Raw genomic sequence first — 42,240 nt, 5'->3', positions numbered from 1 at the left:
GGCGACGCATTCCAGATGACCGAGCAGATGTTGGGGCCGCTCTTTACGATCCTCACACCCGTAGGTACTGCCGGCGCACTGGAAATCGCAACCAGGCCAGCAGCAGAACTGGGGCTGCAGCCTGCGGGATTGCAGGCACGACCACGGTAGTAGAAGTTGCCTCCGCCGCCCTTATTCAGGGAAACGGTTCGATCCCCCGCAATCAGCGACCAGTTGGCGCCGTCAGTACTTTCGTCGATTTCATAGCGCGTCGCGTCCGCCACTTCCAGCAGGGAGATCGAGTAAGCCGCGCCGATTCCCACCCCATCCGGCACGCGCAGGACCGGGGTCGCCGGAGGACCAATCACGCGCACGCCCGCTACCGCTGACCACGGTCCGCAACCGGCGACATTGCAGCCACGCACCTGGTAGTCCCACTGCCCCGGCCAGCGACCGCCTCGGGCCACGGCGGTCGCGCCGTCTTCCTGGGCGAGTCCGAAGCCCCCGCCATTGAGCTGTTCCATCAGCTGGTAGCTCGTCGCTGCGGGGATTGCGCCCCACCACATGCTCACGGTTGAACTGTAGCTCACACCGCCGAGATTGATTCCCGTGGCTTGGACCGGTGGCAATGTCACGACGATCGCGCCTACGGCGCTTGACGCGCTGCACCCGGCGTCATTGCATGCAAAGGCACGATAGGCGTAACTGCCGGCGATTCGTCCACTAATGACCAGTTGATTCCCACTGATCCGGTTGATCTCAGTCCATGCCCCCCCGTTGAACTGTTCTTCAATGCGATAGCTGCTGGCCTGGGCCACGCTCGAAACAGAGACGGCGTAGCTGCCGTTGTAGCTCGCAGCGGGTACCGACAGTGCGGGTACGGATGGGGCATACAGCGCGGTAATCGCCGCTTCGGCCGAGTAGGCGCCGCAGCCCTGTGGATTGCATGCTTTGACCCGATAGCGATAGGTGCCTGCAGGCTTGCTGGTCACTTGACAGGTTCGGCCAGAGCCATCAAAGGCCACATTCCAACCACCACCCACGGCCTCCTCAAGCACAAAGCGGGCGGCCCCCTGCACCGCTGACCAGCTCAGGGAATAGGTTCCGTTGATACCTTGCGCCGGTGCAGTGATCACCGGCGCAGCGGTGGGAGCAAGCTCCACCTGTATGGAGGCTTCCACACCCCAAGCGCCGCAGACAGTGCCATTGCAGGCACGGCCACGATAGCGATAGACGCCGGAGCTTCGCCCGGCCAGCGAAACGTTCAGCGCAGGCCCTTGATAGACAGCCTGCCAGTCACCGCCACTCGACTCCTGCACCTCGTAACGCTGCGCACCGGCAACGGCTGTCCACTGCACCGCAAACGCACCGTCCGCGCTGTAACCCGGAACCGTTACGACCAATGCTGCAGGCGCGATATCCACGGCACGCTTGGCAACGAGGCTGCCGTTGAGCTGGATGTAGTCAAAGCCCTTGGCCTGGCGCTGGTCGTGCTGATAGCGCAGCACGCCATCCTGCCCATAGAGGGAACGAATGTTGCCATTGGTTGCGCTGGCCAAGGTACGACGGCCATGTGCATCGTACTGATAAGCCTCCTTGCCATCGACCTCGCGCAGGCGATTGCCGTAGTCGAACCGGAACGCGACGCCATTGCGGATCTTCAGGTTACCCTGGCTGTCATAGCCAAGCCCGGTCACGGTCGCACCACTGCCGACATCCCGCACGTTCGTCAACCGATTGTTGAAGTCGTACTCAAAGGACTGCCGCCGTGCGCCGACGTTGGCGGTGACGATATTGTCCAGAACGTTGTACGCATAGCTTGCGTTTCCGAAGCCGGCCGCCGTCACCGCGGTCAGACGATCCAGGCCGTCGTAGCGCATGTCGCGGTTTCCAGGGGCTGCCGGCAGGCCGTCACTGATGGCCGCCACATTGCCATTGGCATCGTAGTCGTAGCCGTCATCGATGACCTTGCCACCTGAACCACTGTCGGTGCTGCGATCAGGCAGGCCGCGCGCGTTCTGCGTCATCTGATGCACGACGCCGTTGCCATAGGTGAAGCCGCTCATGCCGCCGTTCGCGTAATAGCGCACGTTGGTGGCGAAGGCTCCGGCTCGCGTCGGCTGCCCCAGCGCATTCGGGCCGTAGTCGATCGTCAGGCCGGACGGCTGCACATGGGTTGCCAAGGCGCCGTTTGCATCGTAGCCATAGCCCAGCGCCCAGGCCTCGCCACCGTCGTAGGCCACGCTCTCGGACGTGGGCAGTCCGCGCAGGTTGTAGGTGTAGTCGTTGGTGGTGATGGCGCCGTTGTTGCGGGTCTGCACACGCTTCACTTTCCCGCCAGGCCAGTAGTTCCAGTCCTGATCACCCTGGCCATCCGAGAAGCGCAGCGTCAGCAAGCGATTCATGCTGTCGTAGGTCCGGTCAGCCCGCGAAGGCGACGCATAGGCAGCCTCGCTCTCACATTGAGGGCCCAGCAACGTCAGGCCCGAGGCAGACCAGAGCAGATTGCCTGCGGCGTCGTAGCCCATGCCGGTTGCACCGGTCTCAGGCTCCATGCTCTTGCACAGGCGCTGGGCGCCGTCATAGACATACTGCCGCCGCACACTGACGCTGCCATCGTAGTTGCGCCGCAGGATCGACAGCGGCTTGCCCAGCGTGTCGCGCTGAATCTCCGTCACCACTCCCTCAGCGTGGAGAATCCGGATGGGCGTGTCCTGGCTGGGCTTGCCATACATCAGGTAGTCGGTGGTGGTGGCAATGCCGCGCGGATTGGTCACCTTTACGCTGCCTCCGCCAAGTTGCTCGGTGGTCGTGACAAGCCGCCCCAGTTCGCTGTCCTGCTCGCTGCGATTGGGGCGTCCGAGCGCGTCATAGCCGGTATAGGTGCCGGGCAGCGCGGAGCGGAAGTCGGACGCCGTGCGCGTCGGATAGGAGGTGAAAACCGGGCGCCCATTGCTGTCATAGCGGGTCACCGTCTGGCGCAATGTACCGCCACGGTCCGCAGCGTCGAACGACTCTTCCAATACTGGGCGCCACAACCCGTCGTAGTACGTCACCGCGCGTGCGTTGCCGGTACTGGACTCGCGCTTCCAATGGCCTGCTTCCAGCCCGATCTCCGCGCCCGCCACCTGGAAGAACCGCGTTGTGGAAGGATTCCAGGCCACGCTGTCATTGGCGGCCTGGGTCGCCAGTACGATCCGGCCCATCCCGTCGTAGTCGAAACTCCGGCTGGCACCATTGGGCTCCACTGCCGTGCGCACCCAGCCATTGTCATCGACCTGCAGCGAGGCACTGCTGCCGTCCGGGTACGCAACACTCTGCGGCAGGCCACGCTTCCAGCTGCCCAGCGCAATGGTATTGCCCTTGCCATCGGCCACGGAGGCGAGCGTGCCATCGGCGTGATAGCCCAGCGTCTGCTGCAGCACGCCGAAGGCGTAGGTACGTTGCGGGCGCGCCATCGAGTCGAACTCGGTGCGCTCGGTCTCGATCTCAACGCCGCCAACGCTCTGTGTGCTGCGCCCGACCTGGCCGAGTATCCAGCGGCCGGTGTCGTCGAAGTAGGTGGTTCTCAGCGTCCGCGAGCGTCCCAACGAGTTACTCTCGGTCTGCACCACCGGCCGCACATGCGCGTCGAACTGATCGGTCGTGTTGACGAAGTTGACGCCATCCTGGCTGAGCACAGATTGCTTCAGGGGACGAATCTTGACGGCGAATGGATCATCGGCTGCGGTCATCGAACCGTAGCTGTCCGGGAACGGCCCGGCCTGGACCTCGTCCGAACTCATATAAGTATTGGTGGTGACCTGGACGATCTGACCGTCCGGAGCACGCACTGCCTCCTGCAACAACTGCCCTTCGTTCTCATCGAGTTTTCGTCCGAACACACTGTGACGGCGCGTACCATCCGGTTCCACGATCGTCGACACTGCGGAGTTGGCCAGGCCCGAGTCATATCCACCCGACTCGTACGTCCAGGTCAGATTGCCCAACCCTGGCCCCGTCAGCGTCTTGCTGGTGATCGCGAAGAGGTCGAACGCATTGGAGGCGCGTTGCGCGTAGCGCCCACCGCCCATGTCTGCGCAAGCGGTACTTTTTACACCCAGGCGGGTGCGGCGCAGGTACTTGAACTCAAACTGTCCACGCGTTCCAGATGGGTGGGTCGCGATCAGGCTGAATCCAGACTGCTCGAACGTGGGCTTGGTGCAGAGCTTCGGTTCGCCATCCCAGCTCTGATATTCCGGATTCAGGCCACCGAACCCGCCGTCCTGCCAGCTGTATTCGTAGCCCAAGCGCGCGCCATCAGGCTGCTGGACGGCGCGCAGCGAGGGCCAGCGTGCAAATCCCATCCCACCGGAACCTTCGTTGTACTCGTAGCTCCAGGTACGGCCATTGGCTGCCGCACTGGCAATGCGGTCCCCGGCATAGGCAATGGAGATGGCGCGACCATCACTGCCGCGAATGCCAACCAGCTTGTCGCCCGAATAGTCATAGGCAACCCAGTTGCCATGACGGTCTTCGACCCGGCTGGCCATCAGCAGAACACGCACCAGCTTGGACCCCATGCCTTGGCCCAGCTCCATGAAGCCAGCCGTTCGTTCAATCCCCACATTGAAGAAGTAGCGATTCCCCGATGCATCCACGCCCAGGAATCCTTCGCCGGGATAGCCATTGGCCGTCGAGCCCAGGCAACTGAGGCGCATGTTGCCCCGAGTACCCCAGCGATAGGTTTCACCGTTGGTGGGTTTCGGGTTGGAGGCGTTGGCGATCAGCAGCATCTCCTGCTCGCCCTGGTCGGGGACACGCACCTGCACGCCGGTCCAAATCTCGAAGGTGCCCACGCCGGTACGCGTCTTGGGGTAGAAGGTCTGCGAGCAACGCTGGGTGGCGCCATTACCCGACTCGTTCCACTTCCAGATGGAGTCGAAGGTGGCGTGCATGTAGGGGACTTCGATGTCCCAGCTGCCGAATCCCCCTAATGGTTGCCGGTCCTTGAAGGACTGCACAGCGAGACGACGTTGCAATCGCACCGGCAGTGCATTGTTGCCTGGCAGGTCAATGTCAGTGACGACAAATTCGGTCGACCCCGAGCTGGGGCTGATGCTATCCCCGAACAGGCTCGAGGTCAGCGGTGCCAGCCCCTCACCGCTCTTGATCTTTTTGTAGTACTCGGTATGCGGGGTGACCGGGCTGCTCGCCCAGCTCCCCCCGGATGACATTACCAATGCTGCGCCGAACAACGCCTGCCACTGCCAGATACGCATGGAACATCCCTTTGTCCAAATGCGTCGGCAATCACCAGACGTTCGGTAATCCACCGACGTGTGCTGGCGTCATGTTCCGGCCGAAAAGCAGCTGCGCCGTCCCTTGCGCCCCCCTGTACCTTCAGGGGCACAAGCCCCTTCACGACAGCTTCATATGATATTCATCCAAAGTAAATACCCCAGGCGAGGAATGGGCGAGGCCCATTTCCGCATCGTGTCTGCTAAGCCCTCACCCGGTTCGCACACACCCGCCCCTCCGCAAAATCCCGCAGGTTCCCCAGCGTGATCGCCGAGATCTCCTGCAGCGCCTCAACGGTAAAGAAGCCCTGGTGGCCGGTCACCAGCACGTTGGGGAAGGTCATCAGGCGTTGGAAGGCCTCGTCGTCGATGATCTCGCCGGAAAGGTCCTGGAAGAACAGCGCGCTTTCCTGCTCGTAGACGTCGATGGCCAGATGACCCAGCCGCCGCGATTTCAGCGCGCGGATCACCGCATGGGTATCGACCAGCGCTCCGCGTGACGTGTTGACCAGCATCGCGCCGGCCTTCATCCGCGCCAACGAGGCGTCGTTGATCAGGTGCTGGGTATCGGGCGTCAACGGGCAATGCAGCGAGACGATGTCGGCCCGCGCCAGCAGTTCATCCAGACCAACCCTGCCTCCCACGCCGGCGAAGGCCGGCGATGGATACGGGTCGTACCCCAGCACGGTGCAGCCCATGCCCTTGAAGATGCGCGCGGTGGCCAGGCCGATCTTGCCGGTGCCGACGATGCCGACCGTGCGCCCATGCAGGGTGCGCCCGAGCAGGCCATCGAGCATGAAGTTGCCCTCGCGCACGCGGTTGTAGGCGCGATGGGTCTGCCGGTTGAGCGTCATCACCAGCGCCAGCGCGTGCTCGGCCACGGCTTCGGGGGAATAGGCCGGCACCCGTGCGACGAACAGGTCCAGCGCTTTCGCGGCGGCCAGGTCCACATTGTTGAAGCCGGCGCAGCGCAGCAGTACGGCGCGTACGCCCAGTGCATGCAGCGCGTGCAGTACCGGCGCGTCGAGGCGGTCATTGACGAACACGCAGACGGCGGCGCAGTCCTGTGCCAACGCAGCGGTATGCACGTCCAGCGCGGCATCGAAGTACACGAACGCAAAGCCCTGCCCGGTCGCATCGCGCTGGTTGGCCTCGTCCAGGAAGCGACGATCGTAGGGGCGGGCACTGAAAACGGCGATCTGCATGACGGGGCCTGGCTGGAGTTCCCTGCCGACCATACCGCAGCACCTGCCCTGATGGGATGGCCCCGGCGATACGCATATCGCCGGGGCCGGGTACCGCTTAGAACCGGTAGCCCAGACCCAGCATCACGCCGTTCTGGATCTGCCCGTCGCGGCGCTCACCCACGTAGTCGGCCATGATCGACAGGCGCTCGCTGGCGCGACTGGTCACGCCCACGTTCCAGGCCAGTACCTGCTCGCCCACGGCCTGGCTGCTGGCACCAAACACCAGGTCCGGGGCCGCAGCAAAACCGGTGCTATAGCGCGCCTGCGAGTCGCCCAGCTCCTTCTGCCAGACCACGCGGGCACGCGGGGTGATGCGCTCGCCGTTGTTGCCCTCGAAGGTCTTGAACAGCTGCAGGCCGGCACCCACGCGGATGCTCTCCAGGCTGCCGCTGCGTCCTGCCAGCGCACCAGCGCCCTGCCCTTCGTTGAAGCGGGTGGCCGAGGTCCGCGCGTAATCCACCACCGGCAGCAGCGGCTGGATCACCAGTCCCTTGCCGGTGGTGAAGGAGAACGCATGCTCCACCCGCGCCGAGATCGCGTCGTTGCTGTATCGGGCACGCAGCGGCTGTTGCAGGCCATCGATGGCCGAAAGGCTGCGGCGGGTATCGTGGCGCAGGTCGGTGTAGCGCACGGCCGCCGACAGGTAGCCACGCGAATAGGTCGCATCCAGGTAGCCGCCCACATCCAGCGCGCGCACGTCGCCACTGAAACCGGAGCCATCGCTGGCCTTGGTCGACATGTCCGCGGCGGCCACGCTGACGCCGAGGGTGACGCGGTCATCGGCCACGTGCGTGTCGGCACCGACCACGATGCCGCCGATGTTATGGCTCAGGCCGGCCACGCCACCGTCGGCGTCGATGCGGCCATGGCTGGCGAAACCGCGCGCCCACAGGCCACGGCTGCCACCCGCCGCGCGGCTGTCGCCAGCAGCCTCGCCGGCCGGCTCGACCAGATGCATGGCCAGCTGGTTGAACAGGCTGCCATGGCGCATGCCCGGCTGCGCCGACACCGACTGCGCCGCCTGCGAGGCCAGGCCATCGGCATCGCCGCCACTGCGCATCGCTGCCTGGTGCTGCTGCACCACGTTGCCGATGCTGCCCAGCAGTGCATTGTCGGCCAGGCGCAGGCTGGCATGTGCATCACCGCGCAGGGCGCCGGCCTGCTGTGCGATCACATCGCGGTCGGTGAACTGCAGCGCGCCGAGCAGCGACTTCAGGCCGCTGTCCTGGCGATCCGATGCGGCTGCCAGCGCGCGCCCCAGTCCATCGCCGGAGGTGCCGTTGGCAAACAGGCCCAGCTGATCGAAGCCCGGGTTGGCGGTCAGCCACAGCCCGTCGGTCGTCTGGTTGACGTTGAAGCTGAGCAGCGAATTGTGGCGCGGGCGGAATACTTCGCCCGCGGTGATGCTGGCGCTGTAGCCGGTGTCGCCCAGTCGCACGGCATCCTGGAAACCGCCTTGGTAGATCGGCCCTTCCACCAGATCGCGGCGGTAGGTGCCGGCATAGAAGCCCTGGGCGACGTTCAACGCCAGGTGTGCGCCCTGCGCGATCACCAGCGCCCCCTCTTCGGCACCGCCATCGTAGAAGCTGCCGACACGCAGGCGGCCACTGCCGGTGCCACCGGCCTCGGTAACATCGAACAGCACCTGCCCGCCGGGCATGATGTTGACGTAGCCGTGGGTCACCAGATCACCGCCACGCGGCATCAGCGTGCCGAACACGCGCAGGCGGTTGAAGCCGTCTTCGCGGTAGGACGGGCCGGTGCCATCCAGCAAGGCATCGCTGTCGGTGCCGACCGATGCGATATCACCGTGGCCAACCACGATGCTGCCCGGCATCACCCGCAGCTCGGGGGTGCGCAGCGCGCCGCCCTCCAGCGCGATGGTGCCGTTGTCGACCAGCATGAAATCGGCGCCGGTGGTTTCGGCGGTGCGCCAGGTGGCGCCATTGCTGACACGGATCACGCCCGCCGAACTTGCCAGGGTGGACGCATCCAGATCGGCCAGCCGCAACTGGCCGCGCAGCTCATCCTGGAGGTCGGGGTAGGCAAGCAGCTGCTGCAGCGACTGCGTGCCGATGCCGTTCGGCCCCCGCGTGGAGACGTTGTACAGGCTCACCGCGTAGTTGATGTAGGTGCTGGCCCAGTCGGTGTTCCAGCGCGCGAAATCGTCGTCGACGAAGGCCTGCAACTGGCGCGCGGTGCGCAGGTAGTCCGGATTGATGTCGCCGCTGACGTTGCTGGTCACATGCAGGGTGTCGCCCGGATCGCGATAGCCTGCCGTGTTGATGATGTTGTTGCCGCGGATGTCCTGGCCCGGGAACGACTCCAGCTTGCTGCCGCTGCCATCCGGATCGAAGGTGACCGATGTACCCGTGGTGCGCGCCGGGTCGCGGAACACCAGCAGGCCATTGGGCCGCACCACCTCATACATGGCCTTGTGCAGCAGGCCGGCATCCATGCCGCCGCCATAGTTGCCGGTGTAGATCTGGGTCATGCGCGGCGACGGTGCGTAGGTGATCCTGCCACCACTGCTGGCGGCATGGATCTGCACCGAATCGACCAGCGGCAGGTCGCCGCCGAGATAACGGTTGACGCCGCCGGACTGCATGATCGAGCAGGACGAAATGCAGTGGCCGGACACAATCGTGTCCAGGCCCTGGGTGCGGATCACCGCCTGCAGCCACTCGCCGGCGATCAGCGCGCCACCGTTGGACGTGCGCAGCACGACTTCGCGGATCGGGCGTCCTTCGGCCTGCGCCTTGGCCAGCAGCGCGGGCAGCGCCACCACATCGGCAACGGTTACGCCGCCGCTGAGGAAGACGCGACCGTCCTGCACGTGATAATTCATTGCCATGACGTCATCAACCGCCGCCATGGCGGTGATGCCCAGCAACCCTGCCAGGGCCAGGCTCAACTTCGAATGCTTCATGTGTTCTCTCTCTCCACCCGCAACGCACGGGTCGAAAGTTCAACGTCCGGACGGTGGGCCCTCCCCCAGTGCAGCGCCCCTCGAAACATGAACGCATTCACAATGGAGTCGTGGGCCACGCACACTCTTCCCCATCCGGTCATCGTCGCGTAAAACTCGAAGACGTACCCGCCACCGACGTCCGAGGCCAGCCCTGTCCGCCCCCTCTCCTCTGATCCATCGCGCGCCGGACCTGTCCGCGCCGGCGGACGCGTTCATTGCGTTCGTGCGGGAGGAACGCGCGCCGTTGTGTGCGTTCCTGCGCACGCGCGGTGTCGGGCCGGAGGATGCCGAGGACATCGCGCAGGACTGCATGGAGCGGCTGATCCGCTATCGCGCGCACAGTGCCGACGAGCTGCGGCTGCTGCTGTATCGTATCGCCCGCAACCGCCTGGCAGACCGCGGCCGTTCGTCGCAGTCGCGGCCGCATCTGTCCCTCGCCGAACATGATGGCGGCAACGAGCCTTCCAGCACGTCGCCCGATCCATTGCGCCAGGCCGAGTCCGGGCAGATGCTGTCCCTGCTGCGGCAGGCCCTGTTCAAGCTGCCCGAGCGCGCGCGCGAGGTGTACCTGCTCAACCGGATCACCGGCATGAGCTACACGCAGATCGCGCGGCACTGTGGAATTACTGCCAAGACCGTGGAAAAACACATCGCCCGCGCCCTGCAGGGCCTGCGCCAGGAACTCGGAACGGATCCGCTGCACAACGACAGGGACAACGGATGAGTCACGCCAGGCCCAGGGAAGATACGCAGCTGTTCGAACGCGCCAGCGCCTGGGTGGCGCGGCTGGAGGCTCCGGACTGTACGCCGGGCGAGCGCGAGACGTTCGAGGACTGGTTGGCCGAGGACCCGGCCCATGTTACTGCCTGGGTCCAGGCCGAGACCCTGTTCCAGCAGGGCGAGGAACTGGCCGCCGACCCGTGGCTGCGCACCGCCGCGGCACGTGCGGCACGGCCGGCGCCGCGTCGCTGGCTGCCGGCAGTGGCCGCTGCCGCAGGCGTCTGCCTGGCCATCGGGATCGGCTGGATGATTGCCGTCGACGGCAACCCCACGCCGCTGCGCTACGCCAACGATTCCCACCAGCCCCGGCTGCAGACGCTTGCCGATGGCAGCGTGGCCACGCTGGATGCGGGCACCACCCTGCACGCCCGTTTCGGTTGGCGCCATCGCAACCTGGTGCTGGAACGTGGCCGCCTGCAGCTGCAGGTCGCACCGTCGGGCAAGGCCCTGCAGCTGCGCGCCGGCGACAGCACCATCCGCGACATCGGCACCACCTTCCAGGTGGAACGCCTGCATGATGGCCTGGTCGAAGTCGCACTGCTGGAAGGTGCGGTGGAAGTCAGCAGCGGGGGCACCCAGCACACCCTGGCGCCCGGCCAGCAACTGCAGGTACTGCCGAGTGGCCGCATCCAGCCCGGTCCGGCACTGTCGTCCAATGCCGCCGCTGAAGGCTGGCTGCAGGGACAGCTGGTGTTCGATGCCACACCGCTGTCGATCGTGGTCGAACGCATGAACCGCTACGGCCACACGCCGCTGGTGATCGCCGATCCGGAAATCGCCAGCCTGGCGGTAAGCGGCACCTTCCGTGCCGGCGACGCGCAGGAACTGCTGTCGGCACTGGAACTGGGCTGGTCGGTGGCTGGCCAGACGCGACCGGATGGCGCGCTGGAACTGCGCCGCACGTACTGAGGAGGCCTGCGGTGATGGCAGTACCGGGCGCGCTGCAGGGGGGGCTGCTGCTCCGCACCCTGTTCTGCCTCGCGTTGGGCATCCCCGCGCTGCCGTCTGCCGCTGCGGCCGAGCAAGCGGGCACCCTGGAGGTCGATGTTGGCTCAGGCCCGCTGGCGCCGGCCCTGCAGCAATGGGCGCGACAGAGCGGCATTGCCCTGCTGTTCGATGCGCGTGAGCTGGATGGCCTGCGCACGGCCGGCACTCATGGCCACCGCGATGCGGCCGCGGCCCTGAAGGAACTGGTCGCGGGCATGCCGGTGAACATCCTGCGTACGCCCGCTGGCGGATTCGTCGTACGCCGTACCCACCCCGCGCTCCCATCGCGACCTTCGGTCGCGGCACGCGCCACGCCCGCAGCACCTTCGCCACACAAATCCGCCGACGCGCCGCCGCAGGTGGAACTGGCGCCGATCCATGTCACCGGCAGCCGGCTGCCGCGCACCTCCGTGCAGACCACGCTGCCGGTCACCATCATCGACCGCGATGACATCCTGCGCAGCGGCTACGGCAGCCTGTTCGACCTGCTGCGGCACTTGCCGGGCATGAACGGCCACCCGGCGATGAGCACCTCGCGCAGTGGCGATTCGCAGTACCTGCCGGTGGGTGCGGCCACCACCACCAGCCTGGACGGCATGGGCCCGCGTGCGACCCTGTTCCTGGTCAATGGCCGTCGCCTGCCACGCTATCCCATGGTGTCGCTGGAACAGGGTGGGCTCACCGATCTTGGGGGAATTCCGCTCAGCTTCGTCGAACGCATCGAGCTGGTACGTGGCGGCGCCTCGGCCATCTATGGCGCCGACGCGATGTCCGGCGTGGTCAACATCATCCTGCGCGACCAGGCTGACGGCCCGGAAGCCATGCTGCAGACCGGCCTGAGCGGGCGCGGCGACGCTGGCCAGTATCGCGTGCAGGCGGCCACCGGCGGCGTGCGCGACGGAGGGGACCGCTGGTTCGCCGGCATCGACCTGCACCGCATCGACCACGTGGCCGGTGATCGCCGCCAATGGCATGCGGAAACCTCGCAGTACCTGATCGGCGCGTTCCGCGATGGACGCTACTGGCCGGCAGAACGCTGCGAAGGCCCATTGACGCGGCGCGATGGTGCCTGCTGGTTCGACAGCGCCCGACCACGCTCGCTGCAACCGGCCTCGGATACCGCCTCGGCCTACCTGCGCTACCGGCATGAGCGCGGCGAAGGTCGCTATGCCTACGCCGAGGCGCGGGCCAGCCACAACCGGCAACGCTTCGACCTTGGTCCAACCGCCGTTGCCATCGGCCTGTACGGGTTCACCTTCAACAGCGTGCTGCGCGAAGCTGGCAACGTGCGTCCGCATGTACGTGCCACCGACGCCGACGTCACCTTCGGCATTGGCCGCGACCAGGGCCGGCGCAGCTGGGATGCCGGCATCAGCGCACAGCGCAGCGATGTCAGCCTGTCCACGTCGGGCACCGTGCGCGCCGAGCCCCTGCTGCGGGTCGCCGAGACACTGGATTTCCTGCCCGGCTTCACCTCGTTGCCGGCGGGCGCGGCCGAGCAGTTGTTCCCGTCGATCCGCAATCGCGGGCGCACCGAGCAGTGGCAGGGCTGGTGGGGCATGCAGCGGGAGCTGATGCCATTGGCCGGCGGTGCTGCACAGCTGGCCACCGGCATCGACCTGCGCCAGGAGCGCTGGACCTCGCATCCCGACGCCCTGCTGAGCCAGGGTGACCTGGCGCTGGGCCTGCCGCAGGAGCAGCGCCACCTGGCGCGCCGCAGTGGCGGCGCCTACGCCGAACTCGGCCTGCCCCTGGCGCACACGCTGCGCATGGACCTGGCCGCACGCTGGGACCGCGATGGCGACTACCAGGCCTTTTCACCCCGTGTTGGCCTGCGCTGGAGCCCCACGCCCCGGTGGTCCTTCCTGCTTGCCAGCGGGCGCGGCTACCGTGCGCCCAGCCTGTTCGAGCAGCGGCGCCCCCCGGGCTATTTCGGTGCGATCGAGCTGCCGGCCTCCAGCGCCCTGCCCGACTGCGCGCAGAGCAGCGGCAACGGGCGCTGCAGCGTCACCGTGGACGTGGTGGAGAACGATGCGTTGAAGGCCGAGCGGTCGCGCAGCCATTCCCTGGCCGCGACCTGGACGCCGACCGATACGTTCTCGCTGTCACTCACCCACAACATCGTCGAACTGCGCAACGAGATCCTGGCCCTGCAACCGGCCGACGCGGTGTGGAACCCCGGCACCTGGGAGCTGGACGAGGACGGCCACCTGAGCAACCTGCGCCTGTCCTTCGACAACATCGGCCGCACCACCTCGCGCAACTTTGTACTGCGCGGGGAGTACCACATCGATACCGGCAGCACCGGCCAGTGGCTGTTCTCGCTCGATGCGCTGAAGCAGCAGGAACTGCGCCGCGAACGTGGCCATGATGCAACGGTGGACCTGCGCGGCCATGTCACGCCGACGATGGCCGCCGTGCTGAACGTGCAGTGGCAGAACAGCAACTGGGACATCGCCCTGCGCGGCAACCAGGTGGGGCGCACGCGCGCCTGGCTGCCCGGTGCGGAATGCCCGGAGGAACAGCGCGAGCAGAACCACTGCATGAACCCCCGGCAGCTGCGCTGGAACCTGCATCTCGCACGACGCCTGGGGCCGCGCGTGGTCGCCGCGCTGGACGTGCACAACGTGCTCGACACGCAACCGGTGAACTATCTGGTTGGCAACGGTGGCCAAATGCCGGGGCTCGACGATCCGCTCGGCCGCTACTTCCTGCTGACCCTGCAGATCCGCTGAGCGTAGTACCCTACGCGCCCTGTTCCATCGGTTCCCCACCACCCCATGAAGGCCTATCTCTGGTTCTGGGGCGCGTTCCTGCTGTTCTTCGCGTTGCCCTTCCCCTGCATCCTCTATGTCGGCACGTCGTGGCCGGTGCAACTGGCCGACCGCAGCGCGCCATGGCTGGCCCTGCTGCTGCTCGCGCTGTCGGTGATCCTGTGGCTGGCCCTGCTGCTCGCCTTCCTGCACTACCTGCTGCTGGGCCCGCCGCGCGCGCTGCATCGGGTGCGCACCATCCTGGCCGGCGGTGAGCCGCGCGACGCGTTGATCGAACAGGCCGAGCCGACCGGCGTGCACGTGCGCGGCTTCGCGCAGTGGAAGCTGCAACTGGGCTTCCAGAACCTGTCCGGCACGCCCATCAACGAACAGATGCTGGTGGTGGACAGCAAGCCGCAGCTGCAGCGTTTCGTGGCCGGCAAGCGTATCGAGGTACGCCTGAGCCGGATGCCGGGCGCGTTCCCCAACGTGGTGCTGGAGGGTGCCCAGCCTGAATTGGATGTCGCCAGCCTCTGGCGTCGTGGTGTCGGCGCAGCGATCGGCATCGTGGCGGTGGCCAGTGCCTATGTGGCCGCCTATCGGCTGCAGAGTGAGGGACTGGGCTGGACCTTCCTGTCGCTCGGTCATCCGCTGCTGGTGTGCCCGCTGGTGTTGTGCGGCTACGCGCTGGGCCTGCGCCTGCTCGGCCGGCTGCTGCAGGCCGACGCCCGCGGTGACGCGCTGAAGTATCGCGGCATCGGCGTAGAGGCCAGGGTGTTGAAGGTGGGCCAGACCGGCACCTATCTCAACGAACAACCGCAGGTGGAGTTCCAGCTGGAATACATCGACCGCGAAGGCAGCGTGCAACAGGCCCGCGTGCGCCGCTTCATCCCGCTGATCGAGCTGGCCAGCCTCCCGCGCGAGCGGGTCACGCTGCTGTACGACCCGGATGACCGCAGCAACGTGCGCCTGGAGGGAGTATGAAGCAGCCGCCTTCCACGTCCGTGGTGTTTTCCGCCGTTCTGCTGGTGCTGGCCGGCGCCGCCGTTGCCGGTGGTGCGCTGCAGACGATCGGCGAAACACTGGGCCATTCGGTGCAGGCCGACAGCGCAAGCGCGCCGATCGCCATGCCGCCCGCGCGTGAGAGGCCCGCGTCGCTCGCGCCGATGACCGAGCCGCGGCCGCCGCTGGTGCCCGAACGCAACAACCGGTTGTTCGATGCGGACTACCTGCTGGCCGCCCGCCAGGCACTGGAACAGATGCCTGCGCTGGCCGGGCACCGGCTGACGGTGTTCCACAGCATCCACTTCTACGACGACGGCCGCATCAACCTGGACCTGGTCGATCCGCAGCAGCCGACCCGCGTCGACAGCTACCACTTCGAGCGTGGTCAATGGCGCAAGGGCAATCCAGTGAACCCACAACAGTTCGCCCCTACCATCAGCCTGCAGCGCAGCAGCACGCCTCTGGCCGACATCGATTTCGATGCCGTGCCACGCGTGGCCAAAGCACTGCAGGAACAGCGCAATGCGCTGCAGAACCCTGCATCCGAAGTCGGCCATGTCTACGTGATCGTGCGCAAAGCTGGCAAACTGGCATGGCTGCCGGACGAAGTGGCCGGTGATCGCGAATCAGTGCGCCTGCAGTTCGATGAACAGGGCACCCTGCGCGGCGTTAGTCGCCGGTAGACAGCGCGATCCAGTCCAGCCCCAGCAGCCGGTACTCCAGCAGGTAGAGCAAGCATTTTTTGCTGGCCAGAAGACTGGAACTAGCGGGCAGCCAATGCGGATGCCCTCAATGGATCACAACTCCCAGTACTTGGAACCTTGGGCTTCATGCAGCCGGGATAGGAAGCCTGCAAGCGAGTCCGATGCTTCAGGCCAGTCTTTTCGCTCGTCCAAAGGCAGGCAGACCAGCACCGAACCAAAGGCGTTCATAACCAGTAGATCTGAGTCGCCGTAGAAGCGGCCAAATACGACATCGCCGCTCCGGAAATCCAACGGACGCGAACCAGCGAGAAAGGCCGTCTGAACGTGTGCATCCTCGACGCTGAGCATCTCCATGCCCCATTGACCGAATTGCTCGTCCTTGAACAATTCCGCCGAAGCGTACCTGTCCCAGAATGCGAGCAACTGCGCTGAACAGCCCTGGAATCGTCGGTCTGTTGGTACCGCAGCACTGCGTTGTACAAAGGAAGATCGAAGCAGGAAAGGACACTCCCCATGCTGATGCATGGCGACCCGGGGCCGCGACCACTCCGCCCGTATGGCATCGATAACTGCAGCCAGCGCGTTGATTTCCCTATCCATCAGAAAATCATAACGAGGCCAGGCTACCGATGGCCAGGCACAACCGAGCGGGCGATGGCGTACTGCGCGCCGTAGTAGGTGGACAGCACCAGCAGGCTGGCCAGTGGCAGGCCGCCGGCGAAGCGGTCCCAGGCCAGCAGCGAGTCGCTGGCGACGAACAGCAGCGCACCGGCGGCCGCCCAGCGGGAGCTGCTGGCTTCCATTGCATCGGTGTGCGGTCGCCGCCACTGGCGTGCGAGCGCCAGGACCGCCATCGAGGCCAGCACCACCACGTATGCCAGCACCGGAATGCGCATCGGTGCGGGCAGGTGCGGCCACAGGCCAAGTACATTGAGTACAGCGAACGCACCGAGCAGGACGCTGGCGGCGAGCAGGCCACGCCCGGCACGCAGGCCATCGCGGAAGGCGACGATGTAGCAGAGGTGCGCCAGCAGGAACGCGACCAGCCCCGGCACGAACGCATCCACCGGCAACATCAGCGCGATATCCCCCACGCACGACAGCAGCATGCCAGCCAGCACCGCGCGGCGGTAGAACGGCTGCGCGGGATCGCGCACCCGCCAGGCGATGGCAGCGATCAGCAGCGTGGTGGTCGGCTTGGCCAACCAATGCAGCCAGCGCCCGTCACCGTGCAGGAACGCACCGAGGATGGCGAGGATCGCCATCAACAGGATCACGCCATCGCGGGCGCGCGGTTTCATCGTGCCTTCCACAGGTCCGCAAGGCGGTCAGGCTTGCCGGCGATACGCTCCAGCACCGGGTACTGCAGGCCACCGTGGTAGGCGATGTTCATCGTTTCGATGCGGTCGAACTGCTTCACCAGCAGCACGATCGGCGCCTTGTCCTTCGCCGCCGCAGCCACCGCATCCTTCAAGCGCTGGCTGCTGTACTCGCGCCCGCCAACGGCAATCACCTTCATGCCCGGCGCCAGGCCGGCATTGAACGCCGGGCTGTCCCAGATCACGTCGCCGACCACGCCGCTGTCGAGCACGGTCGCACCCAGCGAGTACGCCAGCAATGCCGCCTTGGCGCGTTTTTCCTGCGCCTTGTAGGCATCGTTCGGCGTATCGCGGTAGACCAGCTTCCAGCCCGCCAGTTCCAGGCCGCCGGTCAACGAACCGTGGCCGTCCAGGCGCCCGCGCAGGAACGTCGCCCAGTCATACGGCGCTATGCCGTTCAAGGTCGCGACCACGTCGTTGAAGGTGTACGGGTTGACGTCCCAGTCGCCGTTGCCGACGCCGAAGAACGCACGTGCGAAGTCATCCAGGCTACGCCGGTTGCCGCTCAGTTCGCGCAGCTTGCCCTCCACTTCCAGCCACAGCATCTGGCCGCCGGAGTAGTAGTCCTCGCTCATCTGATAGTTGCGGTAAGGCAGCGTGCGGCGCTGCGCGATGGTCGGGTCATTGGTGGTGTCCTGCAGCGGCCGCCAGGCCAGGCCCGGGCGACCACGGTCATAGGTCGCGGCCACGTTGGCCAGCATGTCGCGCGCCTGCGCGGTCGACCACAGCCCTGAACGCGCCGCCAGCACCTGGCCCCAGAACTGGGTCTGGCCTTCGTAGACCCACAGCAGGCTGTCGCCCATCGGCGTGTTGAAGTTGGCGGTGGCGAGATCCGCGCCGCGACGGTACTTGCCGTTCCAGGAATGGGTGTACTCGTGCGGCAGCAGATCGCGCATCCACGCGTTGTTGTCCCACTCGGTGAAGTAGCCCGGGTCGGCGCTGTTCTCACTGGAACGGTGATGCTCCAGGCCGATGCCGCCGAGGCGGTCCGTCAATGCCAGCAGGAACTCATAGTGGTTGTAGTGCCGCGCGCCGTAGAGCTTGTCGGCCTGCTGCACCAGCGCGCGGTGCATCGTGATCTGCGCCTCGCTCGGCTTCAGCGATTTGGCGTCGTCGGCAAACACGTTGAGGTGCACCGGCACCTTCGCGCCCGGATCGAGATCGATGCGCTGGTAGTGCTCGCCGGCAAACAAGGGCGAATCGACCAGATGGTCATAGGAGATCGGCTTGAACACCACGGTGTCACCGTCGCGGCGCGCGGTCTCCAATGCAGTGGCGAACGACCAGCCCTTGGGCAGGGTAACGCTGGCCTGCGCCTGCAGCTGGCGCGCGTCGATGCCGGCCGGATACAGCGAGTTGGCGTTCCACTGCAGGTTGAGCATTTCCGGGGTCATCACCACCCGGCCCTGGCTGCCGCCCTGCGAGGACAGGAAATCGAAGTGGGCGACGATCTCGCTGGCGCCCTCGGGCACGTTCACCTTGAACGCATAGACGTTGTACTGATCGCGCTGCCAGGCCAGCGGCTTGCCGTTGGCGGTCACGCGCAGGCCGGCCAGCTTGTCGATCGGGCCGGTGGGCGAATGGTTGCCGGGAATCCACTGCGGGTACAGCAGGGTCATCGGGCCGGGCTTGGCCGGCACGGTGGCGGTCACCTTGAAGATGCGCCGGGCCAGATCGCGCGCGTCCACATCGATGCGCAGCAGTCCTGGGGCTGCCGCGTTGGCCGGTGGCGAGGTCTGCGCAAGTGCAGGCGTGGCCGCCAGCGCGAACAGCAACGACATTGCCAGGGCTCGGGTCTTCATCAGGCAGTTTCCAACAACGGGGAATCCTCCGATGCTAGGCCTGTGCGATGGCCGGCCCCATGGCCAAAGGTCATGGGCGGTGCGCCCACCCGGCCATGCCAAAGGCGTGCGAACCAAGGTTCGCACCCACCAGATCAGTTTCGGTTCGCACCCACACCGGGTAGTGGCGGGCCGTTCCCTGCAGACGTCCTTCCGCGCTCAGTCGACCAGGCGCAGGCGCAGTTCCTTCGGCAGCGCGAACACCATCGATTCCGGTTCGCCGTCCAGCTCGCCCACGCCGGTGGCGCCCAGCTCGGCCAGGCGCGCCAGCACGCCATCGACCAGCACCTGCGGCGCCGAGGCGCCGGCGGTCACGCCGATGTGCTGCTTGCCTGCCACCCATGCCGGGTCGATCTCGTGCGCACCATCGATCAGATACGACTCCACGCCTTCACGGCGGGCCAGCTCGCTCAGACGGTTGGAGTTGGAGCTGTTCGGCGAACCGACCACCAGCACCAGGTCGCAGCGCTTGGCCAGGTCGCGCACAGCATCCTGGCGGTTCTGCGTGGCGTAGCAGATGTCGTCGTTCTTCGGGCCCTGCATCGCAGGGAACCGCTCGCGCAGCGCATCGATGATGCCGCGCGTGTCATCCACCGACAGCGTGGTCTGGGTGGTGTAGGCGAAGTTTTCCGGCTGGTTGATCTGCAGCGTCGCGACCTGCTCGACATCCTCGACCAGGTAGATCTGGCCGGTCCCGGCTTCGCGGTTCCACTGGCCCATGGTGCCCTCCACTTCCGGGTGACCGGCGTGGCCGATCAGCACCACGTCACGGCCGGCACGGCAGTGGCGCGCGACCTCGAAGTGGACCTTGGTCACCAGCGGGCAGGTGGCGTCGAACACCTTCAGGCCACGGCGCTCGGCTTCCTGGCGCACGGCCTGGGACACGCCATGCGCGCTGAAGATCACGGTGTTGTTGTCCGGAACCTCGTCGAGCTCTTCGACGAAGATCGCGCCGCGCTGCTTCAGGTCGTCGACCACGAAGCGGTTGTGCACCACTTCATGGCGGACATAGATGGGCGCGCCCAGCGTTTCGATCGCGCGCTTGACGATCTCGATCGCACGATCGACACCGGCACAGAAACCACGCGGGTTGGCGAGCAGCACATCCATCAGTTCAGTCTCCCGGCGGCAGCCGGCTTACGGTTTCGGGTTGGCATTATCCGCCTTTTTGGCGGACTTGCCGTCGAACAGGCCAAACAGCGCGATGCCGATGGCACCCACCACGATGGCCGAGTCGGCGATGTTGAACGAGGGCCAGGTGTAGCCGCCCACGTACCACTGGATGAAGTCGACCACGTGGCCGTGCACCTGGCGGTCGATCACGTTGCCGATGGCGCCGCCGATGATCAGCGCATACGGCACCGCGGCCTTCCAGTTGCCGCGGGCGGTGCCGCGCAGCCACCACGCCATCAGCCCGCTGATGGCGATCGCCAGCGCGGTGAAGAAGTACTTCTGCCAGCCACCGGCGTCGCTCAGGAAACTGAATGCCGCGCCGGTGTTGTAGGTGCGGTACCAGTTCCAGAAGCCGTCGATGACCACCACCGGCTGGAACTCCGGCAGGCTGGACAGCACCCAGGCCTTGGACCACTGGTCCAGGCCGATGATGGCCACCGACAGCAGCAGCCAGACCAGGGCGTTCGGATGCGGACGGGGCGCGGCCATCAGAACCAGCTCCGCACTTCGCCGGCGCCGGTCACGTTGCTCACGCAACGGCCGCACAGCTCGGGATGGTCGGCGTTGCTGCCGACGTCGGCGCGGTGGTGCCAGCAGCGCACGCACTTGGCCTTGGTGGTCGGCTGGGCGCTGACGAACACCTCGTCGGTGGTCGCCGGGCGCACCTGCACGTCGCCACTGATGAACAGGAAACGCAGTTCATCGGCCAGCGGCTGCCAGCGCGCGGCCTGTTCTTCGCTGGCGGCGATGGTGATCTCCGCTTCCAGCGCCGCACCGATCGCACCGTTGGCGCGCATCGGCTCGAGCACCTTGGCCACCTGCTCGCGCACGGCCAGCAGCTGGTCGAAGTCGGCGGCATTGAGCTGGGAATTGGCCGGCAACGGCGCCAGGCCGTCATACCAGGTGGTGAACAGCACGTGGCCGGCGCGTTCGCCCGGCAGGTAGCCCCACAGCTCGTCGGCGGTGAAGGTCAGGATCGGCGCCACCCAGCGGGTGAATGCTTCGGCGATGTGGTACATCGCGCTCTGGGCCGAACGGCGACCGTGCGAATCGGTCGGCATGGTGTACAGCCGGTCCTTGGTCACGTCCAGGTACAGCGAGCCCAGGTCCACGCTGCAGAAGTTCAGCAGCAGCTGCACGATCTCGGCCATGTTGTAGCCGTCGTAGGCCGCCTTGATCTTCTCCTGCAGCTCCCACGCGCGATGCACGATCCAGCGGTCCAGCGCGACCATCTGCTCGAGCGGCTGCAGGTGCAGCGCCGGGTCGAAACCGTCCAGGTTGCCGAGCAGGAAGCGCGCGGTGTTGCGCAGGCGGCGGTAGGCGTCGGCGTTGCGCTTGAGGATCTCCTGCGACAGCGACATCTCGTTGCTGTAGTCGGCCGAGGCGATCCACAGGCGCAGGATGTCCGCGCCCAGCTTGTTCATGATGTCCTGCGGCTCGATACCGTTGCCCAGCGACTTGGACATCTTGCGGCCGTGCTCGTCCACGGTGAAGCCGTGGGTCAGGCACTGCTTGTACGGGGCGCGCTTGTCGATCGCCACGCCGGTCAGCAGCGAGGACTGGAACCAGCCGCGGTGCTGGTCGGACCCTTCCAGGTACAGGTCGGCCGGCTTGCCGAAGCCACGCGCGGCGAGAACGCCTTCATGGGTCACGCCCGAATCGAACCAGACGTCGAGGATGTCGGTGACTTTCTCGTAGTCGGCCGCGTCGGCACCGAGCAGTTCGGCGGCGTCCAGCGAATACCACACGTCGATGCCCTCGGCTTCGACGCGGTCGGCGACCTGCTGCATCAGCTCCACCGAACGCGGATGGATCTCGCCGGTCTGGCGGTGGGTGAACAGTGCGATCGGCACGCCCCAGGTGCGCTGGCGCGAGATGGTCCAGTCCGGGCGACCGTCGACCATGCTCTGGATGCGCGCCTTGCCCCAGGTCGGGAACCAGCCGACGGTGTCGATGGCGGCCAGCGCATCGTTGCGCAGGTTGGCCTTGTCCATCGAGATGAACCACTGCGGGGTGGCGCGGAACACCACCGGCGTCTTGTGGCGCCAGCAGTGCGGGTAGCTGTGGCGGATCGGATGGAACGCCAGCAGCGAACCGTTGTCGCGCAGCACGCCGACGATGGCCTCCTGCGCCTTCCACAGGTGCTGGCCCGCCAGCACCACGTCACCGGCCGGCGGGGTCGATTCCAGGTACACGCCGCGGCCGTCGATCGGAGTGACCTGGCCAGCGTTGTACTTGTCCAGCAGGCCGTACTTCTGGCTGACCACGAAGTCTTCCTGGCCGTGGCCGGGGGCGGTGTGCACCGCACCGGTACCGTCCTCGTCGGAGACGTGGTCGCCATTGAGCACCAGGATCTCGCGCTCCGGGTAGAACGGATGCGCCAGCAGCTGGTTTTCCAGCGCAGCGCCGGTGGTTTCACCATGCAGCACCACTTCGTCCACGCCATAGCGCTGCAGCGCGCGCTCGGCCAGGGCCGCGGCCAGCACCAGCCAGCGGCGCTTGCCGTTGTGGGCCGGGCCTTCGGCCAGCACATAGTTGATCTCCGCGCCCAGCGACACCGCCAGCGAGGCCGGCAGCGTCCACGGCGTGGTGGTCCAGATCGGTACGGCCACTTCGACGTCGACCGGCACGCTCACGCCGAACGCCTGGCCGATGGCCTGCGCATCGCGTGCAGCGTAGGCGACGTCGATCGCCGGCGATTCCTTTTCCTGGTACTCGATCTCGGCCTCGGCCAGCGCCGAGCCACAGTCGAAGCACCAGTACACCGGCTTGGCGCCGCGGACCAGGTGGCCGTTGGCCACGACCTTGGCCAGCGCGCGGATCTCGTTGGCTTCGAAATCGAAGCTCAGGGTCTTGTACGGGTTGTCCCAGTCACCGGTCACGCCCAGGCGCTTGAAGTCCACGCGCTGGATGTTGATCTGCTCTTCGGCGAACTCGCGGCACTTCTGGCGGAATTCGACGGCGTCAAGCTTGGTGCCGACCTTGCCCCACTTCTTCTCGACCGCGATCTCGATCGGCAGGCCATGGCAGTCCCAGCCCGGCACGTAGGGCGCATCGAAGCCGGCCAGGTAGCGCGACTTGACGATGATGTCCTTCAGGATCTTGTTGACCGCGTGGCCCAGGTGGATGCGGCCGTTGGCGTATGGCGGGCCGTCATGCAGCACGAACAGCGGGCGGCCGGCGGCGTTGTCGCGCAGCTGCTGGTAGAGCCCCTGCTCTTCCCACCGCGCCAGAATGCCCGGCTCGCGCTTGGGCAGGTCGCCGCGCATCGGGAATTCGGTGGCTGGCAGGTTCAGGGTGGTCTTGTAGTCCTGGCTCACGCAGTGGCTCGCAATCTATGTTCGGAAAGGATGGCGCGCGCCTGTTCGGCGTCGCGGTGCATCTGGTCGGTCAGCGCCGCCAGATCATTGAATTTCTCTTCGTCGCGCAGCTTGGCGACGAACTCCACGTCGATGTGGCGGCCGTACAGGTCGCCCTGGAAATCGAACAGGTGGGCTTCCAGCAGCGGCTCCACGCCCTCCACCGTCGGCCGCGTACCGAAGCTGGACACCGAAGGCCAGGGCTGGTCGAACACGCCGTGCACCCAGGTCGCGTAGATGCCCGACAGTGCCGGGGTCTTCGGGAAGCGCAGGTTGGCGGTGGGGAAGCCCAGCGTACGGCCGAGCTGGCGCCCGCGCACCACCCGCCCGCTGATCGCGTAGGGGCGGCCGAGCAGGTCGTTGGCGCGGGCGAAATCGCCCTCCTGCAGCAGCTGGCGGATGCGGGTGCTGGAGATGCGCTCGCCATGCAGGTCCACCGCTTCGATCTCGCCCGCGGTGAAGCCGAGTTCGGCGCCCATCTCCTGCAGCAGTGCCAGATCACCGCGGCGGCGGTTGCCGAAGCAGAACTCGGGCCCGATCCACACTTCGCGGGCGCCCAGCCGGTGCACCAGCAACCGGCGCACGAAGGTCTCGGCCGGCATCGCCGCCATCGCCGCGTCGAAACGCAGCAGGCCGATCGCATCGACGCCGAGCTCGCGCAGGATCTCGACCTTGCTGCGCGCCAGGGTCAGCCGCGGCGGCGGCGTGCCCTGGGCGAAGAATTCACGCGGCAGCGGCTCGAATGCCACGGCCACTGCCGCCACGCCCAAGGCGCGCGCGCGGGCAACCGCGTGGCGGACCAGCGCACGATGGCCCAGGTGGAGGCCGTCGAATGCACCGATACAGACCACGCTTCCGTTGGGGAACAGCTCCCCGCCCTCGACGCTTCTGAACAGCCTGCTCATCAACTCTCGTTCCGGCCCGACCGGGGCCGCCGCTTCAATGGTGTAACCCTGAAGTATAGCCGCCACGGACCGCGATCAATGCCCGCGCAGGTCGCGCGGGCGGAAGCCCATCGCCAGCATGGCCACCACGTAGGTCGCGCCGCCGCCGCCGACCAGCAGCATCAGGCCACCGATACGGTGCCATTTGTCCATGCCGGTGAAGTCGGGGACCCAGTGCAGCAGGGCCAGCAGCACGCCGACCATGGCCACGCAGGCCACCCCCAGCCGCACCAGATAGCCGCCCCAGCCCGGCCGCCGCTGGTAGACGTCGGTCTTGCCCAGCCAGTACCAGAGCAGGCCCAGGTTCAGGTAACTGGACAGCGCACTGGCAATGCCCAGCGCCAGGTGCAGGCCCGGCTGCTTGCCGATCGCCGCCATCACGCCCTGCGCCTTCAGCGCGTCGGGCACCATCACCTGGTACAGCACGGCCAGCAGCGCGAAGTTGAACACCATGTTGGCCACCAGCGCGGCCACGCCGGCACGCACCGGGGTCTTGGTGTCCTGCCGCGCATAGAACGCCGGCAGCACCACTTTCAGCAGCGCGAACGCCGGCAGGCCGAAGCTCAGGCCGTATACCGACAGCGCGGTCATGCGGGTATCGAACGCGGTGAACTGGCGGTACTGGAACAGCGTGGCGATCAGCGGCTCGGCCAGCAGCACCAGGCCCAGCATCGCCGGCACCGAGATCAGCAGGGTCATGCGCAGGCCCCAGTCCAGCGAGCGCGAGAAGCCCTCGCGGTCGGTGCTGACATGGTGGCGGGCCAGCGCCGGCAGGATCACCGTGCCCAGCGCCACGCCGAACACGCCCAGCGGCAGCTCCAGGAAGCGATCGGCCAGCGACAGCCAGGACTGCGAGCCGTCGGTCAGCTTGGCCGCGATGAGGGTATCCAGCAGCAGGTTGATCTGCGCCACCGACGAACCGAACAGGGTCGGCACCATCAGCGTCAGCACCTTGCGCACGCCCGGATGGTTCCAGCCCCAGCGCGGCAGGGTCAGCAGGTTGATGCCCTTCAGCGAGGGCAGCTGGAACAGCAACTGCAGGAGACCGGCCGCCAGCACCGCCCAGCCCAGCGCCAGGATCTGCTTCTCCGGGGTGCCGCCCAGCCGCGGCGCCAGCCACAGCGCACCGGCGATCATGCACAGGTTGAGGATGACCGGGGTCAGCGCCGGCATCGCGAAGCGCTGGAAGCTGTTCAGCGCACCGCCGGCCAGCGCGGTCAGCGACACGAACAGCAGGAACGGGAAGGTCAGGCGGAACAGGTCGACCAGCAGGGTCTGCTTGACCGGGTCGGTATCAGCACCACTTGAGAATGCCACCGCCAGCTGCGGCGCGAAGATCAGCGCCAGGGCGGTGACCAGCATCAGCACCCCGCCCAAGGTGCCGGCGGTCCGGGACATCAGCTCACGCAGTTCGGCGTGGCTGCGGGTCTCCTTCACCTCGGTGAACACCGGCACGAAGGCGGTGGAGAAGGACCCCTCCGCGAACAACCGGCGCAGGAAATTGGGTATCCTGAAGGCAACCCAGAACGCATCGGTAACCGCATTGGTGCCGAACGTGGTAGTGATCACCTGATCCCGGACAAGTCCGAGAACCCGCGAGACCATGGTCATGCTGCTGAACGACAGCAGGCCCCGCAACATCTTCGGTGAACTCACTCAGCGTCCCTCTTGACAATCGACTTGACGTGCATTTCTCGGGCCATCATACTAGCTAGCTTGCTGTTCCCATAACACCGATTTTTTCAGGAAACCACCACCGTGGCCAATATCAAGTCCGCCAAGAAGCGCGCCAAGCAGACCGTCGTGCGCAACGCGCGCAACGTGGCTCAGCGCTCGATGCTGCGCACCGCTGTCAAGAAAGTGATCAAGGCGCTGGACGCCAACGATGCCGCCGGCGCCGAAGCCGCCTTCGCCGTTGCCCAGCCGATCCTGGATCGCTTCAGCGCGCGTGGCCTGATCCACAAGAACAAGGCTGCTCGCCACAAGAGCCGCCTGAACGACCGCATCAAGGCCCTCAAGGCCGCCTGATCCGGCGTTGCCGCCCTGCCCTTCGGGGTTGGGCAGCAGACAAAAGCCCGGCCCCGGCCGGGTTTTTTGTTGCCTGCGGTTTACCGGGATTGCCGGCCAGCGGCCGGCACTACCAAATGAAAAACCCGGCCGAAGCCGGGTTTTCCGCATGGAACCACAACGGCATTCACTGCGCGTTGCGGGCTTCCAGCTCGTCTTCCTTCTGGCGATCGAAGAAGGCCATGATCCGGCTCATGATCGGGAAGGTACCTTCGCGGCCCAGCGCGGAAACCAGGAACCACGGCTCCTTCCAGCCCAGCTCGGCGACGATCTGCTCGGCCGCGGCCTGCGCCTCGTCTTCGAACATCAGGTCAGCCTTGTTCAGCACCAGCCAGCGCGGCTTGTTCAGCAGCTCCGGATCGTGCTTCTCCAGCTCGCGTTCGATCGCACGCACCTGCTCCACCGGCGAAATGCCCTCCACGCCGCCTTCCATCGGCGAGATGTCCACCAGGTGCAGCAGCAGGCGGGTGCGCTGCAGGTGGCGCAGGAACTGCGCACCCAGGCCGGCGCCGTCCGCAGCGCCTTCGATCAGGCCCGGAATGTCGGCGATCACGAAGCTGCGGTGGTTCTCCACCTTCACCACGCCCAGGTTCGGGTACAGCGTGGTGAACGGGTAATCGGCCACCTTCGGCGTTGCCGCCGAAACGGCACGGATCAGGGTGCTCTTGCCGGCGTTGGGGAAGCCCAGCAGGCCGACATCGGCCAGCAGCTTCAGCTCCAGCTTCAGCGTGCGCTCTTCGCCCGGCTCGCCTGGCAGCGCCTGGCGCGGCGAGCGGTTGGTCGAGCTCTTGAAGTGCATGTTGCCCAGGCCACCGCGACCTCCCTTGGCCACCAGCAGGCGGTCGCCGTGCTGGGTCAGGTCGCCGATGACTTCATCGGTGGCAACGTTGATGACCACGGTGCCGACCGGCACGGTGATGGTCAGGTCTTCGCCGCCCTTGCCATAGGCCTGGCGGCCCATGCCGTTCTCGCCGCGCTGCGCCTTGAAGATACGCTCATGGCGGAAGTCGACCAGGGTGTTCAGGTTTTCGTCGGCGCGGATGTACACGCTGCCGCCCGCACCGCCGTCGCCGCCGTCCGGGCCGCCGAGCGGAATGAACTTCTCGCGACGGAAGCCAATGCAGCCGTTGCCGCCGTTGCCGGCGAACACTTCGATTTCTGCTTCGTCTACCAGTTTCATTGTTTCGATGCCTGCGATGGGCGCGACCTGCTGGCCGCCACCTTGAATGTCATGCCGGCCGCGGGCCGGCAACCCGGCCCAGCCGGTCTTGCTTCAACTCTAACGAAAAGCCCCGCCGAAGCGGGGCTCTCCATGCAGCGTGCTCTTCATCCAGCACGGCCATGCCGCGGCACGGGTGCCGGCGATGCCTGGATCAGGCGTCGGCCGAGACGATGCTGACGGTGCGACGCTTCTTGGCGCCCTTGACCGAGAACTCCACCTTGCCGTCCACGAGGGCGAACAGGGTGTGGTCACGGCCCAGGCCAACGCCGGTGCCCGGGTGGAACTGGGTGCCGCGCTGACGCACGATGATGTTGCCGGCTTCGATGGCCTGGCCGCCGAAGATCTTGACGCCCAGGTACTTCGGGTTGGAGTCGCGACCGTTGCGCGAGGAGCCTACGCCCTTTTTATGTGCCATGACTGCTTCTCCTGATGCTTAGCCGGCGATGCCGGTGATCTCGATTTCGGTGTAGTACTGACGGTGACCCTGACGCTTCATGTGGTGCTTGCGGCGACGGAACTTGATGATCCGGACCTTGTCAGCACGACCCTGGGACAGGACCTTGGCGGTGACGGCAGCGCCCTTCAGCGCATCGCCCAGCTTCACGCCGTCGCTGTCACCCAGCATCAGGATGTTGTCAAACTTGATCTCGCTGCCGACTTCGACTTCGAGCTTTTCAATGCGGAGCTTTTCGCCCTGCGCCACGCGGTATTGCTTACCGCCGGTGACCAGTACTGCGTACATGACCAGGCCTTCCTCTGTAGTTATTGTGGTCTGAGCTGCCGCCATCGAGGGCGGACAGGAGCGGAATTGTACGCAGATCAGCGGGCGCGGGTCAAGTCAACCCCCGAATGCCGCGGGAGGACGGCTCCGGAACGGGGTCAGATCCCTTTTCACCCCGTGAAAAGGGATCTGACCCCTGCCTGACGGCCTGTCTCACCAGATGAGACATCGGGCTGGCATTGTCGCCCATTGCCCCCATCTGGTCACCTCGGTAGGCTGACCGATTGCCGTTCCCTGCTGGCCCGGCACCCAGCCAACGCCCCCACAACCGGATCCCCCATGGCGATGGATTTCATCCGCATCCGCGGCGCGCGGACGCACAACCTGAAGAACCTCGACCTCGACCTGCCCCGCGACAAGCTGATCGTGATCACCGGCCTGTCCGGCTCGGGCAAGTCCTCGCTGGCGTTCGACACCATCTATGCAGAAGGCCAGCGCCGCTATGTCGAGTCGCTGTCGGCCTATGCGCGCCAGTTCCTGAGCGTGATGGAAAAGCCGGACCTGGACCACATCGAGGGCCTGTCCCCGGCGATCTCGATCGAGCAGAAGTCGACCTCGCACAACCCGCGTTCGACGGTCGGCACGATCACCGAGATCTACGACTACCTGCGCCTGCTGTACGCCCGCGTCGGCACCCCGCGCTGCCCGGACCACGGCTATCCGCTGGAGGCGCAGACGGTCAGCCAGATGGTCGACCAGGTGCTGACCCTGGACCCGGAACAGCGCTACATGCTGCTGGCCCCGGTCATCCGCGACCGCAAGGGCGAGCATGCCCAGGTGTTCGACCAGCTGCGCGCGCAGGGTTTCGTGCGCGTGCGCGTGGACGGCGAGCTGCATGAAATCGATGCGGTGCCGCCGCTGGCGCTGCGCCAGAAGCACACCATCGAGGCGGTGATCGACCGCTTCCGCCCGCGCGAGGACATCAAGCAGCGCCTGGCCGAGAGCTTCGAAACCGCGCTGAAGCTGGGCGACGGCATGGCCTCGGTGCAGAGCCTGGACAGTGCCGACGCTTCGCCGACGCTGTTCTCCTCCAAGTACTCCTGTCCGGTCTGCGATTACTCGCTGCCGGAGCTGGAACCGCGCCTGTTCTCGTTCAACGCACCGATGGGCGCCTGCCCCGGCTGCGACGGCCTGGGCATGGCCGAATTCTTCGATCCTTCGCGCGTGGTGGTGCATCCCGAGCTGTCGCTGGCCGCCGGCGCGGTGCGCGGCTGGGACCGTCGCAACGCCTATTACTTCCAGCTGATCGCCTCGCTGGCCAAGCACTACCGGTTCGACGTCGACGCGGCATGGAACTCGCTGCCGCAGAACGTGCAGCAGGCCGTGCTGTACGGCAGCGGCGATGAGGCGATCACCTTCACCTACTTCACCGAAGCCGGTGGCCGCACCCAGCGCAAGCACCGCTTCGAGGGCATCATTCCCAACCTCGAGCGCCGCTACAAGGAAACCGAATCGCCGGCGGTGCGCGAAGAGCTGTCCAAGTACATCAGCGAACAGCCGTGCCCGGAATGCCATGGCGCGCGCCTGAACAAAGCGGCACGCAACGTGTTCGTGGCCGACCGCCCGCTGCCGGAGTTGGTGGTGCTGCCGATCGACGAGGCGCTGAAATTCTTCAGCGAACTGAGCCTGCCGGGCTGGCGTGGCGAGATCGCCGCGAAGATCGTCAAGGAAATCGGTGAGCGCCTCGGCTTCCTGGTCGATGTGGGCCTGGATTACCTGACCCTGGAACGCAAGGCCGACACCCTGTCCGGTGGCGAGGCACAGCGCATCCGCCTGGCCAGCCAGATCGGCGCCGGCCTGGTCGGCGTGATGTACGTGCTCGACGAGCCGTCGATCGGCCTGCACCAGCGCGACAACGAGCGCCTGCTCGGCACCCTCACCCGCCTGCGCGACCTCGGCAACACGGTGATCGTGGTCGAGCATGACGAGGATGCGATCCGCCTGGCCGACTACGTGCTGGACATCGGCCCGGGCGCGGGCGTGCATGGCGGCGAGATCGTCGGCCAGGGCACCCTGCAGGACATCCTGGAGGCACCGCGCTCGCTGACCGGCCAGTACCTGTCGGGCAAGCGCGCGATCGAGATCCCCGCGCGCCGGCACAAGCCGAACCCGAAGATGACCCTGCACCTGCGCGGGGCCAGCGGCAACAACCTCAAGGGTGTGGACCTGGCGATTCCGTCGGGCCTGCTGACCTGCGTGACCGGTGTGTCCGGCTCCGGCAAGTCCACCCTGATCAACGACACCCTGTTCTCGCTGGCCGCCAACGAGATCAACGGTTCCTCGCACCCGATCGCCCCGTACAAGGAGATCGATGGCCTGGACCTGTTCGACAAGGTGGTGGACATCGACCAGTCACCGATCGGCCGCACCCCGCGTTCGAACCCGGCCACCTACACCGGCCTGTTCACCCCCCTGCGCGAACTGTTCGCACAGGTGCCCGAAGCGCGTGCGCGTGGCTATTCGCCGGGCCGTTTCAGCTTCAACGTGCGCGGTGGCCGCTGCGAAGCCTGCCAGGGCGACGGCCTGATCAAGGTGGAGATGCACTTCCTGCCGGACGTGTACGTGCCCTGCGACGTCTGCCATGGCAAGCGCTACAACCGCGAGACGCTCGAGATCCTGTACAAGGGCTTCAACATCAACGACGTGCTGGAAATGACCGTCGAGGATGCACTGAAGCTGTTCGAACCGGTGCCGTCGATCGCACGCAAGCTGGAAACCCTGGTCGACGTCGGCTTGAGCTACATCAAACTGGGCCAGAGCGCGACCACGCTGTCCGGTGGTGAAGCACAGCGCGTGAAGCTGTCCAAGGAACTGTCGCGCCGCGATACCGGCCGCACCCTGTACATCCTCGACGAACCGACCACCGGCCTGCACTTCCACGACATCGAAGCGCTGCTGGGCGTGCTGCACAAGCTGCGCGACGAAGGCAACACGGTGGTGGTGATCGAGCACAACCTGGACGTGATCAAGACCGCCGACTGGATCGTCGACCTGGGTCCGGAAGGCGGCCACCGCGGTGGCACCATCCTGGTCACCGGCACGCCGGAAGACGTGGCGGCCTGTCCGCAGTCGTATACCGGCCAGTTCCTGGCGCGCATGCTGCCGTCCACCAGCGCGCGCCCGGAACAGCCGGCCGCCGTGGCCAACAAGCCCGACGCCCGCCCGCCACGCAAGGTGAAGCCTGAGAAGCCGGCCAAGGTTGCCAAGAAGGCCGCGGCCGCCAAGAGCACCGGCAAGGCCAGCAAGAGCACATCGAAGAAGAAGGACGCCTGATGAGCAGCGAACACAAGATCCTGGCCCGCATCCCGATCAGCGTGCGCTGGCGTGACATGGACAGCATGGGCCACGTCAACAACGCCAAGTACATTTCCTACCTGGAAGAAGCGCGCGTGCGCTGGATGCTGGGCGTGGACGGCGTATCGATGACCGACCGCATCGCACCGGTGGTGGCCGCGACCAACGTCAATTACCGGCTGCCGATCGTGTGGCCCAACGACATACTGGTCGAGCTGTTCGTCGAGCGCCTGGGCAACAGCAGCGTGACCATCGGCCACCGCATCGTCGACCAGCAGGACGCGTCGAAGCTGTATTCCGACGGCAACGTGGTGGTGGTGTGGATGGATACGCAGACCGGCAAGAGCGCGCCGCTGCCGGAGGCGATCCGCAGCGCCTCCACTTGACGCGCCCTGGTAGGTGCCGACCTTGGTCGGCACGCTTTGGCTGCAATGAGGTTGCCGGCCAGCGGCCGGCACTACCGATCCCATTCAATGGACTGACATGATCCACCAGACTGAACTGCGCGACCTGCTGCCCGGCATGGTCCCCTTCCCCACCGACGTCTTTCCCGCCGACCAGGCCTGGCTCGGCCAGCACCTGCTGCCGCTGCTGAAGATTGACCTGGGCGTGCTGCGGCCGGAACTGGCCGGCCAGGTGGCGACGATGCTGTGCCCGATCGAGCCGTACGACGGCTGCATCGGCGAGACCACCGAAGAACACCACAACGATTTCACCGGCACCAACTGGATCGCCTTCGAACTGACCGCCGGCAACGAGATGCGCTTCCTCGGCAATGAGGGCTATTTCATCGGCGAGGCGGTGCAGGACAAGGATGCGCAGGAGCACATCGCGCAGATGCGCGACAGCTACGCCAAGGCCCGCGATTACCATGCCGCGCACGGCCGTCTCGCCTGCTACTCGCGCTACGGCAAGGGTGAGGCCAGCGAACGCGACTACCTGGATACGCTGGGCGGACCGATAGGCTTCGGCAACTGGACCGAGACCGCGGAGATTCCCGCGGCCTTCGAACTGGGCTTCACCGACGCTGCCGATGACCCAAACGCTGCGGACGATGCCGAAACGGTGATCATCACCCGCAACGGCAACAAGTTCTTCGCCGTGGCCGGCGTAGCCGGCTACAACTGGTGCGCCACCGGCGCCGATGCGATCGTGATGCTGTACGAGCCGGAAAGCCGCACCGTGCTGTTCTCGTACGACTGGTCGTAAGGCCCTGTGGTAGTGCCGGCCGCTGGCCGGCATTGCCCGTGCTGCCGGCCAGCGGCCGGCACGACCATCCCGCTACGGCGCAGCCTTGCGTACGGCCAGCGTCGCACTTGCTTCGCCGCCGCCTTCCAGCTGCAGCCGTAGCGGCACCGCCTGCCCCTCCTTCAGCGCGCCCTTGCCCTGCATCAGCATCAGGTGCAGGCCACCGGGCTTGAGCTCGGCACGTGCACCCGGCGCCAGCGGCAGGCGCTCGATCGCGCGCATCCGGCTGACCCCATCCGTGATCGTGGTTTCGTGCAGCGACACATCATTGAAGCTGCTGCTGGTCGCGCCGGTGATCACCACCGCCTTGCCGCAGCCGTTGTGGATGACGCCGTAGCCAGCGGTCATCGGCATTGCCGGATTCGGTGGCAACCGCGCCCAGCCCTGATCCACCGTGACGCAGCCCGATTCCGCCGCCGAGGCCGATGCTGCGGCCGCACACAGAAGCCACAGTACGCCAACGAATGGTTTGGTTATCATCGCCCAGGTTCCTTCTTCGCAACGAGACCGCAGCATGACGACGCTCATCGAGGTGATCAACCATGGCCCCATCCGCGAACTGCGCCTGGCGCGGCCGCCGGTCAACGCACTGGACACCGACCTGTGCCGGCAGTTGATCCATGCCATCGAGCTGGCCATGGCCGAAGACGCGCACGGCATCGTGCTGTCGGGCAGCGAGCGCATCTTCACCGGCGGCATGGACGTGCCGCACCTGCTCTCGCATGGCGATGACAAGCACAAGCTGCTGGACACCTGGAACGCCTTCTTTGGCGCCGTACGCACGCTGGCCGAGAGCCGCATCCCGGTGGTCGCGGCGATCACCGGCCACGCCCCGGCGGGCGGCTGCGTGCTGGCCCTGTGCTGCGACTACCGGGTGATGGCCCGCAGCGCCGATCCGTCGCGGCCATATGCCATCGGCCTGAACGAGGTGCAGGTGGGCCTGATCGCGCCGGAGGGCATCCAGCGACTGCTGCGCCGTGCGGTGGGCGTGCACCGCGCCGGCGTGCTGCTGACCACCGGTTCGCTGGTACCGGCCGAACAGGCGGTGCAGATCGGCCTGGTGGATGAGCTGGCAGAGGGGGACCTGGTGGTGGCACGCGCGATTGCCTGGCTGCAGGACCTGCTCAGGCAGCCGCGCCAGCCGATGCTGCTGACCCGCGCCATCGCCCGCGCCGACCTGCACGTGGCGCTGCAGCCGGACCTGATCCAGCTCGACCGCTTCGTCGAGGCCTGGTTCGCCCCGGACGCACAGAACGCCCTGCAGGCGCTGGTCGCACGGCTGGGCAAATAGCGGTTGCCCCGCCCGGGGTCAGATCCCTTTCGCCGGGCGAAAGGGATCTGACCCCTGACCGGTATAATCAGGCCCTCTTTCACTGCTGTGGCCGCCCCCTTGAACGACACGCCCGAACCCGTCGTCTCCGAGCTGATCGACCTGCTCACGCTGGAGCGGCTGGAGGACAACCTGTTCCGCGGGCAGAGCCGCGACATCGGCACCAAGTACGTGTTCGGCGGGCAGGTGCTGGGCCAGGCGCTGGCCGCGGCACAGGCCACGGTCGACAACGGCCGCCACGTGCACTCGCTGCACGCCTATTTCCTGCGCGCCGGCAACATCGACCACCCGATCGTCTACGACGTGGACCGTACCCGCGACGGCGGCAGCTTCTCGGTGCGCCGGGTCACCGCGATCCAGCACGGCAAGGTGATCTTCTTCTGCGCGGCATCGTTCCAGCAGGCCGAGACCGGCGCCGAGCACCAGCACAAGATGCCCGAAGTGCCGCAGCCGGAAGACATCGAACCGAACCGGCCGCTGCCGGCCGAAGTGCTGGAGCGGCTGCCGATCAAGGTGCAGCGCTGGCTGTCGCGCGGCGGCCCGTTCGAATTCCGCCACGTCTACCCGCGCGACGAACTGAACCCGCCCAAGCGCCCGCCCTACCACCAGGTGTGGCTGCGCCTGAGCGAGCCGGTCGGCGATGCTCCGGAACTGCACCAGGCCCTGCTGGCCTATGCCTCGGACTTCCACCTGCTGGGCACGGCGACGTTCCCGCACGGCATCAGCTACTACCACCCGCACGTGCAGATGGCCTCGCTCGACCACGCGATCTGGTTCCACCGCCCGTTCCGTGCCGACGACTGGCTGCTGTACTCGCTGGACAGCCCCAGCGCGCAGGATTCGCGCGGCCTGGCCCGCGGCCAGTTCTTCACCCGCAATGGTGTGCTGGTGGCCAGCACCGCGCAGGAGGGCCTGATCCGCGTGGTTCCCGACCAGGCTGCCGCGGCCGCCGTGCCGGCCAAGGAGTAAACCCATGCGCCAGATCTTCAGCAGCCAGCGCGTGGAAACCGTCGAAGGCGTGGCCGAGCTCCTGCGCGGGCATGGCATCGACGTCAAGGTGACCAACGGGCGCTCGTACAAGACCCGTCGCCGCGGCCAGTTCAGCTATACCGACCTCGGCAACGCCAACGCCTACCCGGCGGTATGGATCGTGCGCGCCGACGACCAGCCGCGTGCACGCGAGATCCTGCGTGAGGCGCGCCTGCTCGACACCACCCGCCGCGACCATCCGACCGCCGAGTTCGCCTTCCGCGACACGCCGGAACAGGGCAGCGGCGGCCGCAGCTGGGCCTGGCGCATCCGCATCGCCCTGCTGGTGGTGATCGCCGGCGTGGCGCTGGTGATCGGCCTGCGCCATCGCGGTGCCCCGGCCCCGGCAGCACCGGCCCCTGCCCCGCAGGCCCAGCCGCAGCAGGCGCAACCGGCCCCGCAGGCCGCACCGGAAGAGGAAGAAGTCCGGGTCCGCATCCAGCCATCGAAGTAACTCACGGGTCGTACCCGCCGCTGGCCGGCAACTGCAAAAAGGGGACGGAGGGGATTAAGTCGTTTGTGGCACAAACGACTTAATCCCCTCCGTCCCTTTTTTGTCAGCACAGAAAGTCGGTCACATTGGGCGCGCGGCTCCGTCATGGGACACAATCCCAGCAGGAGAGCCGCCGCCATGACGACGTTCGCCGCATCGATCGACCAGACCCTGGAACGCGAACTGCCCGCCGCCGCCAGCGGTTGCCAGCATGCCTACGGCCGTATCGTGCTGGCCTGCCAGAACACGGTCACCGCCATCGCCCTGGCCATCACCCGCGACCGCCAGGCCAGCGAGGACATCGCCCAGGAGGCCTTCGTGAAGGGCTGGCAGCAGCTGCACCAGCTGCGCAGCGCGACCAGCTTCCTGCCCTGGCTGCGGCAGATCACCCGCAACCTGGCCCGCGACTGGCTGCGTGCGCAACGCGGCCGGCCGCTGACCGGCGAGGCCGCGGAGGTGGCGATGGGCATGGCCGCCGACCCGGCCCCAGGTGCGGCTGACCGCCTGCAGCGGGTGGAGGAAGAGATCGCCGCCGAGGACATCATCTCCACCCTGCCCGCCGACAGCCGCGAAGTGCTGTTGCTGTACTACCGCGAGGGACAGCGCTCGCAACAGGTCGCCGACCTGCTCGGGCTCAGCGATGCAGCCGTGCGCAAGCGCCTGTCGCGTGCACGTGCCCTGGTGCGCGAAGGCCTGCTGCAGCGCTTCGGTGAATTCGCCCGCAGCAGCGCGCCGAGCGCTGCATTCGCCACCGCCGTGGTGTCGATGGTGCTGGTGGCCGCGCCCGGCACCGCCAGTGCAGCGGTGCTGCTCGGCACCGGCGTCGGCATCGGCGGCAGCAAGCTCGGCCTCGGCGGCGCCAGCGTTGCCGGTGGAACCGCGATGGGCTCGTTGACCGCCACCCTGGGCCAGCTGCATGTGTTGCCAGCCGAAAGCTGGGGGGCGGTCATTGGTGGCGTTGCCGGTGGCGCGATCGGCAGCTATCTCGGCGGGCGCTTCCTGATGTCGTACACCGAAACTGCGGCAGAGCGGGCCGATGTGCGCCGCTTCCTCTACCTCAACATCACCACCGGCATGTTCTGGTGCCTGGCGATCCTGCTGGCTGTGGTGCTGCAGGCACCGGTCTGGACGCAGCTGACGGTGCTGGCGGTCGGGTTGGGCGTGGTCAACTACCAGTGCCTGGTGACGCTGCAGCGGGTGATGGCGCCGATGATCGCGCGCGATTCGGCGCGGCGCGGGCGAACCGGCATCAACTGGAAGTTCGAATCGATGTACGGCCGCACCGCCATCATCGCCATGAACCTGATGGTCATTGCGCTTGTGGCGTACTCGCTGATGCGCAGCGGCCGCTTGTAACGGACAACGCCGGCAGTGCCGCCGGCGTTGTCGTCATCACTGCATTGACCCTCAGCGCTGCGGCTTCGGTGCGCCGCCGTCGCGCGGACCGCCATGGCGCGGGCCTCCATGCATCGGGCCCTTGGCCGCATCAAACTCGGCCTTGCTCAGCTGGCCGTCCTTGTTGGTGTCGGCGGCGGCGAACCAGGCATCACGATGCTGCTTCATGCGCAGCTCGCGGTCGGCCTTGTCCAGGTAGCCGTCCTTGTTCAGATCAAGCTGGTCGAAGCGCGCGGCCAGGCGCGGATCGGCCTTGGCTTCCTCGCGGCTGATGCGGCCATCCTTGTTGACGTCCAGCGCGGCCCAGCGCTCACCGCCGTGGCCACGACGGCCATGCTGCCAGCGCGGCAGCTCGTCGCGCGAGAGCTTGCCGTCCTTGTTCTTGTCCAGCTCGTCGAACTTCGCGGCCAGGCGCGGGTTGGCGGCCGCCTCGCTGCGGTCGATCACGCCGTCACCGTTGGTGTCCAGCTTGGCCGGGCGCGGTGCCGGCGTGGCCGGGGTGTCGGCCGCCAGCGCGATACCGGATGCGGAGGTGCCAAGCAGCAGGGCCAGCAGCAGGGGGGTACGGATCATGAGGTCACTCCTGGGGATGGGAACAGCGTCGGGGTGATCACTTCACCCTCGGGGGACAACAACGCCCGGGCGCGACGTCGGTTGACGCTACTGCCGATTCCATTCATCCGGCGGACAGTCGCCGCCACTGCGACAACCTGGGGCTATGCTGTGCCCATGGCGATACATGGCGACAGAGACGACGAACTGCGACTTTTCCAGACCGGCGAGCACCCCTGCGGGTACTGGTCGGACCGGGTGGCACGCGACCTGGTGCTGGACCCGAACGACCGCCGCCTCGGCGCGCTCTATCCACTGGCACTGAGCTGGGGCTTCCGCCGCAGCGGCGACCTGGTCTACCGGCCGCATTGCGCGCACTGCCAGGCCTGCGTGGCGGTGCGCATCCCGGTGGCCCGCTTCGCCCCGGACCGCAGCCAGCGCCGCTGTGCCACCCGCAATGACGACCTGGAGGTGCGGATCACCGCCGCCACCGCCCGCGATGACCTGTTCGCGCTGTACCACCGCTACCTCACCCACCGCCATGCCAACGGCGGCATGGACGACCACGGCCCGCACGAGTTCGAGCAGTTCCTGATCGGCAGCTGGTCGCACACCCGCTTCATGGAGATGCGCCTGCCCGGCCACGACGGCCAGCCCAGCCAGCTGCTGGGGGTAGCGGTGACCGACGTCACCGAGCACGGCCTGTCGGCGGTCTACACCTTCTTCGACCCGGACCACCCCGCGCGCGGGCTGGGCACCTTCGCGATCCTGCAGCAGATCGAGTGGGCACGCCGAGAGGGGCTGCCGCACGTGTATCTGGGCTACTGGATCCGCGGCCACCAGAAGATGGACTACAAGCGCCGCTTCCATCCGCTGGAAGCCTACGATGGCCGCCGCTGGCACGATTTCGACAAGGATCTGGACGGGCGCTGACAAACCGCTGACACCGGGCCGGGTGCACAATACGGCCCATGAACATGACCCGCCGCCATCCCCTGATCCTCGCCCTGGCCCTGCTCTGCGGCGCCACCGCCCCTGCCTTCGCCACGTCCCCTGCGATGACCGAAAAGCCGTCCGCTGCGCTGCGCCTGGCCACCTACAACACCTCGCTGTACTCCGATGACGCCGGTGGCCTGATCAAGGAGCTGGAAGGCGACAGCGAACACGCGCGCAAGATCGCCGCAGTGCTGCAGCAGGTGCGCCCGGACCTGGTGCTGCTGAACGAATTCGACTTCGACGACGCCCATCGCGCCGCCGACCTGTTCCAGAAGCGCTACCTGGAGGTCGCCCAGCCCGGTGGCGGCAAGCCGCTGCACTTCGCCTACCGCTATCTGGCACCGGTCAACACCGGCGTGCCCAGCGGCCTGGACCTGGACAACAACGGCGTGGTCGGTGGCAAAGGCCGCAGCCGCGGCAACGATGCCTGGGGCTACGGCCTGCACCCGGGCCAGTACGGCATGCTGGTGCTGTCGCGCTACCCGATCGACGAAGCCAGGGTGCGCAGCTTCCAGCTGCTGAAGTGGAGCGCGATGCCGGGCGCGATCCGACCGGTCGATCCACGTACCGGCCAGAGCTTCTACAACGACCATGTGTGGTCGCAGCTGCGCCTGTCGTCGAAGTCGCATTGGGACGTGCCGGTGAAGACCCCGGCCGGCGTGGTGCACGCGCTGGTGTCGCACCCGACCCCGCCGGTGTTCGACGGCCCGGAAAAGCGCAACGCGGCGCGCAACCATGACGAACTGCGCCTGTGGCAGGAATACCTGTCCAAGGGTGACAAGCCATGGCTGTGCGACGACAAGGGTCAGTGCGGCGGCCTGGCCCAGGACGCGCGCTTCGTGATCCTCGGCGACCTCAACAACGACCCGGTGGATGGCGATGGCCGCCATGAGGCGATCGTCGAACTGATCGAGAACGCCCGCGTGCTGCGCTACCCCACCCCGCACAGCGTCGGTGGCGAGCAGACCAGCCTGGCCTATGCGGCCAAGGGCATCGAGCGCAAGGGCGCACCGTTCCATGCCACCGGCGATTTCGGCCCGAAGTCCGGCACCATGCGCCTGGACTACGTACTGCCCTCGACCGGTTTCGAATATGTCGGCAGCGGTATCTTCTGGCCGGCCAATGAAAGCCCGGAAGCGAAGATCGCCGACGGCAGCGACCACCACCTGGTGTGGGTGGACGTGCGGTAGAGTCGACGGCCCTGAAAAGGGGACGGAGGGGATTAAGTCGTTTGTGGCACAAACGACTTAATCCCCTCCGTCCCCTTTTTGCTTTACGGGCGCAGTTCGACGCCGATGGCGTCGGCGGCATCTCGCGCGATGGCGCGCGCCTCGTCGATGGTTTCCGCGCGCGCCAGGGTGACACCGACGCGGCGATGGCCATGCACGCTCGGCTTGCCGAACAGGCGTACGGCAGTATCCGGCACCTGCAATGCAGCGGCGACGTTGTTGAAGTACGGCACGCCCTCGCCGTGTGCCAACAGCGCGCACGACGCCGACGGGCCGCTCTGGCGGATCACCGGGATCGGCAGGCCGAGGATGGCGCGCGCATGCAGCGCGAACTCGCTCAACTCCTGCGATACCAGCGTCACCAGGCCGGTGTCGTGCGGGCGCGGCGACACTTCGCTGAACCACACTTCGTCGCCCTTCACGAACAGCTCCACGCCGAACAGGCCCCAGCCGCCGAGGTCATCGGTGATCGCGCGCGAAATCTCCTCGGCACGTGCCAGTGCCGCGCTCGACATCGGCTGCGGCTGCCAGCTTTCGCGGTAGTCGCCATCCTTCTGCAGATGGCCGATCGGCGCACAGAACGAGGTGCCACCGGCATGGCGCACGGTCAGCAGGGTGATCTCGTAATCGAAATCGATGAAGCCTTCGACGATGCAGCGGCCGGCACCGGCGCGGCCACCGGTCTGCGCGTAGTCCCAGGCCGGGGCGATGTCCGCCTCGCTGCGCAGGGTGCTCTGGCCCTTGCCCGAGGACGACATCACCGGCTTGACCACGCACGGCAGGCCGATGGCGGCGACGGCAGCACGGTATTCGGCCTCGGTATCGACGAAGCGGTACGGCGAGGTCGGCAGTCCCAGGGTTTCGGCGGCCAGGCGACGGATGCCTTCGCGATCCATGGTCAGGCGTGCGGCGCGCGCGGTCGGGATCACCCGCAGGCCCTGCTCCTGTTCCAGCTGGACCAGGGTCTCGGTGTGGATGGCCTCGATTTCCGGCACCACCAGGTGCGGCTGCTCCTGGGCGATCAGCGCCCGCAGCGCCATCGCATCGAGCATGTCGATCACGTGCGAGCGGTGCGCGACCTGCATGGCCGGGGCGTCGGCATAGCGATCGGCGGCGATCACCTCCACGCCCAGCCGCTGCAGCTCGATGGCCACCTCCTTGCCGAGTTCGCCCGAGCCCAGCAGCAGCACGCGGGTGGCGGAGGGGGACAACGGCGTTCCAAGCTTGGCCATGGCGGTTCCAGCAGCGATGTGAAGGCGGGAGGGCATTCTAGCCGGCCGGGCACCCTGACCATGGCATCCGACGAACGGTAGTGGACAGGTGATATCACTTTGATATCTTAAATTTGAACCCTCAAGGACGTACCGCCATGAAAGAGAAGTCGCTGTCTTCCCTCAACGGCCTCGGCACGCTGGTCGGCGCCCTGCTCGTCGGCCTCGCCGGCGCCGCCCTGTTCGTGGTGGGCGTGGCAGCCAAGGCCAGCACCGGCTCGTCCAGCCTGCTGCTGATGCTGCTGGGCGCCCTGCTGGTGGCGCTGGGCGTGTTCATCCTGGCCGGTCTGTACACCATCCAGCCCAACCAGGCGGCGGTCCTTAGCCTGTTCGGCAAGTACGTGGGCACGGTGAAGGACAACGGCCTGCGCTGGAACAACCCCTTCTTTGCCAAGCGCCGGGTCAGCCAGCGCGTGCGCAACTTCGAGAGCGGCAAGCTGAAGGTCAACGAGCTGGACGGCAGCCCGATCGAGATCGCCGCGGTGATCGTCTGGCAGGTGGTCGACGCCTCCGAGGCCGTCTACAACGTGGACGACTACGAGAGCTTCGTGCACATCCAGTCCGAATCTGCGCTGCGTGCGATGGCCACCAGCTATCCCTACGACCAGCACGAAGACGGCCAGCTGGCCCTGCGCAGCCATGCCAGCGAGATCTCCCAGCACCTGAAGAACGAGCTGGCCGAACGCCTGGCCGACGCCGGCGTGCAGGTGATCGACGCACGCATCAGCCATCTCGCCTACGCCGCCGAAATCGCCCAGGCGATGCTGCAGCGTCAGCAGGCCAACGCGGTGATCGCCGCACGCACGCGCATCGTGGCCGGTGCGGTGGGCATGGTTGAAATGGCCCTGGCCGAACTGCAGAAGAACGGCGTGGTGCAGCTGGATGAAGAACGCAAGGCGCACATGGTCAGCAACCTGCTGACCGTGCTGTGC

The 42,240-nt window shown here is 66.7% G+C and carries 33 protein-coding genes (1 of these 33 running past the window's edge); 16 read left to right on the top strand and 17 right to left on the bottom strand.

The genetic code is table 11. The features are described from left to right. The 3 genes from AC5P6H_RS14845 to AC5P6H_RS14835 all read right to left on the bottom strand — a co-directional run. Positions 1 to 5,240: RHS repeat domain-containing protein (locus AC5P6H_RS14845; RefSeq protein ID WP_495202814.1), on the bottom strand; the 5,240-nt coding region annotated here is incomplete at its 3' end. 221 nt (positions 5,241 to 5,461) lie between these two features. Beyond that, the gene (locus AC5P6H_RS14840) at positions 5,462 to 6,463 is read right to left on the bottom strand and encodes a 2-hydroxyacid dehydrogenase (protein WP_288495147.1); all 1,002 of its coding nucleotides are present in this window, start codon (positions 6,461 to 6,463) and stop codon (positions 5,462 to 5,464) included. 97 nt (positions 6,464 to 6,560) lie between these two features. Further along, positions 6,561 to 9,434, bottom strand: a complete 2,874-nt coding sequence (locus AC5P6H_RS14835; RefSeq protein WP_495202813.1) for an autotransporter domain-containing protein — start codon at positions 9,432 to 9,434, stop codon at positions 6,561 to 6,563. A 232-nt stretch (positions 9,435 to 9,666) separates the two neighbouring features. Between AC5P6H_RS14835 and AC5P6H_RS14830 the strand changes: the two genes are divergently transcribed. Genes AC5P6H_RS14830 through AC5P6H_RS14810 form a run of 5 tightly spaced genes read left to right on the top strand, consistent with a single transcriptional unit; the run spans position 9,667 to position 15,684 of the window. Continuing rightward, positions 9,667 to 10,200: an RNA polymerase sigma factor gene (locus tag AC5P6H_RS14830; RefSeq protein ID WP_075076110.1), complete on the top strand. Its 534-nt coding sequence runs from the start codon at positions 9,667 to 9,669 to the stop codon at positions 10,198 to 10,200. After that, complete coding sequence (locus tag AC5P6H_RS14825; RefSeq protein ID WP_075076111.1) at positions 10,197 to 11,165, top strand: FecR family protein; 969 nt, start codon at positions 10,197 to 10,199, stop codon at positions 11,163 to 11,165. The genes AC5P6H_RS14830 and AC5P6H_RS14825 overlap by 4 nt, the downstream gene beginning before the upstream one ends. Positions 11,166 to 11,179: 14 nt before the next feature. After that, positions 11,180 to 13,978, top strand: a complete 2,799-nt coding sequence (locus AC5P6H_RS14820; protein WP_288495141.1) for a TonB-dependent receptor plug domain-containing protein — start codon at positions 11,180 to 11,182, stop codon at positions 13,976 to 13,978. Between the two features lie 45 nt (positions 13,979 to 14,023). Beyond that, a complete protein-coding gene (locus AC5P6H_RS14815; RefSeq protein WP_288495139.1) occupies positions 14,024 to 14,980 on the top strand; it encodes a hypothetical protein in 957 nt (318 codons plus the stop codon). Next, positions 14,977 to 15,684, top strand: a complete 708-nt coding sequence (locus tag AC5P6H_RS14810; protein WP_495202812.1) for a hypothetical protein — start codon at positions 14,977 to 14,979, stop codon at positions 15,682 to 15,684. The genes AC5P6H_RS14815 and AC5P6H_RS14810 overlap by 4 nt, the downstream gene beginning before the upstream one ends. Positions 15,685 to 15,798: 114 nt before the next feature. Here the strand turns inward: AC5P6H_RS14810 and AC5P6H_RS14805 are convergent, their stop codons facing one another. The 8 genes from AC5P6H_RS14805 to murJ all read right to left on the bottom strand — a co-directional run bounded on the left by AC5P6H_RS14805 (position 15,799) and on the right by murJ (position 26,042). Next, entirely contained in the window at positions 15,799 to 16,305 is a 507-nt protein-coding gene (locus AC5P6H_RS14805) for a hypothetical protein (RefSeq protein WP_206631632.1), read from the bottom strand. A 23-nt stretch (positions 16,306 to 16,328) separates the two neighbouring features. Continuing rightward, entirely contained in the window at positions 16,329 to 17,006 is a 678-nt protein-coding gene (locus AC5P6H_RS14800) for a lysoplasmalogenase (protein ID WP_495202811.1), read from the bottom strand. Then, positions 17,003 to 18,886: a M61 family metallopeptidase gene (locus AC5P6H_RS14795; RefSeq protein ID WP_014646379.1), complete on the bottom strand. Its 1,884-nt coding sequence runs from the start codon at positions 18,884 to 18,886 to the stop codon at positions 17,003 to 17,005. Before AC5P6H_RS14795 ends, AC5P6H_RS14800 begins: the two co-directional genes overlap by 4 nt. Before the next feature lie 198 nt (positions 18,887 to 19,084). Then, positions 19,085 to 20,035, bottom strand: a complete 951-nt coding sequence (ispH, locus tag AC5P6H_RS14790) for a 4-hydroxy-3-methylbut-2-enyl diphosphate reductase (protein WP_005408565.1) — start codon at positions 20,033 to 20,035, stop codon at positions 19,085 to 19,087. A gap of 27 nt (positions 20,036 to 20,062) precedes the next feature. Further along, complete coding sequence (gene lspA / locus AC5P6H_RS14785) at positions 20,063 to 20,587, bottom strand: signal peptidase II (RefSeq protein ID WP_495202810.1); 525 nt, start codon at positions 20,585 to 20,587, stop codon at positions 20,063 to 20,065. Further along, positions 20,587 to 23,418: an isoleucine--tRNA ligase gene (ileS, locus tag AC5P6H_RS14780; RefSeq protein WP_495202809.1), complete on the bottom strand. Its 2,832-nt coding sequence runs from the start codon at positions 23,416 to 23,418 to the stop codon at positions 20,587 to 20,589. Before ileS ends, lspA begins: the two co-directional genes overlap by 1 nt. After that, entirely contained in the window at positions 23,415 to 24,362 is a 948-nt protein-coding gene (locus tag AC5P6H_RS14775) for a bifunctional riboflavin kinase/FAD synthetase (protein WP_014646375.1), read from the bottom strand. Before AC5P6H_RS14775 ends, ileS begins: the two co-directional genes overlap by 4 nt. A 75-nt stretch (positions 24,363 to 24,437) precedes the next feature. After that, positions 24,438 to 26,042: a murein biosynthesis integral membrane protein MurJ gene (murJ, locus tag AC5P6H_RS14770; RefSeq protein WP_014646374.1), complete on the bottom strand. Its 1,605-nt coding sequence runs from the start codon at positions 26,040 to 26,042 to the stop codon at positions 24,438 to 24,440. Between the two features lie 117 nt (positions 26,043 to 26,159). Between murJ and rpsT the strand changes: the two genes are divergently transcribed. Next, positions 26,160 to 26,429, top strand: a complete 270-nt coding sequence (gene rpsT / locus AC5P6H_RS14765; protein WP_005408560.1) for a 30S ribosomal protein S20 — start codon at positions 26,160 to 26,162, stop codon at positions 26,427 to 26,429. A 166-nt stretch (positions 26,430 to 26,595) separates the two neighbouring features. Here rpsT and cgtA read toward each other — a convergent pair whose 3' ends face one another. From cgtA to rplU, 3 genes are all read right to left on the bottom strand, one after another. Further along, positions 26,596 to 27,648, bottom strand: coding sequence for an Obg family GTPase CgtA (gene cgtA, locus AC5P6H_RS14760; protein WP_014646373.1), 1,053 nt, complete (start codon positions 27,646 to 27,648; stop codon positions 26,596 to 26,598). Between the two features lie 193 nt (positions 27,649 to 27,841). Further along, positions 27,842 to 28,105 (bottom strand): 50S ribosomal protein L27, encoded by a 264-nt coding sequence (gene rpmA, locus AC5P6H_RS14755; RefSeq protein WP_005408558.1) that lies wholly within the window; start codon positions 28,103 to 28,105, stop codon positions 27,842 to 27,844. An 18-nt stretch (positions 28,106 to 28,123) separates the two neighbouring features. Continuing rightward, a complete protein-coding gene (gene rplU, locus AC5P6H_RS14750; protein WP_005408557.1) occupies positions 28,124 to 28,432 on the bottom strand; it encodes a 50S ribosomal protein L21 in 309 nt (102 codons plus the stop codon). 318 nt (positions 28,433 to 28,750) lie between these two features. Between rplU and uvrA the strand changes: the two genes are divergently transcribed. The 3 genes from uvrA to AC5P6H_RS14735 all read left to right on the top strand — a co-directional run bounded on the left by uvrA (position 28,751) and on the right by AC5P6H_RS14735 (position 32,974). Continuing rightward, on the top strand, positions 28,751 to 31,744 hold the full coding sequence (gene uvrA / locus AC5P6H_RS14745) for an excinuclease ABC subunit UvrA (RefSeq protein ID WP_049441204.1): 2,994 nt from the start codon (positions 28,751 to 28,753) through the stop codon (positions 31,742 to 31,744). Beyond that, positions 31,744 to 32,151 (top strand): acyl-CoA thioesterase, encoded by a 408-nt coding sequence (locus AC5P6H_RS14740; protein WP_032956469.1) that lies wholly within the window; start codon positions 31,744 to 31,746, stop codon positions 32,149 to 32,151. Before uvrA ends, AC5P6H_RS14740 begins: the two co-directional genes overlap by 1 nt. 97 nt (positions 32,152 to 32,248) lie before the next feature. Continuing rightward, on the top strand, positions 32,249 to 32,974 hold the full coding sequence (locus AC5P6H_RS14735; protein ID WP_014646370.1) for a hypothetical protein: 726 nt from the start codon (positions 32,249 to 32,251) through the stop codon (positions 32,972 to 32,974). Positions 32,975 to 33,046: 72 nt separating this feature from the next. Here AC5P6H_RS14735 and AC5P6H_RS14730 read toward each other — a convergent pair whose 3' ends face one another. Continuing rightward, the gene (locus tag AC5P6H_RS14730) at positions 33,047 to 33,493 is read right to left on the bottom strand and encodes a copper chaperone PCu(A)C (RefSeq protein WP_041863160.1); all 447 of its coding nucleotides are present in this window, start codon (positions 33,491 to 33,493) and stop codon (positions 33,047 to 33,049) included. 34 nt (positions 33,494 to 33,527) lie between these two features. Between AC5P6H_RS14730 and AC5P6H_RS14725 the strand changes: the two genes are divergently transcribed. The 4 genes from AC5P6H_RS14725 to AC5P6H_RS14710 all read left to right on the top strand — a co-directional run bounded on the left by AC5P6H_RS14725 (position 33,528) and on the right by AC5P6H_RS14710 (position 37,221). Next, complete coding sequence (locus tag AC5P6H_RS14725) at positions 33,528 to 34,304, top strand: enoyl-CoA hydratase/isomerase family protein (protein WP_014646368.1); 777 nt, start codon at positions 33,528 to 33,530, stop codon at positions 34,302 to 34,304. 87 nt (positions 34,305 to 34,391) lie between these two features. Beyond that, the gene (gene tesB / locus AC5P6H_RS14720; RefSeq protein WP_005408551.1) at positions 34,392 to 35,312 is read left to right on the top strand and encodes an acyl-CoA thioesterase II; all 921 of its coding nucleotides are present in this window, start codon (positions 34,392 to 34,394) and stop codon (positions 35,310 to 35,312) included. Between the two features lie 4 nt (positions 35,313 to 35,316). Next, positions 35,317 to 35,826, top strand: a complete 510-nt coding sequence (locus tag AC5P6H_RS14715) for a pathogenicity-like protein (protein WP_053494920.1) — start codon at positions 35,317 to 35,319, stop codon at positions 35,824 to 35,826. Between the two features lie 177 nt (positions 35,827 to 36,003). Further along, the gene (locus tag AC5P6H_RS14710; protein ID WP_495202808.1) at positions 36,004 to 37,221 is read left to right on the top strand and encodes an RNA polymerase sigma factor; all 1,218 of its coding nucleotides are present in this window, start codon (positions 36,004 to 36,006) and stop codon (positions 37,219 to 37,221) included. Between the two features lie 51 nt (positions 37,222 to 37,272). Here the strand turns inward: AC5P6H_RS14710 and AC5P6H_RS14705 are convergent, their stop codons facing one another. Next, positions 37,273 to 37,833: an EF-hand domain-containing protein gene (locus AC5P6H_RS14705; protein ID WP_014646365.1), complete on the bottom strand. Its 561-nt coding sequence runs from the start codon at positions 37,831 to 37,833 to the stop codon at positions 37,273 to 37,275. A gap of 156 nt (positions 37,834 to 37,989) precedes the next feature. On the opposite strand from AC5P6H_RS14705, the gene AC5P6H_RS14700 reads away from it, so the two are divergent. Then, positions 37,990 to 38,745 (top strand): arginyltransferase, encoded by a 756-nt coding sequence (locus AC5P6H_RS14700; RefSeq protein ID WP_046429513.1) that lies wholly within the window; start codon positions 37,990 to 37,992, stop codon positions 38,743 to 38,745. Between the two features lie 38 nt (positions 38,746 to 38,783). Continuing rightward, the gene (locus AC5P6H_RS14695; protein ID WP_495202807.1) at positions 38,784 to 39,998 is read left to right on the top strand and encodes an endonuclease/exonuclease/phosphatase family protein; all 1,215 of its coding nucleotides are present in this window, start codon (positions 38,784 to 38,786) and stop codon (positions 39,996 to 39,998) included. 83 nt (positions 39,999 to 40,081) lie between these two features. On the opposite strand, the gene purT is transcribed toward AC5P6H_RS14695, so the two are convergent. Continuing rightward, the gene (purT, locus tag AC5P6H_RS14690; protein WP_014646362.1) at positions 40,082 to 41,269 is read right to left on the bottom strand and encodes a formate-dependent phosphoribosylglycinamide formyltransferase; all 1,188 of its coding nucleotides are present in this window, start codon (positions 41,267 to 41,269) and stop codon (positions 40,082 to 40,084) included. A gap of 137 nt (positions 41,270 to 41,406) precedes the next feature. Between purT and AC5P6H_RS14685 the strand changes: the two genes are divergently transcribed. Then, on the top strand, positions 41,407 to 42,240 hold the 5' portion of the coding sequence (locus AC5P6H_RS14685; RefSeq protein ID WP_495202806.1) for an SPFH domain-containing protein. Its footprint extends 48 nt past the window's final position; only the first 834 of its 882 coding nucleotides appear in the window; it begins with the start codon at positions 41,407 to 41,409; its stop codon lies off the right edge, out of view.

The sequence above is a fragment of the Stenotrophomonas sp. YJH_SMC_110 genome (assembly GCF_059369255.1).
Note: the sequence above shows the minus strand (reverse complement) of the source record. Positions and strands in the feature narration are given on the sequence as shown.

Coding starts and splice junctions, on each gene's coding strand:
- uvrA (WP_049441204.1), top strand. CDS start 28,751: ATGGCGATGGATTTCATCCGCATCCGCGGCGCGCGGACGCACAACCTG.
- AC5P6H_RS14775 (WP_014646375.1), bottom strand. CDS start 24,362: ATGAGCAGGCTGTTCAGAAGCGTCGAGGGCGGGGAGCTGTTCCCCAAC.
- rplU (WP_005408557.1), bottom strand. CDS start 28,432: ATGTACGCAGTACTGGTCACCGGCGGTAAGCAATACCGCGTGGCGCAG.
- cgtA (WP_014646373.1), bottom strand. CDS start 27,648: ATGAAACTGGTAGACGAAGCAGAAATCGAAGTGTTCGCCGGCAACGGC.
- AC5P6H_RS14695 (WP_495202807.1), top strand. CDS start 38,784: ATGAACATGACCCGCCGCCATCCCCTGATCCTCGCCCTGGCCCTGCTC.
- AC5P6H_RS14820 (WP_288495141.1), top strand. CDS start 11,180: ATGGCAGTACCGGGCGCGCTGCAGGGGGGGCTGCTGCTCCGCACCCTG.
- AC5P6H_RS14840 (WP_288495147.1), bottom strand. CDS start 6,463: ATGCAGATCGCCGTTTTCAGTGCCCGCCCCTACGATCGTCGCTTCCTG.
- AC5P6H_RS14710 (WP_495202808.1), top strand. CDS start 36,004: ATGACGACGTTCGCCGCATCGATCGACCAGACCCTGGAACGCGAACTG.
- AC5P6H_RS14740 (WP_032956469.1), top strand. CDS start 31,744: ATGAGCAGCGAACACAAGATCCTGGCCCGCATCCCGATCAGCGTGCGC.
- AC5P6H_RS14730 (WP_041863160.1), bottom strand. CDS start 33,493: ATGATAACCAAACCATTCGTTGGCGTACTGTGGCTTCTGTGTGCGGCC.
- rpmA (WP_005408558.1), bottom strand. CDS start 28,105: ATGGCACATAAAAAGGGCGTAGGCTCCTCGCGCAACGGTCGCGACTCC.
- AC5P6H_RS14700 (WP_046429513.1), top strand. CDS start 37,990: ATGGCGATACATGGCGACAGAGACGACGAACTGCGACTTTTCCAGACC.
- AC5P6H_RS14810 (WP_495202812.1), top strand. CDS start 14,977: ATGAAGCAGCCGCCTTCCACGTCCGTGGTGTTTTCCGCCGTTCTGCTG.
- AC5P6H_RS14815 (WP_288495139.1), top strand. CDS start 14,024: ATGAAGGCCTATCTCTGGTTCTGGGGCGCGTTCCTGCTGTTCTTCGCG.
- AC5P6H_RS14725 (WP_014646368.1), top strand. CDS start 33,528: ATGACGACGCTCATCGAGGTGATCAACCATGGCCCCATCCGCGAACTG.
- AC5P6H_RS14735 (WP_014646370.1), top strand. CDS start 32,249: ATGATCCACCAGACTGAACTGCGCGACCTGCTGCCCGGCATGGTCCCC.
- purT (WP_014646362.1), bottom strand. CDS start 41,269: ATGGCCAAGCTTGGAACGCCGTTGTCCCCCTCCGCCACCCGCGTGCTG.
- AC5P6H_RS14825 (WP_075076111.1), top strand. CDS start 10,197: ATGAGTCACGCCAGGCCCAGGGAAGATACGCAGCTGTTCGAACGCGCC.
- AC5P6H_RS14795 (WP_014646379.1), bottom strand. CDS start 18,886: ATGAAGACCCGAGCCCTGGCAATGTCGTTGCTGTTCGCGCTGGCGGCC.
- AC5P6H_RS14835 (WP_495202813.1), bottom strand. CDS start 9,434: ATGAAGCATTCGAAGTTGAGCCTGGCCCTGGCAGGGTTGCTGGGCATC.
- AC5P6H_RS14715 (WP_053494920.1), top strand. CDS start 35,317: ATGCGCCAGATCTTCAGCAGCCAGCGCGTGGAAACCGTCGAAGGCGTG.
- lspA (WP_495202810.1), bottom strand. CDS start 20,587: ATGGCCGCGCCCCGTCCGCATCCGAACGCCCTGGTCTGGCTGCTGCTG.
- AC5P6H_RS14705 (WP_014646365.1), bottom strand. CDS start 37,833: ATGATCCGTACCCCCCTGCTGCTGGCCCTGCTGCTTGGCACCTCCGCA.
- AC5P6H_RS14800 (WP_495202811.1), bottom strand. CDS start 17,006: ATGAAACCGCGCGCCCGCGATGGCGTGATCCTGTTGATGGCGATCCTC.
- ispH (WP_005408565.1), bottom strand. CDS start 20,035: ATGGATGTGCTGCTCGCCAACCCGCGTGGTTTCTGTGCCGGTGTCGAT.
- murJ (WP_014646374.1), bottom strand. CDS start 26,042: ATGTTGCGGGGCCTGCTGTCGTTCAGCAGCATGACCATGGTCTCGCGG.
- AC5P6H_RS14805 (WP_206631632.1), bottom strand. CDS start 16,305: ATGGATAGGGAAATCAACGCGCTGGCTGCAGTTATCGATGCCATACGG.